Origin of the sequence: Aeromonas sp. ASNIH1 (assembly GCF_002934285.1) — a bacterium.
In the GTDB taxonomy this organism is placed as follows: Bacteria; Pseudomonadota; Gammaproteobacteria; order Enterobacterales; family Aeromonadaceae; genus Aeromonas; species Aeromonas caviae.
Map to the genome: position 1 here is coordinate 4340052 of NZ_CP026228.1, position 57671 is coordinate 4397722.

Below are 57671 nucleotides of genomic sequence, written 5' to 3' on the forward strand. Positions count from 1 at the left end.
TGGATTATTAAATCACACTCGGGGGCGTAGGATAGCCCCATTCCCACAGTGAAGGAGAATTCCCATGAAGATTGCCCTCATCGGTGCCAGCGGTTTTGTCGGTTCAGCCATCCTCCAGGAGGCCGTCAGCCGGGGTCATCAGGTCACCGCCATCGTGCGTGACGTGAGCAAGGTCGCCGCCCATCCCCTGGTCACCGCCGTGGCGGTGGACGCCCAGGACAGCCAGGCACTGGCCAGGGTGCTCAAGGGGCACGATCGGGTGATCAGTGCCTACAACCCGGGCTGGAGTGCCCCGGACATCTACGATCAGTACCTCAAGGGTGCCAGCGCCATCGTGGCCGCCGCCGTCGCGGCCAACAGCTGGCTGCTGGTAGTCGGCGGTGCCGGCAGTCTGGAAATCGCCCCGGGCGTGCAGCTGGTGGACACCCCGGAGTTCCCGGCAGAGTGGAAGCAAGGGGCCCTCGCGGCCCGGGATGGTCTCACCGCCCTTCGCCGGGAAACCACCCTCGACTGGCGTTTCGTCTCCCCACCGGTGTTCCTCGAACCCGGCGAGAAGCGCGGCGGTTACCGCCTTGGCACGGATCAGGTGCTGTTCAGCGGCGAGCAGCCCGCCGGGATCACGGTCGGCGATCTGGCGGACGGGGTGCTGAACGAGGTGCAAGCACCGGCTCACCTGCGCCAGCGTTTCACTCTGGGTTATTGAGGAAAGGCGCGCCAGCAACCCTTCCCATGACAGTCACACGGAGGGAGGCTGATGCCTCCCTCCGCCTTTTCTCTCCCGCGTCTATCCCGTCACGCCAATGTCGCTCTCACCCGGTACGGCCGATCGCCGCCTGAGCCGCCCGTTGCTCGTTCCATTCGCCCAAGTCCGAATTCCATTTCGAATTTTGTATATAACTAAGAATATTTTGTTGATTCCACCTTATAACCTCGAACAGTAGCATCACCCTCAACCCAAACGGCGCCACTCAAGAAGAGTGCGCCCCGGTTTCGCAACACCCCGCACGCCGGGGCACGCAGACCCCGTTCACGGAAAGTGAGGAGATGCCCATGACCACCCCATCATTGCCGATCATCGATCTCGCCGCCCTCAAAGGCACCCCGGCTGCACGCAGCCAGATGCTGGCGCAGCTTGGCCAGGCCGCCCGCGAAGTGGGCTTTTTCTATCTGGTGGGCCATGATCTGAGCGAATCGGCGCGCCAGGAGACCCTGGCGCTCGCCGCCCGCTTCTTCGCCCTGCCACTTGAAGAAAAACTGGCGGTGCAGATGGTTCACTCCCCGCACTTTCGCGGCTACAACCAGGTGGGGGCAGAGCTCACCCGGGCACGGCCGGATCTGCGGGAGCAGTTCGATATCATGAATGAGGCCCAGGCCCTGCCTGTGGCGCATATTCGTGAACCCTGGCAGCGCCTCATCGGCCCCAATCAGTGGCCCGCCGCCCTGCCCGAGATGAAAACACGGCTGCTGGCATGGCAGGATCGACTGAGCGACATCACCCTCACCCTGCTGGACGCCTTCGCAGAGGTGCTGGGGCAGCCCGCCGGAGTATTTGACGAGAGCATTCGCGGTGCCCCCTACCAGCACATGAAGCTCATTCACTACCCCGGACAACCGGAAGGCAGCAGTGGTCAGGGGGTAGGTGCCCACAAGGATCCCGGCTACCTGACGCTGGTGATGCAGGACGATCATTCCGGGCTCGAGGTGGAGACGGCGGATGGCTGGATCCCCGCGCCCCCCTTGCCGGGCGCCCTGGTGGTCAACATCGGCGAGCTGCTGGAGCTCGCGTCCGACGGCTACCTCAAGGCCACCCTGCACCGGGTGGTGAGCCCACCTCCCGGGGTATCGCGCCTCTCCTGCGCCTTCTTCATGGCGGCAAGGCTGGATGCGACTGTGCCACTGCTTAGCCTCTCCCCCGAGCTGGCGGCGCTGGCCGAAGGGCCCCAGAGCGATCCCGCCAACCCGCTCTTTTATCAGGTGGGGGAGAACGTGCTCAAGGGGAGGCTGCGCTCCCACCCGGATGTGGCGGCCCGCCACTATGCAGGCGAGCCGCAGCGCGAGCCAGCGCTAGTCTGACAACCCGCCACTCGACATTAAAAAAGGGGCGCGACGGCGCCCCGGATAACACAAGCAGTCGGGCAACGACCTGACAATGACGGAGTACAAAAATGAAATTCAAGACCATGAGCGTGCACAGCGGCCAGCGGATCGACCCCCATACCGGAGCCCTCACCACCCCGCTCTACCAGAGCAGCACCTTCAGCTACTTCAACGCCCAGGCGGGCAAGGAGCGCTTCGCAGGTCAAGCCCCCGGCTTCATCTACAGCCGCTTTGGCAACCCCACCACCGCCGAACTGGAGCAGAAGCTGGCAGCCCTCGAAGGTGCAGATGAGTCACTGGTGGTGGCCAGCGGCATGGCGGCGGTGAGTGCCATCATGTATGCCCTGGCAGACAGCGGTGATGAAGTGGCCTATATCGGCCCCCTCTACGGCGGCACCGATGCCTTCCTCAAGCAGACCTTCAGCCGCGCCGGCATCAAGATCACCGCCTACGAGAGCGATCAGGCGCTGCTGGCCAACATCCGCCCCGCCACCAAGGTGGTACTCTTTGAAACCCTGACCAATCCCACCCTCAAGGTGGTGGATCCGCGGGTGGTGGTGGAGGCGGCCCGCAAGGTGGGTGCCATCACGGTGTGTGACAACACCTTCCTCACCCCCTATCTGCTGCGCCCGCTCGAGCTTGGCATCGACATTGTCATGCACAGCGGTACCAAGTACCTGGGCGGCCACGGCGACATCATCGCCGGGGTGGTGGCGGGCTCTCACGCGCTGATGAAGTCGATTCGCACCGTGGCCCTCAAGCACATCGGCTCCCCCATCGGCCCGCAGGAGGCCTACCTGCTGCAGCGCGGGGTCAAGACCCTTCCCCTGCGCATGGATGCCCACCTGCACAACGCCCAGAAGGTGGCCGAGTTCCTGGATGCCCACCCGGCGGTGAAGAAGGTGATCTACCCGGGCCTTGCCAGCCATCCGGGCCACGATGCCCTCGGCGCCTTCGCCAGCGGCTTTGGCGGCATGGTGAGCATCGAGCTGGAAGGCGGGTTTGAGCGCTGCGCTACCCTGCTCGACAACCTGCAACTCTTCGTGCAGGCGGTGAGTCTGGGCGATCTCGAGAGCCTGGCCTGCCATCCGGCCAGCACCACCCACGCCGCCATGGACGAGGCGAGCCGCCTCGCCGCCGGAGTCAATGACGATCTCATTCGATTCAGCATCGGGGTGGAAGACACCGACGATCTGATTGCCGATCTGGCCGCCGCCCTGGCCCTTCTCTGATATCCAGTGGCGATCCGGGGGAGTGACGCAATAAAAAAAGGGAAGGCAATGCCTTCCCTTTCTCTTTTCTGCCCGGCGCCCTCATCAGGCGTCGTGGTAATCCTGGCAGGCGCTCAGGGTGTTCTCCATCAGGCTGGCGACCGTCATGGGGCCCACGCCCCCCGGTACCGGCGTGATGAAGGCGGCGTGATTGCGCGCGGTCTCATACTCCACATCTCCCACCAGGGAGCCGTCCGCAAGGCGGTTGATGCCCACGTCGATCACCAGGGCACCGGGTTTGACCCACTCCCCCGGAATGAAGTTGGGCTTGCCCACCGCCACGACCAGCAAGTCGGCCCGGCGCACCTGGGTCTCCAGATCCTGGGTGAAGCGGTGACAGGTGGTGGTGGTGCAACCAGCCAGCAGCAGCTCCAGCGTCATGGGGCGCCCCACGATGTTGGAAGCCCCGACCACCACCGCATGCAGACCATGGGTCTTGACGCCTGTGGTCTCGATCAGGGTCATGATCCCCTTGGGGGTGCAGGGTCGCAGCGCCGGGATGCGCTGGGCCAGACGACCCACGTTGTAGGGATGGAAGCCATCAACGTCCTTGTCGGGACGAATGCGCTCCAGCACCTGGGTGGTATCGCAGTGGGCCGGCAAGGGCAACTGCACCAGGATGCCGTCCACTTCCGGATCCTCGTTGAGCTGGTCGATCAGGGACAGCAGCTCCGCTTGTGTCGCCGTGGCGCTGAGGTCATAGGAGCGGGAGACAAATCCCACCTCTTCACAAGCGCGACGTTTGCTGCCCACATAGACTTGGGAGGCCGGATCCAGCCCCACCAGGATCACCGCCAGACCCGGTGCCCGTTTCCCCTGCGCCAACCGCTGTTGGACTTGCGCGGCGACCTGATTGCGAATCGTTTGCGCAACCTGTTTTCCATCAATGATTTTGGCAGACATCGTTCTTCACTCACCATGTGTTCAACTGCGGCGCATTGTCGCATTTTTTTGGCGCGGGTGTTAGCGGCTCTCGCAGGGAGGGCAATAAGTAGGCACTTGAATTTACTGGCGGAAAAAGTCATTGACGCTGACTTTGGCGCTTGGGTATGATGCCCGCCCGTTGCCCAGTGGTGCCACCGAAGGTATGCTGGATGGCGAATTTTCGGTGATTAGCGCAGCCCGGTAGCGCATCTGGTTTGGGACCAGAGGGTCAAAGGTTCGAATCCTTTATCACCGACCAGGTTCATCGGGAAATCCCCGGATTTCTTGATACAACGCGCCCTTAGCTCAGTCGGATAGAGCAACGGCCTTCTAAGCCGTGGGTCGCAGGTTCGAATCCTGCAGGGCGCGCCATTTAAAATGTGTTTTAAATCATTGAGTTATTGACGAAGAGTGTGACTTATCGTCCATTCGGCAGATTATCTCAAGATGACCTTGGCCACGCCTTGGCAGACACAAAATGGCGATGATTTCAGTGGTGGCTGTAGCTCAGTTGGTAGAGTCCCGGATTGTGATTCCGGTTGTCGTGGGTTCGAGCCCCATCAGCCACCCCATTGTTTCTCTGTTGTTGCTATCTGTTGCGAAAGAAATGAAAGGCTTGAATATGGCCGGCAACTCATCAGCAAGGCAGACTTCGCGCAATTTATGCGCGGCGATAAACCGGCCCCGCGCCGGTTTTTTGTTTTAGCGAATCAATTAACGCCCATGGAGGCGGCCTATGTCTCTTCGTCATCCGGGTCGCAAGCAGCCCGCTCGCCAGCCCTCCCCCGCGACGGGCAACCCCGCCCTCGATCTCTTCCACCGCAACTGGCAAGCGCTCGAAAAGCTACAGGCAAAGATCGACAAGCAAGCCCTCAACGGCCGCGATATCTATCAGCGTTTCACCAGCGAAATAGAACCCCTTGAGCGTCAACAGTGCGAGCTTATCTTTGCCCTCGCCAAGCGCCTGGTCGATTTTACGGCTCGCAAGAGCTTTACCCTGTGGCAGCGGGAGACCTTGCACCACTGGATCCACGATCTCATCAGCTATATCGAGTCCAATCCGTTTCGTGGCGAGATGGATTTGGCTCCCCTCTTTCACCAAATCCAAACCAATACCGCCCTGCACATGGATGACGAACAGCTCGACTATCAGTGTGACGTTCTTACCCAGATGCTGATGGAGACTTGTGGCCACTGCCCCGATGACATCGATACCTTGCGCGAGATGCTCAAAAACCCCGATCGGTTGAACGAGTACATGATGAATGCGGCGCGCCAGCATATGGCCGAAGAGTGCAACACCGTCGATAAAGAAGAGGATGCCCGCTTCGACGATGATGAGTTGTTTGCCGATGAGCCTCTCTTCGGCACTGAGCAGCAAGATGCTTTTGCCCACGCGCGCACCCGTCGTGAGCAAGAGGAAGAGGCGCGCATCGAACAGTTGTTCAGCAAATCCAGCCTCAAGCAGCTCTATCGCAAGCTCGCCCTGGCGCTGCACCCGGATCGGGAACCCGACCCCGTCATGCAGGCGGAAAAGACCCGCATCATGGGCCAACTCAGCCAGGCCTGGGAAAACAAAGAGATGTTCACCCTGTTGCAGCTGGCCCACACCCACCTGCCCGAGTTCGATAACCTGCTCAGTGACGAGAACCTCGCTTACCTCAACCCGATGCTGAAACGCCAGCTACGCGAGCTCGAAGTCAGCTACTACGGCGGGCAAGACGGGCTAATGGGCGCGGTGCTGCACAAATTCAAGCAATCATCCAAGAAAAAGACCGAGCAGGCCTTTGCCGAACATCGGGACTATTTGCTGCGTGATATCGACCACCTGACTGCCCAGCTGGCCGAGATCACCACCCTGCAGACCCTCAAACCCTATCTGGCGGCCCGCTGGGATCAGCAGCAAATGAGGTGGGATGAGGAAGAGGACGATATGGAATGGCTGTTTAGGTAACGGCCAGCGGTGACCGACCATCTCATCAATCAATCAAGGCGCCACTGGCGCCTTGATTGTTTTCACACTGCTGGTTTTTACACTGATCGTGCTATCGGATAGCCAGCCTTAAATCAGGGTCACCTGACGCGCTTTGGCATCAGGCGCCAGCGCCTGTTCCTCATCGTGGATAGTTGTGAAGGGCTCAGGGGAAATGGCGGCTGCCGATGCGATTTTGCGCTGCTGATATTGGGCCAGACGCAAGTCCAGCAGCTCTTGCACCATGCGATGCAGAGGATCGATATCCTCCTCACTCACCGCGAAGCGTGGGCAGAAGCGATCCTCCCTTACCTCGAACCAGTACTCCCCCTTGGCGCCTGGATTGCCGCCACTGCTGAACTTGATCGGATTGCTCTTCCAGTAACTGAGCCAAGCCGGGCTGTCGGCGCTCAGGGCTTGCTGCTTGGCCGGCAGATCGAGACGGGCCAGCTCGGGATGCCGCTCGAACAGGTAACGGGAGTGGCTGGCCAGCGCTGCCAAGGTGGGTGGCTCACGCAGACCGTCGAGTTCGAGCAAGGCCAATAGCAGGATCAACTTGAAGCTCTTGTTGAGCGCGGTGTTCTCCACCCCCGCACGCAGAAAGTCGCCGTGCCGGTTCAGCACGCGCAGCTCCTCCTCCCCCAGATCGCCCGCTTGGGCGAGCAGCTCAAACCAGCCCCCCTGTTTTTGGGTATCGAAACGCAGTTGCTCACCCAGCCGGGCAACCCAGGTTTGCCGCGCAGTGGGACGATAACCGAGGTACTCCTTGAGGATCTGATAGGTCTCAAGCAGAGTCGGTTGCTGCTGCCTTTTTAACAGCGCTAGCAACGGAAGCAGCTTGGGATCCAGATTGATAAAACAACCTGCCGCCAGCGTCATCGCCCTGTTTGCGTGCGTTGGCGAGTAGGTCAATTGCGTTTGCAGCAGCTGAGGCTTGTAGAGACACGCCTTGTGATTGCCCACCAGATCGATCACCACCAAGCGTTCTTTGCCTTGATAGAGGCGCAAGCCCCGCCCCAACTGTTGCAGGAACACGATGCGCGACTCGGTGGGACGCAGCATCAGCACGGTATCGATGGCGGGCAAGTCGGTGCCTTCGTTGAACAAATCTACCGAGAAGATGATATCGAGCTCGGCGGCGGCCAATTGCTCCTGGGCGGCTTGTCGCCCCTGACGGGAGCCCGCATAGACGGCTACCGCCCGCACTCCGGCTTGCTGGAAGACGCTGGCCATAAAATCGGCATGACGGGTCGAGATGCAGAAGGCCAGCGTGCGCTGCTGGCGTAAACGTCGCCACTGGCTAAGGGCGTGCTGAGCCCGCTTCTGACTGGCGAAGGCACTCTCCAGCGCATGGGGGTCAAACTGACCGTTGCGCCAAGGCAGCGCGGCATAGTCGATAGTGTCATCCAAAATGCCGTGATAGGTGAGCGGCACCAGCATCTTTTGCTCAATGGCGAGCGCCAGCCCCCGTTCAAAGACGAGATTGTTGTCGCACAGCGCCAGAATATCGGCCTGATCGGTGCGGTCAGGGGTCGCGGTCAGCCCGAGCAGGAAGCGGGGCTTGAAGTGGTTTAGCAAGCGCCGGTAGGAGGGTGAGGCGGCATGATGAAACTCATCGACCACCACGTAATCGAAGTGATCCGGTGCAAAGCGCAGCAGATGCCGACTCTTGCCCAGCGTCTGGATGGAGGCAAACAACCAGTCGGCCTCATCCTGCTGCTGACCGTGATAGAGGCCAGAATTTGCCTGCGGCGCCATGTGCAAGAAGGTCTGGCGCGCTTGGGTCAGGATCTCCTCCCGATGGGCAACAAACAGCAGGCGGGCCGCCTGCATCTGGCGCGCATCAAAAGCCGCGAGCCAAGTCTTACCAAGGCCGGTCGCCATGACCACCACGCCCCGTTTATGCCCCTGTGCCCGCGCGGCTTGCAGCGCCATCAGCGCCTCTTGCTGCACGCTGTTGGGGATGGGGGCTTCACGCAGTTGCTCGGCGCTGCTGCGATGATCCCCGGTGAGCACCCGCAACTCCCGCAGCGCGCTCTGCCGATAGCGAGCGAGGTAGCCATCTATCCAGTCGTGGGTAAGGAGCACGACCCGCGCGTCTTGCGCCAGCCGCTCGATTTGAGCCGCGAGCTGACGCAGGCTGTGATGCGGCTCGCTGGGTCCGCTCGGCTCAGCCCTGAGCGACCAGTTCCACTCCAGCGACTCGGTAAGGGCGGCGGCAGAGATATTGCTGGAGCCGAGAAACGCCTGACCACCGAGCACCGCTGGCGACCCTTCCTGGCCAACTTGCTGGCCTAGGTACTGGGCTGCGTGCTGGACAAACAGATAGGACTTGAGGTGAAAACCGCGATTGCCCTGACTCTGGTAGATCAGCGCGCAAGAGCGAGCGGGATCAAATTTGAGCAACTCGCGCAGCGCCACCGGCTGGGTCACCTCCAGATAGTCCGAGGTGATCACCCGAAGCCGTGCTCCTCGCGCCAGCGCCTCGTGCAGGGCACCGCGCAACAACACCAGCCCGCTTTGGCGAATGAAAGGAGACACACAACTCAATGCGGCTACCCTCGCCACAACGGGCGATGGCGTCCAGCAGATGTGGCAACAGGGGATCGTTGAACTCCGGATCCCCCGCCTCTCCCCCGCTGATGAGCACGGGTGCACTCATGACCCGACCTTGCGCACGATGGCGTTAAGCCAACACTCCTGCTCGCGGCCGGGGCGTCGATCCGCAGTCTGCCAGATCTCGACCTCGCTCAGCGGCAACGGCGTTATCAGGGCTTGCAGCCCCGCCTCATCCAACTGGGTGAAGGCTCGGCCATCGCGCTCGGTCTCGTCTACCCCATATTTGAACGAGCAATAGAGCAGACCACCGTCGGCGAGTTGCTGGCACAGATGGACCATTACGGCATCCAATTCGGCACGGGGAACATGCAGCAGACTGGCACAGGCCCAGATGGCATCGACCGGCGCGGGAGCCACGAACTGATCGAAACGGCACAGTTGCACCGGCTGACCAAGCAGGCGCTCGGCGCGCAGGGCCAGCTCCGCGCTGGCATCGAACGCAGTGACCTGAAAGCCCTGCTCTCGGAAGTAGAGACTGTCCCGACCAGAGCCGCAGCCCGCATCGACGATATGAGCGCCGGGAGCGAGCAGAGGCAGGAAGTGCTGATAAAGCGGCTGCATATCGACCGACAGCGTGCCTTCGACGAAGCTATCGGCGTGTTGGTTGTAGTAATCGATAGACATAGTAAGCAGGCACCTAGCAGAAAACGCCAAGATTAACAGAGAGATAGGGGTAAAAAAATCGAGTCAGCGCCATTTCAGACAATCCGCAGTACGGGAAGACCAACTGGCACCTTGATTATCTTCCCACTGATTGCAGCGACCAGAGTGATCTGCTCTTGGACAAGTAGAATCTTCACTACGAATTTACACTTGGATGGCTTGAGGCCGGTTCGCGCCCCAATAAACCGGCGATAAGCATCGTACGTTCTACGGGCTCTTTGTTGGAGTCAGCAACGAGCTGTGTGAAACTAGGGAAAGTGCGAACAAGTATCCCACGAACAAAAAATGAAAATTTTAGTCATTTAATATCAATGGGTTACCAGTAAATGCTCTCGTGCCATATGACTTATTCGCACCTTCCCTAAGGCATTGAATTCGGTTCTCACCCCTGTCAGGAATTGTTGCTGCGTTTGCTTCATCTCAACAAAGCCATGGCGAGCCTCACTGGCAGCCTGTTCGAACCGCTCCGCTCCCTGCAGCAGGCCATCTTGCAATCTGGCCAGCATTTCGGCTTGTTGCTTGAGTTGATCAGTAAGTGCAGCATTTTGGCTACCGGCTTGCTCAATTTGTTGTGTCACTTGTTCCAAGCGCTGCCCCAGTAGATCGGCGGCAGAACGGACATTGGTGGAGAGCAGGCCTAGCTGATTGGCACTGCTGTCCATATGCTTGCTGCTCTCTAAATCCCAGGGTAGCAACAAAGGCCTTTAGAGGCCGATTGCCGCGGCGGATAATGGTGAAATCGACCTGCATCTGTTTACCGGGGGCCGTTTCAAAACGGACGATGGTGCCAGAGGCGTCATGGCGCAGAGGCGATAACCAGGCCTTGAGCTGGGAGAGCCCGCCAGTGTAACCATGCTCTCGCAGTTCCCTGAGCAGAACCGTCGCCGGGATCCAGTGTGGCTTCGCTGCCTGGATACGCGCTTGCAGATAGGGTTTAAAAGGATCGAGCTTGGTTGGTCGGGCTGCTCGGTTGGGATAGATTGGCAGGCCCGGGTTGCGCAGATACTTGCGAACCGTGTTACGGGACACCCGCAATTGCTGGGCGATAGCCCGGATGCTCATGCCCTGACGGGCCAACACTCTGATTTCCACTGATAACTCCTGGGTCAACATGGGCGTGGCTCAAAAGCCACGATCTTGGCCCAGGTGGGTCAACTTTACTCCGGCGTTAGTGGGTCATTTTTACATCGGCGGTGACAGCCACGACTGCATGCCCCAATTCAACCAACATGCTCTTGAGGTCAAAACGATGATTAAACCGGAAGCAGTATTCCGCAAGATGCCTTGGTAAATGCTTCGCTCCGAGCGTATGGCAACTGCCCCGCAGCGAGTTTTTCACATTTCCTATCATCGTGTTTACCCAGTTGAATGCCGGATGATCCAACCAGTCCAGGTTGCCCCCGGTGACAACACCCAGGTGCTCACAATTGGCCTCCTTGACCGCTTTGAAACAGGCCAATCCATCGGATATCACCGCGCTACCACTGGCAATATGCCGTTTTGCCCAATCAGCAACGGACTTGGTTTTGAAACCATCGACCACCGTCATCCGCATCTTGATTGGATGTCCTTCCTTGTTCAGGGCCACTGCTGCCACAAACGGCGTCTTGCCTGCCGCGCCCCGACCCCGTTTGCCACCACGGCGCTCGCCACCCCAGTAGACATCATCGAGCTGAATGATGCCGCTGATGGGCTGCTTGTCATCGGACTCTTTCATGGCTTGCAGCAGCTTGTGCTTGAGCATCCAGGCGGTGTCATATTTGACGCCCAACTGGCGCTTTAGCTCCATTGCTGACAAGCCTGTTTTGGTTTGTGACAACAGGTGCATTGCCAGAAACCACTTGGTCAGTGGGAGCTTGGTGTTTGCGAAAATCGTGTTTCCAGTCAATGACATCTGGTGACGGCAGTGATTGCATTGCCACACACGTGGCCGCCTTCTCAGGCGACAACAGGTCTTGTTGGCACATTCAGGGCAGACAAAGCCGTTAGGAAAACGCCAAGTGAACAGCGCGTTTTCGCACTGAGCCTCAGTGCCATAGTCCTTGAGAAACTCAAACAGGCTGTAGCCTTTCTGGAATTGGATTTTGCTTTTGGCCATGATCTCGCACCTCGATAACTGTACGTAAGATCAGTATAGTTCGTGGTAACTGACTGCTAATCATGGGTAATCAGGTAAAATTTACCCATAAGCTGACATAAAGTGGCATCGACCTCTGCGCCTTCCCCTACGATGTTGTAATTTTACCACACCACCAACCTATTCAGCTTTCACACCAAGCATTCAGCTGCTTGGCGACTTCATACAGGCTGCTTGGGCATTGCAGAATGGGATTCTCAGCGATGAATTGCAGGAATTTGCCACGCAATGGCAATGGGTTTATAACCATGAGCGGCCTAATATGGCGCTGGGTGGCTACACGCCAAAGCAGCACCTGGCGCGGGCCGCCTGACCTCTACTTTTGAATGCCCCTGAATATGGGGGATTACCGGCAATTTTAGAAAAGGGCCGAGTCAAAAATCGACCTAGCAATCAAAGAGGAAGGTGCTACCCACTTATTCGCACCTTCCCTAGGAAAGTCAACATGATGGGACGACTGTTTCGCTCTTGAACTTTCTAACATTTGAAATCAGAGGGGGAGCCCGCATGCTGACCATCCCCTGAGGGTCTTGAGCAAGCGCTCGTTGTCCCGCTGGTGCAGGCCGATGGAGGGCTCATCCAGCACATACATGACCCCCACCAGACCGGCACCTATCTGGCTCGCCAAGCGGATGCGCTGGGCTTCGCCGCCGGAGAGGGTCTCGGCGCTGCGGGACAGGCTCAGATAGTTGAGGCCCACGTTGACCAGAAAACCGAGCCGCTCGACGATCTCTTTGAGGATCTTGTCCGCTATCTGGGCACGCTGGCCGGTGAGCGCCAGCCCCTCGAAGAAGGCCAGCGCATCGCCGATGGATTGTTCGGCGATGGCGGAGAGGTTGCGGTTATCGACGAATACGTGACGCGCCTCCTCCCGCAAACGGCTGCCGCCGCAACTGGTGCAGGACTTGTTGGCGATGTATTTGGAGAGCTCTTCGCGTACCGAGTTGGATTCGGTTTCCCGGTAGCGGCGCTCCATGTTGTGCAAGATCCCCTCGAAGGGGTGCTTGCGCACCACCACATCACCACGGTCGTTCATGTAGCGGAACTCGATCTCGGTTTTGCCCGAGCCCCGCAGCAATACTTCCTGCACCTTGGCGGGCAGATCCCCCCAAGGGAGCTCCAGATCGAACTGATAGTGCTCGGCGAGGGATTTCAGCATCTGGAAGTAATAGAAGCTGCGCTTGTCCCAGCCACGGATGGCGCCCCCTGCCAGGCTCTGGCTCGGATCGTGGATCAGCTTGGCGGGATCGAAGTACTGCTGCACACCCAGGCCGTCGCAGGTGGGGCAGGCACCGGCTGGGTTGTTGAAGGAGAAGATCCGCGGTTCGAGCTCCGACATGGAGTAACCGCACTCGGGGCAGGCGAAATTCGCCGAGAAGGTCATGGGTTCAACCCCCTCCTCCCCGTCCATGGGCACCACCAGCACGATGCCGCCGGAGAGGGTCAAGGCCGTCTCGAAGGACTCGGCGAGGCGCAGGGCCAGATCCTCGCGCACCTTGAAACGGTCGACCACCACTTCGATGGTGTGCTTCTTGTGCAGCTCCAGGCTGGGGGGATCCGAGAGGTCACACACCTCGCCATCGATGCGGGCACGGATATAACCCTGAGCCGCCAGGTTCTCCAGCAGCTTGCTGTGCTCCCCCTTGCGATCGCGCACCACGGGCGCCAGCAGCATCAGCTTGCTGCCTTCTGGCTGAGCCAACACCTGATCCACCATCTGGCTGATGGTCTGGGCGGCGAGCGGTATGGCATGGGTGGGGCAGCGAGGCTCACCCACCCGGGCAAACAGCAGGCGCAGATAGTCATAAATTTCGGTGATGGTGCCGACGGTCGAACGCGGGTTATGAGACGTAGACTTCTGTTCGATGGAGATGGCCGGCGACAAGCCCTCGATATGATCCACATCCGGCTTCTCCATCAGGGAGAGGAACTGGCGGGCATAGGCGGAGAGGGACTCCACATAACGGCGCTGGCCTTCGGCATAGAGGGTATCGAACGCCAAAGAAGACTTGCCGGAGCCAGAGAGGCCGGTGACCACGATCAGCTTGTCGCGGGGAAGAGTCAGATTGATGTTCTTGAGGTTGTGGGTGCGGGCACCCCGGATCACGATTTTTTCCATCTTGTTGCGCGCTCGATACGGTAACCAGAGCGGGCCAGTATGGCATAGAGACTACTGGATGAATAGACAGTCCAGACGGGAAATCATGGAGATGAGGGGCACTCGAATGTCTGGTCGATCTCGCTCAGCAACAAGGCCCCCTGCCACAGCTGCAACCGTATTCTTGCCTGATAGGGACAAGCCAGTCCCAGACTCAGTCGTCCCACGCCATGGGGCCGGTTGGCGACCAGTTCGGCCCCCCCGCTCTGGCGCTGATGACTGCGCCCCCCCGCCCCCTGGCTCCAGAGATCCAGGGCAAAGGTAACGGCCCCCGACTGGTCGCTTTGCAGGGTAGGGGCCAGGGAGAGGCCGGTCGGCCCCTGTTGGACATTGAGGCTTATCTTGGGGATCACCTTGGCCTCCTTGGCCGGTTCTGACTCGCCCGCCCATCCCGAGGGAGACAAGCTGAGCCATAGGAGCAGCATCACTAGCCGCCGGTGCAGGGGAGTGGTCTGATGGCATGGACCAGCCAGCCAGTCCCGGGTTCGCACCAATAAAAAAGGGGCCCGCAGGCCCCCGAATGTGCAAATCATCAGTTGCCGCCCTGATAAACATAGGCGTGGTTGTTGCTGCCATAGACATCGACCTGAGCCGTGTTGAAGCTCGCAGTCTGTACCACATCGACCAGGTTGCCACCGCCATTCATACCGGCGTTGACATAGACGTCGGCCACATGGTTGTTGCCGGTCTGGCTGACGGTCAGATCGTTGTCGCTACCCAGGTAGGACTCGACAGAGGCGTTGTTCAGGTCGCCGGTCTGGGTCACGGTCACGGTAGAGCCGGAGTGGGACGCATCGGCATAGGCCCAGTTGTCGTTGCCGGTCTGGGCCACGGTCAGCTCGTTGTCTGAACCCCAGGTCCAGGCGCCTTTGCCTTGCACATCACGCGCGGCCGCCACCTGGTTGCGATCCCCTTGCTGGTCGATGGCGATCTGGTTGTTGCTGCCCGCTTCCTGCACCGCGTTGGCGTAGTTGTCATCACCGCTCTGATCTATGGTCACCACGCCAGCGGTGCTGCTCGCCAGCTGCTTGACCACGGCCTGGTTGCCGTCACCCATCTGATCGACACTGGCCTGGTTGCCCGACCCTCTCTGCTCGGTATCGGCCAGGTTACCGTCACCCACCTGGGTGATGGAGCTCTGCTCACCGACACCGCCCTGATAGGCAGTGGCCAAGTTGTCATCGCCCAGCTGATCGATGGTCAATGCATCGTCACGGCCAGTCTGGCTGGTTTCGATCTCATTACGGTTGCCAACCTGGGTCAGGGTGGCGCTCTCGTTGGTACCAGCCTGATTGGCGGTCAGGGTGTTGCCCTCACCGGCCGCAGAGCCAGACTGCGCCGTCTTCACATAGCCATCGACACCGCTCTGGGTGACATAAGCCTTGTTATCGAGATCGCGCTGGTCGACCAGGGCCTCGTTGCCGCTACCCGATTGAGTCACCTTTGCCAGAGTCCCCTCCGGATAGGCGTAACCATAATTATTGGTGGCCTGAGTGACGGTGGCTTTGTTCAACTGACCGGATTGGGCCACCTGAGCTTCGGCACCATCGGCAATCTGCTGGGAAACGCTGGCTTCGTGACTGTTGCCAAGCTGGCTGACGTTGGCGATGGCTTTATCGGACCAATAGTTGTTGATGCTGGCATCGTTGTTGTTGCCAACCTGACTCACGGTGGAGCTGGCACCATCACCGTTATCCTGCATCACGTCGGCACTGTTGTGGTTGCCGACCTGGGCCACGGAGGCGTGGGAGCCTTCGTTGAACACCTGCTGGGTCACGGTCGCGACGTTGAAGTTGCCTGTGCTTGCCACCTGGGCGACGGATCCTGCGGTGCTGGACTCCTGGGTCACCAGGGCATCGTTGCCTGCCCCGACCTGAGCCACACTGGCTTCGGACTGGCTGGTGTTTTTCTGGATGGTCTTCGCTTCGTTGTCGGCACCAATCTGGCTGATACTCGCCTGATTGTGGTTGCTGCTATCGATCTGCTCGACGGTGGCCAAGTTGTTGTTGCCGGTCTGGGCGACGGTCGCCTGGTTGTTGGCGGAAGCCGCCCAGACGCTGGAAGTAGCCAGTAATACGGCAGAGGCGATGATGGTACGTTTGAACATGATTTCCCTCTCGTGCTTTGGTGTGAGCCTGGGCTCAGTTGGTTTGAACTACTCTCACTTGCTGGTTGGCGCCCGTCTGAATGACGGTGGCCGATAGGCCGGAGCCGTTTTGCTCTATGCTGGCCAAGTTGCCATCACCGAGCTGAACGGCCCGTGCCCTGTTGTCATATCCGCTCTGGCTGATCCAGGCCTGGTTGTCCATCCCCTGTTGCCACAGCCAGATCTGGTTGCCGATACCGGCCTGGTAGAGCTCGGCGCTGTTGCCAACTCCGAGCTGGACCGCATCTACCCAGTTGTTGTCGCCGACTTGATCCAGTCGCAGTTGCTGCTGCTGGCCCTGTTGCATCAGGCGGATCTGGTTGTCATTGCCTGACTGGCTGAGCTGCAATTCGTTATCCGAGCCAAGCTGCCAGAGGTGGGCCTGGTTGCCCTCCCCCCGCTGAACCAGCTCAAGCTCGTTGCCCTGACCCAGTTCACTCAGGGAAGCCAGGTCCTGCGCCAATGCGGGCAGGCCTAGCAGACTCATGATCAGCAGGACGGGATTCAGGTATTTCATCTGTGATTACCTTTTTGAAGTGCGGGTCCAGTATCCCCAGCCCCCCGGGCCAGGGCCATCAGGCACACAGCTGATTCGAGGCTGATTCGGATCCAGGGTTTGTCTGGTAGAAAAGGCTGAGGTCAAGCTGAGCCATGCCTCTTTTTTGCAGGTGTCGCGCCAAGGGATGGAGGGGGGATAGACCATGAAAACAGGCCCATGATGGGCCTGTGGAGAGGAGCTGAAAGGGGCAAGCGATAGATAGAAACTAGCGACGCTGCCTCGACTAGAGGATGGGGGCGCTGTCTTGCAGATAACCCTGCAGTATGGGGTTTTCCATGTCCCGCGCATCGGCCAGCTGCCAGAGGTTGTCTCGCACCCCGTTGGCAATGAGCCGGATCACCGCCGATTCGATGGCAGACATGACGCACATCTGTACCGGTTCGTTGGTGCTAAAGCCCGCCTCGGCCTCCAGCAAGCGCTTGTACTCGACGAAACGGAACACTCCGGCCTGCACCTGCTGGGACAAGATGGTCTTGGAGGTGGTGACGCTGTTGAGAATCCGGCCGGAGCGGATATCGACGGCCCTCAGATTGACGGTCACCTGATCGACCCGGTATTCGCCACTCGCCCCTATGCCGAAGTACTTGGCCCCGGCACCGCCGGTACGCACATTGCTGTCATAGGCCACTATGCCCCCTTCGATCAGGATATTGGCCGCCACCAGAGAGGGTAATTGATGCTGATTATTGCCGGGCACATTGGGTTTGTTTTGCGTGGCCCGCACTATCTTGCGCTCGGTCAGCAGGTTCTGCAGCCCTTCCCGCTCCAGAGGCACGAACCACTGGGAGTCCCATAGCGCCGTGCTCAGCATGGCGACCCCACCCTGGGTCACTGCGGTGGAGAAGTTGGAGGCTGGGGCTGGCAGATACTGACCGGTCTGATCGCGAAAATCATAGACGGCGGCCACTATCTTGCCCTTGGGTTTGGGCAGGCTGATCAACTCTTTGTAGGAGATGGATCTCGGCATCAGGGTCGCCTTCTCATCCGCCTCGGGAGAGCCTATATGGGTAGCACACCCCCCCAGAGCAAACAGAATGGCGAGCAAAGGCAGGGCGGTAAATAACGGTGTCCTTGTCATAACGTCCTCAGTCGGCGATCAGGCCATTCACTTCTATCATGGTGGTTTCATTCGTCGATCTGTCGGTAATGGAAACGGCAAGAGTGCCATCCTCATCCACCACATTGATCGCAAACTCGTCGGTGACCAGGCTACCGCTTTGACTGCCATCCTTGCCGATGTCGGCCAGCAGTTGGCTCACCAGCCGCGATTGCAGACTGGAGGTGAGTCTGTCCAGAGCCGAGGTGCCGCTGCTGCTGCCAGTGGAGGGATCCTTGTAGTCGTTCTGGGCGTTAGCCGTGCCCAGCAGATGACTGCTGTTGAGCGGGTTACCGCCAAAGCTGGGGTTAGTAGGCCGATAGATAAGCTCGGAGGCAGAAGCGGTCATGCTGACCGTCAGTGCCAGAAGCAGGAGGCGTGAGCACATATGCTATATCCTTATAGTTCATCGTGTTCCAGATCGAAGGTATCCATGAACAGGATGGCGACCTTCTGCTGTTGTAAAATTTCGTTCACTTGGACCCAGGCCTGCTGCGCTGCAGCTTCTCCCTGACTGCGCACCGGGGAGAGGGCCGTCCTAAACAGCACCTTGCGATTGTGGGTGATCCAGATCAGGCTGCCCCAGCGCGCAGTCGGCCGCTCATGTATGGTGATGTTCTCCCGCGCATTCGGATCCTCGTCCTCTCGCAATCGGCTGAAGTGATGATAAAAAACCTGACCGAAACGGGTGAAGGTACGGTCTATCACCAGACCCCCAATCTCTATCCTGTCGCTCTCCTGCTCGGGTTGCAGCGATTCCAGAGGCGTGTTGGCATCCCCTTCATTGGCAGCTAGGGCACCAGAGATCAACCAGAGACAGAGCAGCCAAGTTCGCATCAGTAGGAGCTCGTCATATCGAGGTAATCTTTAGCCCAGCTCACGGCTTGCAACCGATTCTTGACGTTCAACTTCTTGAAGACGTTATAAAGGTGGGACTTGATGGTGTGCTCGCTGACAAACAGGGTGTCAGCTATCTCGGTATTGGAGGCTCCCGTCATCAAATAGCGAATGATCTCGCGCTCTCGGACCGTCAGCAGATTCTGGCTGCGTTGGGCTGGCTCCATGCCCTGTCGGTAATAATGGACCAGCTCGCACATCAGATGACGCGGGATCCAAAACTCCCCCAGCATCACCTTCTTGATACCGGCTACCAAGTGATCCAAGGGATCCTGACGAAAGAAGAGACCGCTGGTATTGGGCCACAGCAGCAGCAGATCGCGATTCGTGCTGGTCGGCGCATTGAGTAATATCGTGCTGGCCGATTCGAAGGCGGCTATATCCCGGCTCCAGCCAAACTGCTGGCTCGACTTGAGATAGTCCAGATCGATCAGGAACAGGTTGCAATTCTCGATAGCCAATAGTTGATCGGGATGGCTAATCAGGCGTATTGGTTCACCGAGTTGGGCCATCAGGTAGGTGGTGAAGGTCGTCGCCTGAACATTGCCTTCGGTCACGAGTACCAATGGAATCTCTGTCGTCATGGAGCTCTTCCTTGAACTGTGTGCCTATCGGCTTGAATAGTTTTTATTCGCCAATAATGGTCGCAAGAGAGTATCAAACACCGGTTTTTATACAGCATTAAAAAAGCATTAGACGTCATTAAAACTCGATGGAAAATTTTTTTTGTAGAAAATACAATGATCTATGATCCACCCCATTTAGGGGGGGGCAGCAATGAGACATCGATATGCCAACTGTCATTATACCTTTAGCCCCAGGGTGAGAGCGTGAACATTTTGTTAAAATTCACCCAATTTTTTCAGGCCCGCATTGAGTACCGTTTCCAGATATTCGCTGCTCATTCCTGCTATTTTTTGCTTCCGTCTTACGCTCGCCTTACGTGAAGTCTCGGCCCTGAGCATGTTCAGCCCCATGTGCCGGATGCACGCTAAAATCTCTGCCGCATCACCCCGATAGATTGGGCAATCATCCTCGCCCATCGTGACATCCAGTACCAAGTACCCAGTACAGGCTATTTTCGATGGCCCAGTGCCCACGCACCGCCCGAGAAAACTCATCCCGCTCCAGCGTTTTTGAACAGATGAAGTAGTGATGTTCAAGGGTGGCTTTTTTCATGTTTTCAATGCGATAAGAGATGGCCACGCCAATGCTGTGCAACTGTTCCCAATGAGGAAACTGGGCGGCCAACTCGCCCGCCGCCACCCATCCCCGAGCTATGCCGCGAGCATGGCATCAGCAGCGCCACCTTCTACAAGTGGCGCGCCAAGTTCGGCGGCATGGACGCCTCCCTCATGGCTCGTCTCAAGGACCTCCAGGAGGAAAATCGCCGCCTCAAGAAGATGTATGCCGAGGAGCGCCTCAAAGCCGACATCCTCCAGGAGGCCATGGCAATAAAGTGGTGACGCCATCTACCCGCCGGGAGATGGCCACCCAGGCGGTCGCTCACTGCGCCCTCTCCATCCGGCTCGCCTGTCGGGTGTTCGGGGTCAGCGAAGGCTGCTATCGCTACCAACCGGTACTGGCCGAAGAGAACCAGCTCATCGCCGACTGGCTGCTGCGCATCACAGCCAGCCAGCGCAACTGGGGCTTCGGGCTCTGCTTCCTCTATTTGCGCAACGTCAAAGGGTTTGGCTGGAACCACAAGCGGGTGTACCGGATTTATCGGAAACTGGAGCTCAACCTGCGGATAAAACCCAGGAAACGGCTGGTGCGTGCAAAACCGGCGGCGTTGGCGGTTCCTGCAAAACCCAATACCTGCTGGTCGATGGACTTCATGCATGACCAGCTGTCCGATGGACGCTCGGTGCGGTTGTTCAATGTGATAGATGATTTCAACCGGGAAGCGTTATGTATCGAAGTCGATTTTTCGCTTCCCGCCTCGCGGGTCAAACGGGCGTTGGAGCAGGTGATAGCGTGGCGTGGCAAACCGGCGGCCATCCGCTGTGATAACGGTCCGGAATACATCAGCGAGGAGCTCAAACGCTGGGGAAGGTGCGAACAAGTCCTTGATGTGAGATCATCGCCACATCATTTTGGCATCAGGGACGAAGCTCAACGTGACTCATCAATTGACATTTGCCGACAGCGAGTTCCACAGCAAACGCCGTCAAACTCGAAAAGAAGCGTTCTTTGCCCGTATGGAGGCGTTGCTGCCCTGGTCAAGAATGCTGGCCGTGATTGAGCCCGTTTATCCCAAGTCCGGCAATGGTCGTCGCCCCTATCCGCTGGAGACCATGTTGCGTATCCACTGCATCCAGCAGTGGTACAACCTCAGTGACGGAGCGATGGAGGACGCGCTCTACGAGATTGCCTCCATGCGCCTCTTTGCCAAGCTTTCCCTCGACCAAGCTATCCCTGACCGTACCACCATCATGAACTTCCGCCATCGGCTGGAGCAGCACCAACTGGCTCGCCAGCTCTTCGAGTCCATCAATCAGTGGCTCTCTGACGCCGGCATCATGATGACTCAGGGGACCTTGGTTGATGCCACTATCATCGAGGCCCCCAGTTCGACCAAAAACAAGCGCCAGCAGCGCGACCCCGAGATGCACCAAACCAAGAAGGGCAACCAGTGGCACTTTGGCATGAAGGCCCATATCGGCGTCGATGCCAAAAGCGGCCTGACCCATAGCCTGGCAACCACCGCGGCCAATGAGCACGACCTCAATCAAGCCGGCAATCTGCTGCACGGGAAGGAGGAATTTGTGTTTGGTGATGCCGGTTACCAAGGGGCACCCAAGCGTGAGGAGTTGGCTGGGGTAAAGGTCGAATGGGCCATTACCGAACGCCCAGGCAAGGTCAAAGCGCTCAAACAACGTCCGCGCAAGAACAAGGCCGTTATCCAGTTTGAAAGACTCAAGGCCAGCATCCGAGCCAAGGTTGAACACCCATTCCGGCTCATCAAGCGTCAGTTTGGCTTCGTCAAAGCGCGGTACAAGGGGCTGATGAAGAACGACAATCAATTGGCGATGCTGTTTACGCTGGCGAACCTGTTCCGAGTGGATCGGGAATTCAGATAATAAGTGCGACACTCATGGATGAATGGCGAGAGGTGGCCAACTGCTGATTGGTGGTACCCTTCTGCTCGCCAAAGTATAAGCAGTATCACCATGAGCTATCAGCAGTTGACCGAGGGGCAACGATACCAGTTATCGGTGCTTCGCGCACAGGGGATGTCCATCCTTGCCACCGCACGCGCCATTGGCGTTCATCGCTCCACCCTCTACCGGGAGCTGCGTCGTAACGCCGGGCCGCAGGGCTACCAGCCAGACAATGCGCATCAGCACGCCACCCACCGACGGGCCAGTGCGGCCAAATCTCGGCTATCTGCCGATGTCATCCAGTTTGTCGAGCTGACACTCGCCTGGTGGTGGAGCCCGGAGCAGATAAGCACGGTGGGCAAGCAGATAGGCCTCATGGTGAGTCACGAGTGGATATACCGCCATGTGGCCGCCGACAAAGCCCGGGGTGGCCAGTTGTACCGCCATCTGCGCCAGGGCCACAAGCGCTACCGCAAGGGGGCGAGCAGCCTGCGTTCTCCCATCAAGGAAGCCCGCTCTATTGATGAACGGCCGGCTATCGTCGATAGCCGGGAGCGGCTCGGTGATTGGGAGGCGGACACGGTGCTGGGCAAGCAAGGCACAGGTGCACTGGTCACCCTGGTGGAGCGCAAGAGCCGGCTCTATCTGGTCAAGCGGGTCGCGAGCAAACAGGCTGGGGTGGTGCGGGATGCGATAATCGAGATGTTAACGCCCTACATCGAGCAGGTGCATACTATCACCTTTGACAACGGCGGCGAGTTTGCCGAACACAAGGCGATAGAGGAAGCGCTGGGTGCCGAGACTTACTTTGCGCACCCTTACTCTTCGTGGGAGCGCGGTCTGAACGAGAACAGCAATGGGCTGTTGAGGCAGTTTATCCCAAAGGGAACAGACCTGAGAGAGGTCACGGACGAGGATGTCAGGAGAGCGGAGCAGTGGCTCAACCTACGACCTCGGAAATGTCTCGGATTCAGGCAGCCTGTCAAGGTATTCGAAGAGTACCGTCAGGCGGCATAGGCGAGTGTCGCACTTCGAAGTTGAATTCGCGGATCAATTGATAAGGGCACAGGAAAGATCTACCTAAAATCGGGGAATACCCCCAGAAAGGGGGTGAAAATGGTTATAAAGCCTGATTTTTGAAGAAAATGGGGCAATTTTAGAAAAGGGCCGAGTCAAAAATCGACCTAGCAATCAAAGAGGAAGGTGCTACCCACTTATTCGCACCTTCCCTTGTGTGACTACCAACATCTCGGTGTTTTGCTATCTGATTAAACCCTTCCTGATTACCCATGATTAGCAGTCAGTTACCACGAACTATACTGATCTTACGTACAGTTATCGAGGTGCGAGATCATGGCCAAAAGCAAAATCCAATTCCAGAAAGTCACCACACACATCACAGATAACATCTACGACCTGCTCCGTCGGAACTATCGCTTTTACCAACATATTGCCTCCCGCATTATCTCAACACGCAACCTGTTTACCCCCGGCAAGAGCCCCATCGGACGTTGTGGGTGATGCCACCATCTTGCCAGCTCTTCTTTAAAACCGGTTTAAGCCCACGACCACGCCATCAATCCAGCCGCTTGTAAATCCGCGTATCGCTGGTCGATTTCCGAAACCAGTAAAAATCGGGCAATCCTGCAAACACCCTGCGCCAGTTGAATACTTCGGCCGATAATCGATCCGCCATCTTGACGATAGTCTCCGGCATATACTGGATAAGCGGCTTGCCAATCGATGCGGACAAGCAGGCCGACAGGGCTTCAAATGCCCGGGGATCCTGGCTCATCAGACTTTGCAGGTGTGGCTCCAACTTCATGAAGTTCAGGGCTTCATGCTGGGAGCAGATCCCCTCTCCGGCTTCCACGTTGTAGTAGAGGTAGAGTTTGCCCACATCGTGCAGCAATCCCCCTAGGAAGGCGACGTCGGCGGTGCGTCCATCAAGCCGGTATTGACGACACAACATCCTGGCTGTCATCGCCACTTCTACACTGTGCTCCAGCAAGCCACCCACATGGTCATGATGATGGTGATGGCTCGCCCTGCCTCGATAAAACCCGGTGATAAAACGCCGGTCACGTAGGATCCCGAGGGAAAAGCGCCGTAACCCGCCGGGCGGTAACATGGCATAGAAGCGCCACAGTGCCTGGATCATCTGGCCATGCGACTCATTGAGGGCCAAACCAAGGTGAAACTCCCACAGTTGACGCCCCTCGTCCCCTGTGATGCCTTCCAGAGCGCGACAACTGCGCAATGTGACAGACTGCTGCTCCATCCCCAGCATTGCCAGTACCAGCTGCCCCGACGGCGCAATAGTTGCCATGCATTTATCTGAGACCGAGACTCGATGGACGGCCTTTGGCGATAACAATTCCCAACACTCATACTCGCCCTCGCTATCCGCCAGTCTGGTTGCCCACATCAGTTCGCCGCAATCCGCATATTCAGTGACGTGTACCATGACCCGCCTCCCCATCGTGTGAATCCCACCTTTCCGCCAGCGCCTTCGAGGCAAGCCGCTGCTGCTCGAATCCCGCCAACATCTGCTCAAAGGCATGCCCATCCCGACCCGACAGATCAGGCACGTAACGGGAATAGACCCGGAATAACATCTGAGTGCTGTTATGGCCCAGTTGCTTTGCTATCCACTCAGGGCTCTCACCTGCCGCGAGCCAGAGCGTGGCGGCGGTATGCCTTGTCTGATAGGGCTTGCGCTTCTCCAGCTTTAACAACGACAGCAATGGGTACCACACCCGATTGGCCACATTGCGATCCTCGAACGGGCTGCCGTGCTTCGTGCAGAAAACAAACCCATCTGGTGAGACCTTGCCATCGTAGCGGTCGCGTTGAGTGAGAAATGCCTGATAAACCTGCTCACTCATCTGCACCGCGCGATAGGAGCCATCGGTTTTCGTCGGGATCAGTTCATTGCGGACCCATGCCTGATACACCAGGATCTGCCGGCGCTCGAAATCGATGTGGCGCCAGGTTAAACCGTGGATCTCGCTCGAACGTAGCCCGGTAAAAAACCGGATGGTGTAATAAGGGCGAAAGTCAGCCCTCACCACTGCCAGCAGTCGACCAATCTCTTCAAGACTGAAGGGCATGATGTTGCTACGGGGGATCTTGAGTGCTCGGATATTGCGCCAGGGCGAGTCAAAACCGAACCGATCTGCCGCATCTGCCAACATCATGCGAAGCGGCGTCATGATGTGGTTGACCCGTGAGGCTGAGATCGGCTTGCCACCTCTCCCGGGCAAACGAGCGATCATTGTCCTGAATGCCAAGATCGCAGACTTATCGATCACGCTCAGCGGCTGATTGCCAAAGTGCGGCAGCAGATGGCAATCAAGAATGTCGCGGATGGTCTCCTGCTGGGAGGTTCGCCACTCGGCCGATTTTTCCTGGTACCACTGCTCAGCAAAATCAGACAACAGAGGGCACCCAGCCCGCAACACGGCTTCCCGCTCGGCCAGTTTGGTGAAGTAGCCACAACGCGGGCTGTTTGGGAAGGTTTTGCAAAAATCAAACTGCCCGAGGGTGATTTGTGCCTCCAACCGTTCACAATACTGCTTCAGTTTGTGGCGATTTTGGCTTGTATCGGGTAACCCAGTGCGCTCACGACAGCGCTTCCCCTTGAAGCAAAAATCGAGGTAAAGCAATTGGTTAAGGCTATATACTGTTGCCATAAGAATCCACCTCCCCTAGCCCTGAAACGACTCGAACATTGCGCTGTGCTTGAGCATTTCCTCTTCGATAGGCTCCCAGAGAAACAACAACTTACGACCGCCAAACGGGCGAATATAGTGCAGCCCTTCGAGCAGGACAGAGTCTTTCAGCTGATTGCGGATAGTACGTGGATCGAACTTGATGCGAGCAGAGAGCTCTTCTGTTGTCAGGTAGGTGTATGCCATAATCATATCCTCTCTTTTTTCTCTTCAAAAAAAACAAATGCACCACAGGAGGGATTTTAGCACCACAAATCGTTAGTGCAACGATTTTTGCCATCCTGCAGGTCTTTTTTCTATGGAGGAGTGATGATTAAGTGCCATCTATCCCGAATTTTGGGTGAACGGAAACTCAAAGTTGCCGAAGTTGCCAGAGATACGGGTATCAATCGAAACACTTTGCATCGTCTCTACAATGAGACGGCAACGCGAGTGGAGTTAGAAGTAATAGAACAGTTATGCCACCATTTAAGAATTGAGATTGGTGATTTGTTTGAAGTGGTGGGTCACCCTCCCGAGAATCTCGGTGGAATGTAACAAAAGACTCTTACGAGAGAACCCAAAAGGTCTGGTTTAACGAGGTCAGGGGAACGGTGACGTGGTAGTCAATCTGACCATCCCAGCCTTCCTCACCTCATCAATATGCACTTTCCCATCGATACTCCGGATAAATTTTCATCCCCCCTGAGATGAGGTAAAAAAATGAGCCGAAGTCGACGAAAGACCCCCATGTTTGGCTACACAACAGCGACGTCTGAAGCTGAAGACAAGCGGATTTGGCACAAACGCTGGCGCGCTCAGTTGCGTGGCCAGCTATCACGCGACGCAACGACGGATGACTTTTTGCCAATACTCCAACGCGCCGTTTCGAGCCCTTGGAACATGGATAAGGATGGGAAAAGCTGGTTCAGCCCTCGACAGCAGCGCCGGCAAGCAGAGCAATTCCTGCCCCTTCAAGGCCTATCCACATCAGATGCGCAGCGCGCAGTGGTCAGGCAGCTGGCAAAATGGCGAAGCAAATAGATTTTTATTCTATTTCAGCATGTTGCACGTTCAATCTGTAAGCTCACGCGCGGTTTGACGTGCAAAGTCGGCTTTCTTCTTGTTACCTAGCGATACCAGCTCTTGGATGCTCATTACTTTCAGCGCCACGACATAGGCGACTGTCCGCAGCAACGGAGTGCTGTAGCGCGCCATTGGTTTTACCGTGTCAGCATTTTGCTGCCGCTCAGTAGAACGCTGACAGATACCCGCCTCGTCAGGATGAATTATTCGCAGTAGTGCCCGGTTAGCCCCACTTTTTTCAATGAATTCACTCTTCACGCGATAGCGTGAGATGACCTCCCGCCATGGGGATTTTTCACTCCGTTTGGCGCCACATCGTACCTCGATCGCAATCCGTGTCGCTGGCAGCAGTAACACCGTCACACTCAGGAAGGCTTGCAACATCTGTGGATCCGTGAAGGGGATCCCAGTGTTGCGAGTATTGCTTCGGACTAGCAGATAGCCAATCCATTCGATGAAAGCCGCTCGTTGCTCGCGATAGACCTGGCGAGCCAGTTTAACCACTTTACGGAGTTCGACTTGCTCCTTATGACTGCGCAAGGCTCCAGGAAGCAAATTCAGATGATGTGACGTTGAGTAGAGCAATCGCTGTGCTCCCCGCTGAGTCTTAAATGCTTTAAGTAAATGAATTTTTTCAACTAAGGAAGGTGCGAACAAGTCCCTGATATGAGATCATGTTTGTCATCTGGAGCCATGAAAAAGGGTTCATCATGAGTCATCAGCTCACCTTCGCCGACAGTGAATTCAGCAGTAAGCGCCGTCAGACCAGAAAAGAGATTTTCTTGTCCCGCATGGAGCAGATTCTGCCATGGCAAAACATGGTGGAAGTCATCGAGCCGTTTTATCCCAAGGCTGGTAATGGCCGGCGACCTTATCCGCTGGAAACCATGCTACGCATTCACTGCATGCAGCATTGGTACAACCTGAGCGATGGCGCGATGGAAGATGCTCTGTACGAAATCGCCTCCATGCGTCTGTTTGCCCGGTTATCCCTGGATAGCGCCTTGCCGGACCGCACCACCATCATGAATTTCCGCCACCTGCTGGAGCAGCATCAACTGGCCCGCCAATTGTTCAAGACCATCAATCGCTGGCTGGCCGAAGCAGGCGTCATGATGACTCAAGGCACCTTGGTCGATGCCACCATCATTGAGGCACCCAGCTCGACCAAGAACAAAGAGCAGCAACGCGATCCGCAGATGCATCAGACCAAGAAAGGCAATCAGTGGCACTTTGGCATGAAGGCCCACATTGGTGTCGATGCCAAGAGTGGCCTGACCCACAGCCTAGTCACCACCGCGGCCAACGAGCATGACCTCAATCAGCTGGGTAATCTGCTGCATGGAGAGGAGCAATTTGTCTCAGCCGATGCCGGCTACCAAGGGGCGCCACAGCGCGAGGAGCTGGCCGAGGTGGATGTGGACTGGCTGATCGCCGAGCGCCCCGGCAAGGTAAGAACCTTGAAACAGCATCCACGCAAGAACAAAACGGCCATCAACATCGAATACATGAAAGCCAGCATCCGGGCCAAGGTGGAGCACCCGTTTCGCATCATCAAGCGACAGTTCGGCTTCGTGAAAGCCAGATACAAGGGGTTGCTGAAAAACGATAACCAACTGGCGATGTTATTCACGCTGGCCAACCTGTTTCGGGCGGACCAAATGATACGTCAGTGGGAGAGATCTCACTAAAAACTGGGAATAACGCCTTAAATGGCGAAGAAACGGTCTAAATAGGCTGATTCAAGGCATTTACGGGAGAAAAGATCGGCTCAAACTGAAAAAATGAAATGACTGAGTCAGCCGAGAAGAATTTCCCCGCTTATTCGCACCTTCCCTAACTCATCGACCATAGCGGGTGTGAGTTGATAACGATTGAGTTGATCGGTGATATCTTCATGTCGTGCGAACCGTGCGATCAGCTCCAGAGCGGCATCAAAATCCAGCTTGTGTTTAACCAAGGGAGGGTAAGGTGCACACTCCATCAGGACCCAGGAGACCTGTTGAAGATAAGGCGAAAGCGACTGGAGCAGGGCCTCCCGGCAGCGCTGCCATGTCAAGGGCCCCTCCAACCAGTCGTTCTGTGTGAGCTTTGCACGAGACAGCCCGGTGAAGTGGTGTCGCAGTGACAAAGACCAGTCGTACTTGGCCTGCAACAGACACGCTGCATTGACCCAGTGGGTAAAATGCAAATATGAGTGCAACGTCGTCTCCGGGCTCTGATGGCCAGCAAACTGGGCCAGCGCCCAATAATCCCCCTGAGTGGATGAGTGTGTGATGGTCTGGTAGATAGCGGTACACTGTGCGGCCGACCAAGGCAGGAAATGTGCCCACCCTGGCAAACTGTGCAGTGCCAGAGCTTCGTGATGTAGCAGCAGTTGCAGGCGGCTCAATGCCGTATGCCGCAGATGATGGAAGGTATAGTATTTCCTGCGTATTCCGGCGAAGTTGAACAGCCATTCCGGCCAACGTGAACACCCTGATCCTTAACGCGCTCACGTCATCCCGTTTCTAACTCGACTGTTCAGATTGGGTCAACTCACTTCTCCTCTTTCTCATCGATTCTCCCTTCAGTGACAGCCGGTGAGCGTTGTGCATCAGCCGGTCCAGGATCGCATCTGCCAGGGTGTTGTCCCCCAAGCTCGCGTACCACTCTTCCGTTGGCAACTGACTGACCACGACCGTCGAGTATTTCCCATACCGATCATCCATGATCTCCAGCAGTGCGTTGCGTTGCTCGGCATTCACCGCTTCCAGTCCCCAGTCATCAAGGACCAGTAGCTCTATCCTTGCCAGTTGACCCAGCAGTCTGGCGTAACTGCCATCTACCTTGGCCTGGCTCAGTTCAAGCAGCAGACGTGGCAGCCGGTAGTAACGAGTGCTATGCCCTTGCTGACAGGCTTGGTAGCCCAGCGCACAAGCCAGGTAGGTTTTTCCACAGCCACAGGGGCCGGTAATGAGCAGGTTCTGGCCTCGGCGCAGCCACTCTCCTTGGGCCAGGTTTGCAACCTGTGACCGCTCCAGGTTGCGTGCAGACTGGTAGTCCACCTCTTGCACCGTGGCTTGGAGTTTGAGCCGCGCCTGCTTGACTAGCCGAGCTTGTTTACGTTGCTCCCGGCTCAGTTGTTCGTGTTCGACCAGCAGGCTTAGACGCTCGATGAAGGGCAGCCCTTCGTAGGTACTGGCCTGTTCCAGTTGTTGTTGCACTGCATCCGCCATGCCGGTCAGTTTCAGGTTTCTCAGGCGGGTCAGGGTTTGTTGGGTCATGGGGCGTATCCTCTTTAGTGGAAGCTCTGGGGGCCACGGATGTTCTCGTGCTCTTGCGATAACTCTGGGTAGCTCAGCGGGCTTGCGGGCAGTTTGTCGCGGCCACTGCTCAGCACCGACTTGAGCTGTTTGAGTCGCACCAGTCCTTCCCGATTAGCCAACTGGCAGCAGGCCTCGACCCGTGATGGCGGATACTCCCGGCTAAGACTCAGTAGCCCCAGGCAGAGTCGGTATGCCTGCTCGGCATGGGCTTTCTCTTCCAGCCGTTCGCTAACCCAGCACAAGGTGCCCGGTCCGATGTCAGCAGCCCATTGCTTGAGACGGCCTGGCGTCCAGCGTTGCTGTTTGCTGTGGCGTTCCGGCATATGTTCCGGGAGCGTGCTCATCCCCGGGATGGTTTTACGCGGATGGCTCGCGACCAGATGTTGCTGGTGATAGACCTGAAGCAAAGTGTCGCCAGCATGGAGCTCCAGTTGCTGGCCCACATACTGGTGTGGCACCGAGTAGTGGTGCTGCTCATAGCTGACGTGATAGTCGATGTTGACCTTGACCGTTTTGATGGCGACATAGCGATAGGGATGCACCGGCAGTGGTCCCAGCGCCGGGCGGTCCAACTGCTCAAACGCCTCGCGCCGGTTACCGGGCAGTTGCTTGAACGGGCGCTCGTTGAGTTCGTCCAGCAAGGCCCGGATGCACTGGTTGAGCTCGGCCAGCGAGAAAAAGGTCTGGTGGCGCAAGCGGGCGAGGATCCAGCGCTCGACGATCTGCACACCCACCTCAGCCTTGGCTTTATCCTTGGGCTTGTAAGGGCGAGCTGGCATCACTGCCACCTGATAGTGCTCGGCCAACTGCTGGTAGCTGGGGTTGAGCTCGGGATCGTATCGGCAAGCCTTGCTGACACCGCTTTTGAGGTTGTCGGGGATCAGCAGTGCCGGTGTACCGCCGAAAAACTCAAAGGCACGGACATGGCTTTGCAACCAGTCCGGCAGTGACTGTGACCAGGTAGCCTCGGCAAAGGTGTAGTTGGACGCACCAAGCACGGCGACAAAGATCTGGGCCTGACGGACCTCCCCCGTGGAGGGCGAGGCGATGGGCACCGTGGGCCCGCAGTAGTCGATAAAGAGCTTTTCCCCCGCCTTGTGGATCTGGCGCATGGAGCGCTTTTGCAACTGACACCAGGATTTGTAACGGTCGCAGAACTGGGAGTAGCTGTAACAGCTGTTGGGATAGCGCTGGGTGTACTCCTCCCAGAGCAGTTGTTTGGAGACCCCCTTACGCTTGAGCTCCTGATGGACAGAGGGCCAATCCGGTACAACATGGCGGGCCGAGATGGTGGTATCGGCCTGCGGATAGAACAGGGCCGCCAGTTGGCCATCATCAAGCTGGCTAGGTAAGGGCCAGGTCAGGCCGAGCGTCTGGGCACTTTTGAGGAGTTTCTGGATGGAGCCAACGCTGACCTTGGTGCAGCAACTTATCTGGCGAACAGAGAGGTCAGCTTCCAGCCGCAGTCGCAGCACTTCACGAATTTTACGCATTGCAATCCTCTTGGCAGACATAGGCTCTTCCCTGGCAAAAGGGAGAGCGTATCAAAGGTTGTTAAATCAATGCGTTAAGGATGATTCCGGTGAATGTGAACAGTGATTCCGGGATGTTGAACACTGTTTCCGGAAAGGAGGAGCAAAGTGTTCAGGTTGAGCCGGAATGAGCGTTCACATTGGTCCGGAAATGGTGTTCACGTTGAACCGGAATCGGTGTTCATGATCGGCCGGAATATGCATTTCCCACCAACCTGCCGAAGGATACTGGTTAACGGCCCCCTGATCTCTTCATCCGACATCGGTATCAACCAACCGCTCTGTGAGGGAAACGCCAGCGCGTTCGCGTTTTTCGCCTTTCGCGGCCATAACCCAGACAAGTACGCATCCAATCGAGTACGCTCTTCCGGGGTCAGCAAGACCCCCAGGGGGATCTTGCGGGTGGCACTGTCACTCTTGCCATCATCAAGCCGGGTATCGCGAATATATAGCCAGCACTCTGGACTGCGTTCGATATCTTTCAACCTGAGCTTTTGGATCTCGCTCAAGCGCAGTCCAGCACGATAAGCCACGATGTATAACGCGCTCAGACACTCTCGGTAACTCGATGAGGTGTGCGTCATCCGCTCCATTCCACGCAGCAACTGTCGAAAGAGAGGTTCACTGAGATAGGTGGCACGCACATGGGGCCGCTGGCGCTCGCGCGGGACCAGCTCCTCCGGCAATGGGGCCAAGTGGTAACTCGCCACCGCATAGCTGTGCAGGCTGGTCAAGCGTGCAGCCATGTAGCTGACAGCATTCTTTTGGCTAACGGGCGCCTCGGAAGAGGAACTTTCCGGCTCTGCGGAGGAGGATCTTTCCAGGTCCGTCCGTTCAACCGCACCAGAGAGCGCCGGGTCGACGACCAGATTTGAAGTCCCCCCATACTCTTCCAGCAATGCTCGATAACAGCTCAGAAAACGATCGCCATCCCATAAGCCGAGATCATGATCAAAGCACCGAACAAGCCATTGCTGACCACCGCGACTAAGGTAACTGCGCAGCGTCGAAGGCTTGTTTTTGTTCTTTGCGATGCATTGATGTAGCCACCCGACCAGGATCTGCTCTGACTTGCTGAGGGTCTGCTCATTGCGCAACCGATTCAGTCCTGCGAGGCAGCTTGCCTTCGTCTGCTTGCGAGTCGCGCTCTCCTTTTCCGCCAACACCGTTCGCAACCGAGCCAGTAAGGATGAATAAGGGTGGTCTTCGCCATGGTAGCGCCGACGCTTGGAACTGCCTGCCGTCAGGTTATCGACTAATCCGGTACTCGCCTCCTGCGCCAAACACACCACTTGGTGACCATCCGCAACCGTCGGATGATGCAGTGAAAGCCAGTGTTCATGAGGCAGTGGTACACTGTGTAACGCCCCAGATGCCACATGAGTCAGGATCTGTGGCCAGCGGACCCCGGCTTGCCCACCGGTTACCAGACTCGCCCCTTGGCAAAACTCTTTGATCCCGCGCAGGGGTGCAGTCAGATGTCTCTGGGCCCATAAGCTGAATGTGTCGAGCTCAACGGCAAGCTCAAACGTTTTGCCGCGCCGACGATACCAGCGCTGTACCAACCCCAGAGTCGGCAGGCTTAGGAAAATCTGGAGCTCGGTAACCCCCTTCCCTGCTCTATCGTGCGCATTGGTGGCCAACGCCTTGCTCTCTAACGTCAAAGGCAACCAAACAACTGAGCCATTCGTGCATAATCTTCGCCGCTCAGCGATGGCCAGCATCAGTGCGTGCAAAATCGCCGTCTGGTGTACACCGCAGTAAAACACCGCGCTATGAAGAATGTCGGCCAGTAAATCTTCAGCTTCGATCAGGCTAGTGTCGCGGGCCTCGATCTGTCTATGCCAGTTCAGCAGCGCTTGACTACAGCGCTGCGCTTTGTCAAACCACTTTTCAGTGTAAGGTAGCGGGCGCCGAAGCACCGTCAGGGGGATTGTCGGCAACGGCAACTGCCAATACCCGCTGGTATTGCCCTGCTGCAGGCAAAGCAGGATGGCTCGCAGCCCAGCCTTGAATTCAGACTGTCGCCTATACTTGCCCGTCAACGTGCTCATCGCCAATGGCCACAGATACTCAAACCCTCGGACATCGGCTGGCTCCTTGAATAGGCCGGGCAAATGTTGCAACAGCGCATCCAGTGCTCGACGCTCTATTTGCACCTGAGCACGTTTGAGACGATCCCGACGCATAGCCCGACCAGACCGAAGAACGTTCGCTGCACGCTCATCTTCCTTTCGAAGCTGTTCACGCCAATCGATCAGTGGATTGTCCATTCGCCCATCACCTTCAACCCGAGGGTTTGATGCCATTTGTCCAGCACGTCCGTCAGGGTAAATAGATCGCTCAACGCCGCACTACTGTACTGGTTTGTGAACTCTGTCCCCATCTCCTCATGACCAAGCAGCGCATCGATAAACTCGGTGGCCACGCCTTGCTCCAGCAGGTGGCTGCGCACCGAATGGCGATGCCAGTTTGGCGCCAGGGGCAACAGATTTTCGAACTGCCTCATCATCGAATTTGGGGTGACGATTTCTGTGCCTTCCAGGCTGCCATCTTTGGCCTCGACCGCCCAGAACAGGAGCGCTCCAGCTCCACTCAATGCTTGCTCCGCCGCCGACACTAACGGCGCCAGCAGCGGCTCACGCTGACATGCCAAATATGTCAAATAGCGCTCCCAGGCTTGCAGTTGCTGCACTGCCAACGCTGACAATGGCACCAACCTGGCCGAGCTCACAGATCGTCCCTCTTTGTCTGTCAGCCGGATAAAGCGACTGATGAGGCAGTAATCGCCACGCCTGCCGTACATCTCCGTCACGGGCCTGGCGGCAGTAGAAAGATGGAGGATCAACAAACTGTGGCGCACGAGGAGGTTATGATATTGCGTCAGCGTTGGACGCTGCTGCCGTGACCCACTGAGTCGTGCACAGAGGTACTGCTGATAATTTCCTAGGAGTCGAGCAAGCTCGCCAACGCTAGGATAGAGGCGTGATCCGACAGCTCCTTGTTCTAATTCCGGTGCCAGCACCACCGCGGTCATCCCCATGGAGGCCAAATAACGGCACCAGATCTGCAACACGTCTTTACGTGGCACATGACTGTAGGCCATAGGGGAACATTGCTGAGCCGCCTTGCCACGCAGGATACCGGCAATGGCGCTATCAATCCCCTCTCTTTGCAACCAAGCACGCTGGTAGTTTTGCAGCTGTCGCATGGTCAAGGCCGTGCCAGCTCGCTCATTTGCTCGCGCTAAACAATCCACCTGCGCGCTACTACTCAATGTCCTCCAACCGTGTCCAACCAATAAATGAGTGGCCCATTTTGGCAAAGGTAGCTGCAAGAATAAGTCGCTCTTTGGCAAAAAAGAGTGCAATTTCCTATGCACTCGGCTGTGGGCAACCTCTACATAGCGTTGTAGATACGCCCCATGAGGAAGCCGCCAAATACCACTGGCATTCTTTGAGGGTCCGTCGTCATCGGCAAATCGAGAGCCAGGAGCAGGCAATTTAATCTCAGTACTCGGCCAGACCGGCAGCTTGTGCAAGTCCTCGCTACTCGTGCCCATCACCAGTTGCAGCAGGATCGACAGTGCCGGCAACGCCGTTTCATCGACCGCCTGAGGCATCAAGGCATCGACGAGGCGTGTGATCTGTGACGCTGTGGCAATCCAAAGGTTGGCCGGCAACTGCAGATGACGCATCGACATGGAGAGCGCTACCGAGGCGCTTTGCAAAACCCTCGCCTGAATATCCATCAACCCCTGTGGCTGAGAGGACACCAGCAGCGTCTGCTGCTCAGGGAGGGTTCCTCGCTCCTCTTCACCCTCCCACTCGGTCAGTTTGACTTTGCCGCGCTGCAGCAGAACCTCCCGTAGCAACAGGATTTGGGTCTGCTCGTCGAGCTGCTCTTGATAACGCGCCTCCAGTTGGAACCGCTGGCGTTCGCCGGTTGACCGGGTACCCGTTTTGATCTCTTTGGCTCGCGCCTTATAGAGTCGGCTCAGTAGGGCCTCCAAGGCCCCTGTATTGACGCTCACCTGCTTGTTATTGGCATATTGCTCTCTCTGGATCTTGATGGCTTGCAATAGCGTCAGTATCGGCTGCGTAAAATCGACCTCAGACAGGGCCTTAATCATCACCTCACGTTGATTGTTCGCCATCAGCCTGACGTTGCGCAGCGCCTCTTCGACCGTTTGGTCCCGCTCGGCAATACCCTGAGAAAAATTGATATGTGATAACGCCAAGACGGCCAGGATCGTCACGGACTTGAGCTGAGCAAATAGCTCACCGTTGAGGCTATGGCCACTACGCAATTCCGCCAAGATGGCGTCAACGAGATAGAATTGGCTGAGTCTCCGATCTTTACTCAACCGCTCACGCATTTGCATGGCAGAGAGTGGCGATGGGGGCAGCATCTCTTTGGATGAGACAGAATCGATCCACTGCAGCTCGGCGGCCAACAACGCGGTCAGTGTTGGATCCAATCCCAGGATCCCCTGACAGCAGGCTTGCAACGATTCAAGGATTTGCCGGTGCCACTCGGCCAACGCCTCCGGAAACACCAGCTGTCGGGTAAGGGAACGGGCGGGTTCAGCGTCAAGACCCTCCACTGCCTGCTCCTGCGAAAGGTCATCACTCATCGGCTAACCTCTGCAAGAAGAAGTTAGGTTCGGGCACCGATACCATCCCGTTCTTTTTGTCTTTTTGCCGGGACTTGCTCAGCGCCTCCTGAGCATGCGCCAGCTGTTCCCGGGACAACCCGCACACCTTGGCCCAATAGTCTTGAGACAACCGCTTCTTCTGAAACCAGTTAAGACGCTGCTCGTCTGTCAGAACGCGATTGAAAATTCGTCGGCTGCATTCGATGAGACGGGGCTCCCCTAACAGCGTCATCAACCTCAGCCACTCCCCGGCCAGATGCTGCTCGACCTCACCATCATTCAGCCCGCAGGGGATCAATCGTTGCCCAGGCGGCGGTTTGATTGGCGACGGCCAAGACAATACTGGCAACAATGGCCCTACGATCATAAGCGCACTGCCCACATCATCGCCTGACGACAAGGGACGATAGAGAATAATGGCTGACTCCCAGAGCGTATGGAATTGATCGGCAATCGGCAGCCCAGTCTTGAAGCCCAACTCCAACCACGCCTCACGAAACGCGACTAACGCCGGATGGATCTGATAGTTCCCTGACTCCTTCGTCCTCATGTAAACCCCGTGTATCACCCGTTACTAACACATTACATAAAAATGTATTTTGTTTTCAAACAGTTCCTTAGCGATAAACCGATTCAGCCACACACCGAACCTCTGAACCTGCGCATGGCAGGCCTACCGCAGGCAGGTACTGTGAATGAAGTCAGGAATGGAGATGCAATTCACCAAGTGGGTAATCGTCGAGGGAGCGGGATCATTTAGCCGATATGCAAGGGGGAATGTGACTGACTCGGGTGACGTCAATTGAACAATACTTGGCTTTCTCCTGCACATGCTGGACACCGCTGTCGAGCGGTAACGCCTTCAGCGAGATAGGTCGCCATCAAACGACGACGCCATGCTCAATCTGGCCGATGAGATCGATAACTGCCTGAGCTCCGACAGCGGTCGTCAGGAAAGTAGCAGGAGGGTTTCCTCCCAGCGCCCGGGCAGGTTTGTTCAACCACTCAAGCGCCTTCCCCCTGTCCCCCTCGAACAGCGACTCCGCAGCCTCCATCACACTAACGAATGAATAGATACGGGCACTCTGAGCGCGGGACAGCAGGGCCGCCGCAGTGCGCTTGCGTGTCACCGTCGAGCGGTCAATGCCAACCAGCTGACAGACTATCTTGACGTCGCAGCCCAGCAACGCAGCCAGTTCATTGACGATGGAGGGAGCCATTCCAGCCACAATGAGATGATGCGCCCCCACAAGCTCCTGGGGCAAGGCCAGCGAGGCCATCAGCCCCTTCGGTTGGCGGATCTGGCGAACAGAACGATAAGCAGCGTAGGACATGGCGAGGCGGCTCCCTGTATCATTGCGCCTTTAAACTAGCCCATCTAAACCATACCATCAACGATGCAGGACTCTTTCAAACCCCAAACGTTAACCTATGAAGCCACCGCAAAACTGCGCCAAACTTGCCACTAAAACTGGCGCAGTTTAGTTAACTGCGCCAAAATGGCGCCATATATATGAAAAACGCGCCAACAAACACGATGTCAGCGACCACAGACCTACTAGAGACTATCAGGGGATCCGAAAGCGGATTGACGCTGGCTGAACTGCTGGGCCGCCACCCGAGCATAGCCAGACGCACCGCACAGCGCCTGATAGCCAAGCTGATTGAAAGCGGCCACATCACAGCCCAAGGCGAAGGACGGGCTCGCCGCTATCATGCTGACTCCGAGAGCCATACCGAGCCCCGGATAGCCAAGGTGGACAGTTTCCCCGCGTTCATCCCACTCTCTGCCGACAGCCTGGATATCCTTGCCTATATCGACCAGCCCCTCCCAGCCCGCAAGCCCGTGGGCTATCAGCATGATTTCTTGCAGGCATATCATCCCAACGAAACCTGTTACCTGTCCGAATCACTGCGCCGTCAGTTGCACAACATGGGCAAGACCACAGACATCGATGAGCCTGCCGGCACATACAGTCGAGCGATCCTGAACCGTTTGTTGATCGACTTATCATGGGCATCGAGCCACCTGGAAGGTAATACCTATAGCAGGCTAGACACCCGTGAACTTATCGAGCACGGCAAGGCCGCGCGGGGTAAGGGAGCCATCGAAACGCAGATGATCCTGAACCATAAAACCGCGATCGAGTTACTGGTCGAAAACATCGACAGTGCCGAATTTAACCGCTACACCCTGATGAACTTGCACAGCGCCCTGGCGGAAAACTTGCTACCCAACCCTGCCGATGAGGGGCGCATTCGCCAACATGCTGTCGACATCAGTAAAAGTATCTATCGCCCGTTATCCACGGCACAACAAATCGAAGAGGTGCTGGACGAGGTGCTGAGCAAAGCCAATCAGATCCACGATCCGTTTGAACAATCGTTTTTCATGATGGTGCACTTGCCCTACCTACAACCTTTTGCCGACATCAATAAACGCACTTCCCGCCTGGCCGCGAATCTCCCCCTGTTTCGTGGCAACCTCTGCCCGCTCACCTTCCTCGATGTACCAGAACAGGCCTACAGCCGCGCCACCCTCGGTGTGTACGAAATGGCCCGCATCGAACTGCTACGCGACCTGTACGTGTGGGCTTATGAACGTTCAACCCAAGAATATCTTGCCATCAAGCGGGATCTCGCCGAACCTGACCCACTTCGCCTAGCATGGCGGGATCTTATCAAACAGACTGTCCGTGGGGTCGTCACGTCGATCCAACTTGATCCACTCAGCACCATTGAACAAGCGGTGTCAGAGAACGTCCCGCAGCAAGAGCGATCGGCCGTACAGGCACTGATTGTTGAAGAGTTGCGAAGGCTGCATGAAGGTGTTCTGGCACGCTATGGTTTACGGCCCTCGGAGTTTATCGCGTGGAAAGCGCAACATGGGCGCTGATTGATACTGTGACAATCGTCGAGTTGAGTATCTATTAAGGTATTCCATAGTGCGGTGCTCTATGCCGAGGACATCATCATGAGTTACCAAAGCCTGGCAGCCACCACTGCCAATATCACAGAGCTCAGACGCAATCCAATGGGGACCATCAAAGAGGGAAAAGGCGATGCCGTCGCCATCCTCTATCGTAACGAGCCAGCATTCTATTGTGTGCCGCCTGAGCTCTACGCCTACTATCTGGAACTGGCCGAAGATGCCGAGCTGAACCGTATTGTCGATGAGCGAGTCAAACGGTCGGAGTTCGTCAGCGTCAACCTGGAGGACCTATGATTTAGAATCCCATCCTTGCCATCACTACCCTCAGCTCTTGCAAGTCAACGTTGATCAAGCGCGGGCTGGAGATCAACGCTACGATGCCCCTTATTGTCATCGCAGCATTAGTCGCGCCATGGCCCTCCTCCCCTCATTGTGTGAGCGAACTGGCAGCGCCTGCTGATCTGGGCCCCGGTGTAGTAATAAAGGGGAATTCACTTGGGCGCTTCCGATGGAGACGAACCACTGAAAAGCAAAGGCCGTCAGGCGGCATTCCTGTCTGACTCATCCATCCGGGGTTTTCAGCGTCCAATTTTGACCACCCTGGAGTGTGTGCAACCATCCGATTTTTGGATCGAAGATCCATCAGCAGCTTGTTGTCGTGCTCGGACTTCATGCGGTAGGCTGCGCCCGGCGGCAAGACGTTAGCCTAGTGGTTCATGTCGATGATGACGCAGGGATGGCCGCCACCCGCCGGTTAAACTCGGCAAACTCTTCAGCATTATCTTCCCAACGCTCAATGCTGGCCGCCAGCAGGTCTAACAGCTGGACGTTGTTATCGTAGTCATCCACCAGCTCATCTATCAGTGCCAGCGCACTTTCGTAGTCATGCTGGTTGTCGATATGGGTGAAGTAGGGCAGCTCGGCCAAGGCCTCTCGGAGCTGTACCAGAATGGGTTTCAACATGTCAGAGTTACCTTGTTGGTTGCGCCCCCCCGTTTTCGATAACACTGGGGACCTGTCCAGTTTAGATCTTCAATGGAGGTGGCTGCTTGGTATGACACCATCACTGCATTTGCAAATTTTCCCGAGAAACCTCGGCTAGATTGGCAAAATTTCGTGCTCATCAATTCAAGAAGGTATTTAAAGAAGCGAACGCGGGTGCGAACTTGTGAGCTCCCGTGAAGCGATCGCAACAATCATGGACTCACTGACAGAGACGATCAACCGACGCACCATCGCTGCCTTGGCTTTTGTTGCGCCAACCCCAGTGCACTCCTGCTGAAACTCGTTACACCTTGTTTTAATGGCCCCTTGAATCGAAAGTGCGACACCCATACCTGAGGATCAAGGTTAAATACCGCCTTTAGCGTGTGAAAAACATTTACCGCCTAAAGCAGGTAAATATTGATATACCTGCCACAGCGTGTAAATTAAAAGAAATTACGCTACCAGGTAAGTCAAATCATGAAAGTAACCAGCGCCAAGCAACTTAGTGCCTGTCTCAAGGATGCCAGGCTTTCGCAAAAGCTCTCCCAAGGCAAAGTGGCCGGCAAGGTGGGGATCAGGCAGGACACGGTGTCCAGCTTCGAGCTCAATCCCGAGTCAACCAAGCTGGAGACCTTGTTCAAGATCCTCGCCGCACTGGAACTCTCCCTCGATATCAGGCCCCGCACCGATCCTGCGGAAAACGCCACGCCTGGCTGGAAGGAGGAGTGGTAATGGCCAGCCTGACGGTCTACATGAACGGATACCGGGTAGGTACCTTTACCAAGGCGACCAATGGTGCTCACCAATTTCAGTACGATGAATCGTGGGTGAAGTTGCCAGGCAGCCGCCCCATCTCGCTCTCCATGCCATTACGCCAGCAGCGCTACCAGGGCGATGAGGCCTATAACTTCTTCGATAATCTGCTGCCAGATAACCCGGAAGTAAGAAACCGGGTGGTGGCGCGCTATCAAGCCGATTCCACCCAACCCTTTGATCTGCTCAGTTGCATTGGCCAGGACAGCGTGGGGGCATTGCAACTGGTGGCTCAGGGCAGACCTGTGCCAGACGTTAAGCGCATTGAGTGCAAGCCGCTCTCTGACGCCGAACTGGAGCAGATCCTGACCAGCTACCAGCAAGGGATCCCGCTTGGTATGGTGAGGGAAGAGGACGATTTTCGGATATCCATCGCCGGGGCTCAGGAAAAGACCGCGTTACTCTACCTCGACAACCGTTGGTGCTTACCGCATGCAGCGACCCCAACCACCCACATTATCAAGCTGCCCATTGGCAAGATCGAAAGCCACTCCTACTCGATAGACCTCTCCCAGAGCGTAGAAAACGAATATCTCTGCACCCTGATCGCCAAAGCATTGGGTCTTCCGGTTCCCCATTGCTTCATCATGCAGGTCGGCAAGGTCAAGGCTCTGGCGGTGGAACGCTTCGATCGGCGCTACGCCACGGATCGCAGTTGGATCATGCGCCTGCCCCAAGAGGACTTCTGCCAGGTGTTGAATGTACCGTCAGCACGCAAGTACGAGAGCCATGGTGGACCGGGCATTGCTGACATCATGACGACCCTGCTGGGATCGGCCACGCCGGAGCAGGATCGGTACCTGTTTATGAAGTCTCAGGTGTTGTTCTGGCTGCTGGCTGCCACTGATGGCCATGCCAAGAATTTCTCGGTGTTTATCGAACCTGAAGGGCGTTTCCGGCTTACACCGTTTTACGACATCCTTTCCATGTATCCTGCATTTGGTGGTAAAGGATTACATCCCCGTGATGCCAAGTTGGCCATGGGGCTTACTGCAACCAAGGGCAAAAAATACGCGATAGAGCAGATATTTCCTCGCCATTTTTATCAAACGGCCAAGACGATTGGTTTTGAACAAGTGCAGATGGAAAAAATCATCAGCGAGCTGACGGATAATCTGGATGAGGTAATATCAATCGTTCGTCAGCAATTGCCTGATACATTTCCCACTGAGATTGCAGATTCAATTTTGGGTGGACTCAGTTCGAGAGCTCAACGCTTAAAACGATAATTAACCAATGTGACAAATGCCTCTTGCATCGCCCCAGGTGAGCCTCTATCGAGGCTCATTTTTTTGCGTACGAGCGAGTGAATGATCCATTTTAGATCAAAAAAACAACTAAAAATGCAGAAACCTGAAGTGCCAATTTTGGCAACATCAAATTTCCTCAGCTAACCTAGAACGACATAATGGCAATAAAGCATTGATTTTAAAGCTCTATATTAATTTGGTGCTTGACGTATCCTGATGACATTTTAACTATATTAACAGGTACGGCCTTCTAAGCCGTGGGTCGCAGGTTCGAATCCTGCAGGGCGCGCCATCGATACAGATGAGTTTGATTGCTGTATCGAAGGCAGATTTCAGTGGTGGCTGTAGCTCAGTTGGTAGAGTCCCGGATTGTGATTCCGGTTGTCGTGGGTTCGAGCCCCATCAGCCACCCCATTATTCCCCTCCAGGCTGGGATCAGCCTGATGAGACAGCAGCACGCTGTCTGTTTGGACCGGCCACTGGCCGGTCTTTTTGTTTCTGCGCCGCCCGCTTTTTGGCGCAACGCCCCCACCCCATCCTCTGGCGCTCGGCGCCCTGCTCAGGACGCAGTCCGGACCACCGTCACAAAAATGGGGTTTTCTGCCCCGCTCAAGACAAGCCCTCCTCATGCCATGACCCAGCGCAAGTCCAGGTCTGATCCCTCGTGTTATGGATAAAAAGATTGATAACACGGCTGCCAGGGCGCTCCTTCCTTCTCTTACCCCTTGTCCAGGAGAGCCAAATTCGATGGCACCGATTCATCTTTTCGTAATACGGTCATCCCATCCTTAATCAATTAGCTGAAATATAAGGAGTTATTGATAACCCCCCGATGCCGGTCCAAGGCCCAGCCTGTCACATACCCCGCCGGTTGCAGGAAAAGTTCCCATACTGAGTTGTCTGCATTGCACATGACTGCCAAGGAGAGACAGAGATGAGTGAAGAAAGCAAATGCCCCTTCAACCACACCGCCGGCGTCGGCAGAACCAATCGAGATTGGTGGCCGAACCAGTTGCGGCTGGATCTGCTGCATCAGCATTCCCCCGGCGCCGATCCCATGGACAAGGACTTTGACTACGCCAAGGCCTTCGCGAGCCTGGATTACAAGGCACTCAAGAAAGATCTGGTCAAGCTGATGACGGATTCCCAGGAGTGGTGGCCGGCGGACTTCGGTCACTACGGCCCCCAGTTCATCCGCATGACCTGGCATGCTGCGGGCACCTATCGCACCACCGACGGTCGCGGTGGCGGCGGCCGTGGCCAACAGCGCTTCGCCCCCCTCAACAGCTGGCCTGACAACGTCAACATCGACAAGTCCCGTCGCCTGCTCTGGCCCATCAAGCAGAAATACGGCAACAAGATCTCCTGGGCCGATCTGCTGATCCTCGCCGGCAACGTCGCCCTGGAGACCATGGGTTTTCGCACCTTCGGCTTTGGCGGTGGGCGGCCCGACGTGTGGGAGCCGGATCAGGACGTCAACTGGGGGGATGAAATTGCCTGGCTCGGGGTCGATCCCGATCGGGTCAAGGGCGATCGCGAGCTTACGGCCCCCTTCGGTGCCACCCACATGGGCCTCATCTACGTCAACCCGGAAGGGCCCAACGCCAGCGGTGACTACATGGAGGCTGCCAAGGACATCCGTTCCACCTTCGGTCGCATGGCCATGAACGATGAAGAGACGGTCGCCCTTATCGCGGGCGGCCACACCTTCGGCAAGGCCCACGGCGCCGCGCCCGAATCCCACAAGGGGCCAGAGCCGGAAGCCGCGCCTCTGGAGGCCCAGGGCCTCGGCTGGATGAGCGACTTCGGCAGCGGCCATGGCAAGGACACCGTCTCGAGCGGGCTCGAAGTGACCTGGACCAAGACACCGGCCCTGTGGAGCAACAACTTCTTTGAAAACCTGTTCAACTACGAGTGGGAGCTGACCACGTCGCCAGCCGGCGCCAAGCAGTGGGTGGCCAAGGATGCGCCCGAGATCATTCCCGATGCGCACATCCCGGGCAAGTTCCACAAGCCGACCATGCTCACTACCGACCTGACCCTGCGCTTTGACCCCGAGTTTGGCAAGATCTCCCGCCACTTCTACGAGGATCCTCAGGCCTTCGCCGATGCCTTTGCTCGCGCCTGGTTCAAGCTGACCCACCGCGACATGGGCCCCATCGCCCGCTACCTGGGGCCGGAAGTGCCCAAAGAGGAGCTGATCTGGCAAGACCCCATCCCCGCCGTCAATCATCCCCTGATCGATGACAAGGACGTGGCCCTGCTCAAGGAGAAGATCCTGGCGGCCTCCCTGTCCGTGGCCGAGCTGGTGTCGACCGCCTGGGCTTCCGCGTCCACCTTCCGTGGCTCCGACAAGCGTGGCGGCGCCAACGGTGCCCGCATCCGCCTCGCCCCGCAAAAGGATTGGACCGTCAACCAGCCGGCCCAGCTCGCCAAGGTTCTGCAGGCCCTCGACGGGATCCAGCAGGCCTTCAACGCCTCAGCCACCGGCGGCAAGCGGGTCTCCCTCGCCGATCTCATCGTACTGGCGGGCAGCGTGGGGGTCGAGCAGGCCGCGAAGAGAGCCGGTGTCGCCGTGACCGTGCCCTTCACTCCGGGCCGGATGGATGCCTCCCAGGCCCAGACCGATGTGGACTCCTTCGCGGTGCTCGAGCCCCTCGCAGATGGATTTCGCAACTACGCGGGCGAGTGCGCGGGCTTCGCGGAGACCATGCTGATCGACAAGGCGCAGTTGCTCACCCTGAGTGCCCCCGAGATGACGGTACTGGTGGGCGGCATGCGGGTGCTCGGCACCAACGCGGGCAACTGCCACGGGGTCTTTACCGCCACCCCGGGCACCCTCTCCAACGACTTCTTCGTCAACCTGCTCGACATGGGCACGGAGTGGAAGCCGGCGGCGGGCAGCCAGGGAGTCTATGAAGGCCGTGATCGCCAGAGCGGCAAGGTGAAGTGGACCGGAACCCGGGTCGATCTGGTGTTCGGTTCCAACTCCCAGCTGCGCGCCCTGGCAGAGGTCTACGCCAGTGCGGATGCCAAGGAGAAGTTCGTGAAGGACTTTGTGGCGGCCTGGACCAAGGTGATGAACCTGGATCGCTTCGACCTCGCCTGAGGACGCTGGCAGGCGCCCCGTTCCCAACGCCCCGGGAACGGGGCGTTTTTTATGGGCCGCTTCCAACCCCCGGCCTCTCCCCACTCTTCTCGCGGCGGCATCAGCCGGCGGTGATGACGGTGCAGCCCTCCCCTTCGAACGTCTTGACCAGGACCGGATCCTGCCGGGTGCAGATCAGGTAGTCGAGATCCGCGGCGTGCAGGAAGGGGTAGGAGGCCAGGGATTCCAGCTTGTCGTCATTGCACAGCACCGCCAGCGAGCCGCAACGCTCCGCGACCCGGCGCTTGAACTCGCTGTCCTGGTAATGTACGGCGCTGAAGCCAAGATCCGAGGACCAGGCACAGACCCCCAGGAAGCCGAGGTCGAAACGGAACTTGTTGATGCCCTCGGCCGCCGTGATGTCGACGGCCCCACCGACCAGCGGATCCTGCTCGCCACCGAGGAGGATGGTCCTGATGCCGGGTCTCTCCAGCAGCCGGCAGGCGATGGCCGGGCTGTTGGTCACCACCGTCAGGCCCTGGTGTTCCGGCATGAGGGAGGCCAGTAGCAGGTGGGTGCTGCTGGCATCCAGGAAGATCAGCTGGTTCGGTTTGACCAGACTCAGGGCGGCCATGGCCAGGGCCTGCTTCTGCGCCACATGCTGGGTACTGCGCTCGGTCAGGGTCCACGTCTGGGGCGACAGGGAGATGGCGCCACCGTGAATGCGCTTGCAGCGCCCCTCATCGGCCAGATAGCGCAGATCCCGCCTGATGGTCGCCTCCGTGGTGCCCAGCGGCTCCGCCAGCTCCGCCGCCATCACCTTGTGGTGCGCGGCCAGCAGATCCAGAATGAGGAGCCGTCGCTCCTCCGGTGAATACTTGTCCATGGTGTTCCCTTGTAATGGCCGGGCGATCATCGCCTGGCCCGTCTCACGCCCCCTGCCGCTGCAGTGCGAGCAGTTGCAAGATGGTGTGCATGACGGCGTCCTCATCGTTCGAGCGGGTGATGAAATGGGCGGCGTCCTTGGTCTCGTCGTGGCCATTGCGCATGGCGAAGCTGAAGTCGGCGCACACCATCAGCTCGATGTCATTGAGCCCGTCGCCCAAGACCAGGGTCTCATGACGACCGGCGCCGACCAGCTGCTGCAACCTGGCCACCGTTGTCCCCTAGTGCACGCCGGCATTGGCGATGTCTATCCACTGCTGGTCGGACGCCACTATGTAGGCCTCGTCATCACACTCGCCAAGCTGGCCCCGCAGATCCAGGCAGCGACCGTGCTCGTCATAGAGGGTGATCTTCACAACGTCCGCGGTGATGTCACCAAAATCGGCGACCGTCTGCACCTGGGTGTAAGAGCGGCGCACCAGGGCTTTCAGATGATCCGGCACCGCCTCCCGGATCGTCACGCAGGCAGCCGTGCTGGCGATGACGATATGCTCGCCCGGCAGACGCTCCAACCGACGGATGATGGCCAGGCCCAGGGCGTTACCCAGCAGCGCCTCGACCCGATCGACCTGTTTTCCCGTGCAGGGCGCAAAATGTATCCCCTGCTGCGCCATGGCGGCAACCACCTCGGCAAACAGGGCTCGGTTGTTATCCCCCCTGCTATATGAGGAAGGTGCCGTCCATGTCCGTGATGATGAGCGTGATCATGCTGTTACCTCCGATGTATGCATTCTGATCGCGGTCATCATATCGCCACAATGGACACATACAAACAAATACAAGATCATTTTTGTTCATATGAGCTCGAAATGATCATAGCATGACCTCCTCGCTCGGAGGATCCCAGGCACAGCCCCCTCCTTCGACTGTCATCCAAGGAGACCCCATGTTGTCCACACTCTCCAGTCGGCGGCCCCGGCACGAGCGGCTCGCCACCCGAGCCACCTTCTTCTGCTCGGGCTTTGCCACGGCGGCCTGGGCCTCCATCATCCCCTTAGCCAAACTGAACGCCCAGATAAGCGACGCCACCCTGGGCTATGTCGGGTTGCTCTCCAGCCCCTCCCTGGTCGGCTTTGTCGCCGACGCATTCGGTCTGCCGGCTGCCCTCCACGGCGTCGTTTTGCTGATGGTGCTGGCCCTGCTCCTCAGCAGAGGCGTGGGGCTGGCACCCCGGGCCACCCCTCTTTCTACAACCTGTCAGGAGCTGCCATGAGAAACCCTGCTTTCGGCGACGTGGTATTAAATACCGAGGACATTGCGCTCGGCGTCGAGGTCATCGCCAAACGGCTCAACGAGCGATTCACGGAGGCGGTGGTGATCACCGTGGTGCCGGGCGGCATGCTGTTTACCGCCGATGTCGTCAGGGCGCTGCGCTTTGATATCGCCATGGACTACATCTCCTGCCCCCACACTCCGGGGGAGCGCCACAATGCCTCTCCCATCGTCTTTCACAACAATGTCGGCATCCAGGGCAGAGACGTCATCCTGATGGACGACGCCATCGAATCGGGGGGTACCATGAGGCGGCTGGTCGCGCACCTGCAGGCGTTCGCGCCACGTTCCCTGTCCATCGCGACCCTGTTTGTCAAACCAGGGCGCGTGGCTATCCCCGCCGAGCAGTTTTATGCCTACGAGATGACGAACGATGATCTGCTGGTGGGCTACGGCCTGCCCTGGGAGCACAAGTACCGGAATATCCCCTATGTCTCCAGGTTGAAGAGATAACGGGACGGGACAAGGTTAGGGAGCGATAAACCGATCAGGATAAAACCTGACAGCAAGAGAAGAATTGACCAGACTACGTCCCGGTGTCGCCCGGTGTCGCCCGGTGTACGGCCTATGCCACTCCAGCAGGGCTAGTCCACCCGCCTGTCGATACCGGGTAGAGACCAGATTGCCGGTTACCGGAAAAACAAAAGGCCCCGTCTTGCGACGGGGCCTTTTGTTTTATTTGGCGGTGAGGGAGGGATTCGAACCCTCACTTTCGCATGTCAACGCACAAATATAACCTTTACATTCAATAACTTACGCAGAAACTTCCGACCATAAAAACAGTGCAATTGACTCAAGCTATTGCCATGAGTTTTCTATACCATTTATAAAGAGAAACTCTGGAATGTCAAGAACTTGAGCATGCTTTCTGACTATCGAGATCATGTTATGGTTATCTCTGAATGACGAGTCTATTCACGTCATCGCGAAGTCCATAAACGATCCCCAGTCAAGTTATCCGATTGATTTGGTGTAAAGACAGAGCGTGTGTTGGCCACTCAAACAGGGTGTTCAGGAGTGGGTTTTTGAATAACCCACTCCTAACCGAGCACCGAATCCTTTGGGGATCATTAACTAGCGACGTCATTCAGTGCCATGTGATTTACATCAGAACGCCAGCGACGCACCGTCTTCCGGGATATCAACGCGGCTTTCGATACCCTGCTTCTTGACGTAGGCCCGCAATTCTTCACGGGTCAAGGACATGTGATTGACTGCGTCCATGGGTAATCCCCCCGAAAAACTGAGGTGCTCATAAGTAGAATTTTCTCGTATCTTGAACGCAGGAGGTTCTACATGAAAACATCACGCTTTAGCGATGCACAGATCATCGCCATCCTCAAGCAGGCCGAGTCTGGTTCACCCGTCCCTGAGCTCTGCCGTGAGCATGGCATCAGCTCCGCCACCTTCTACAAGTGGCGCTCCAAATTCGGTGGCATGGATGCCTCTCTCATGGCGCGCCTCAAAGAGCTGGAAGAGGAAAATCGTCGCCTTAAGAAGATGTATGCCGAGGAGCGCCTAAAGGCTGAGATCATCTCCGAGGCGATGGCAAAAAAGTGGTGACGCCATCTGCCCGCAGGGAGATGGCGACCAAGGCTGTGGCTCATTACGCCATTTCTATCCGTCTGGCTTGCCAGGTGTTCAAGGTGAGCGAGGGTTGCTACCGTTATCAGCCCGTGCTGGCTGATGAAAACCAGGAGATTGCCGACTGGCTACTGCGCCTCACCGCCAACCAGCGCAACTGGGGTTTCGGACTGTGCTTCCTGTACCTGCGTAACGTCAAAGGCTTTGGCTGGAACCACAAGCGGGTCTACCGGATCTATCGGGCGCTAGAGCTCAATCTGCGGATAAAACCCAAGAAGCGGCTAGTACGCGCCAAGCCGGAGCCGTTGGCAGTCCCTGACCAACCGAATCACTGTTGGTCGATGGACTTTATGCATGACCAGCTCAGCGATGGTCGTTCGGTGCGGTTGTTTAATGTGATCGATGACTTCAATCGCGAAGCACTGTGCATCGAGGTGGATTTTTCCTTGCCTGCCTCGCGAGTCAAACGGGTGCTGGAGCAGGTCATCGAGTGGCGGGGCAAACCAGCCGCAATCCGCTGTGATAATGGTCCGGAATACATCAGCGAAGAGCTCAAGCAATGGGCGCAGCAGAAGAGGATTGCGCTGAGGTATATCCAGCCAGGCAACCCGCAGCAGAATGCCTACATAGAGCGATTTAACCGCACTGTGCGTTACGACTGGTTGGGCCATTACCTGTTTGAGTCACTGAATGAGTTACAGGAATTTGCCACGAACTGGCTGTGGGTTTATAACCATGAGCGGCCCAATATGGCGCTGGGCGGCTACACGCCGAAACAGCGCTTGGCACAGGCCGCATGACCTCTACTTTTGAGTGCTCCAAAAAATGGGGGGATTACCCATGTGCACCGCAACAATTTTTGCATTTTTCGCAACCTGTGATGCGCGCAGCACATCTTCCTCGCCCATGATGATCGCACCTTCGTACCCGATCAATTTTGCTTTCCCTGCATTGAGGACGATGACCTCGGGGTCATATGCCTCAATGGCTTTGTCTACTTCTTTGCGCCAGATGGTATCACCGGCCAAATAGAGGGTCTTATAGCCTTTCGCTTGAAAAACGACGCCCATGGCTTCACCAAGCAGTTTTGCGGGAGCGGGATCGGCATACATTTTGTCTGTGCCATGTTGACCACCTGTCTTGGTAATTTTAACTCCGCCAAATTCAGCTTCGTCAGTCAGTACGCGTACATTCTTGAAACCCTGAGAGCGGATCAGCTGTGCATCAGCCTCATGTTGTGCAAACAGCGGAATGTCTTTTGGCAGTGCTTTTTGTGCGGCATCGTCCCAGTGGTCAAGGTGGGTATGAGTAACGATGACCGCATCAACACCGGAAATGACGTCCTCTACCGATCCGGGTAATTCCACCATCGGATTGCGGAGGTTGCTGCGATAGGTACCTTCAAACCCATGGTAAGTGCCCTTTTTAGCCAGCATCGGATCGATCAGGAAGGTAGTGCCTGCGTAAGTGATTTTCACTGTCGCATTACGAACCTGCTGCATTTCAACTTTACCTGATTACCCATGACCCTCAGCCAGCTTCAAGAGCCGATATGGCATCGGAGGGCTTGCCACGACTGCATGCCCCAATTCAACCAACATGCTCTTGAGGTCAAAACGATGATTAAACCGGAAGCAGTATTCCGCAAGATGCCTTGGTAAATGCTTCGCTCCGAGCGTATGGCAACTGCCCCGCAGCGAGTTTTTCACATTTCCTATCATCGTGTTTACCCAGTTGAATGCCGGATGATCCAGCCAGTCCAGGTTGCCCCCGGTGACAACACCCAGGTGCTCACAATTGGCCTCCTTGACCGCTTTGAAACAGGCCAATCCATCGGATATCACCGCGCTACCACTGGCAATATGCCGTTTTGCCCAATCAGCAACGGACTTGGTTTTGAAACCATCGACCACCGTCATCCGCATCTTGATTGGATGTCCTTCCTTGTTCAGGGCCACTGCTGCCACAAACGGCGTCTTGCCTGCCGCGCCCCGACCCCGTTTACCACCACGGCGCTCGCCACCCCAGTAGACATCATCGAGCTGAATGATGCCGCTGATGGGCTGCTTGTCATCGGACTCTTTCATGGCTTGCAGCAGCTTGTGCTTGAGCATCCAGGCGGTGTCATATTTGACGCCCAACTGGCGCTTTAGCTCCATCGCTGACAAGCCTGTTTTGGTTTGTGACAACAGGTGCATTGCCAGAAACCACTTGGTCAGTGGGAGCTTGGTGTTTGCGAAAATCGTGTTTCCAGTCAATGACATCTGGTGACGGCAGTGATTGCATTGCCACACACGTGGCCGCCTTCTCAGGCGACAACAGGTCTTGTTGGCACATTCAGGGCAGACAAAGCCGTTAGGAAAACGCCAAGTGAACAGCGCGTTTTCGCACTGAGCCTCAGTGCCATAGTCCTTGAGAAACTCAAACAGGCTGTAGCCTTTCTGGAATTGGATTTTGCTTTTGGCCATGATCTCGCACCTCGATAACTGTACGTAAGATCAGTATAGTTCGTGGTAACTGACTGCTAATCATGGGTAATCAGGCAACTTTATGAGTTGAAGTGGAAGCCTGAGTGTCGCTTTCTCCTGCAAACACCGGGGCGGTGACTGCACCAAAAGCAATGGAGAGTACGAGGGGAAGAGCGTTGAGTTTCATGTGATTGTTCCTATTGACGTTTTGAGGTGGTCATTTTTGCTTAATCTCCATACGTTCAAAAGTGGCCAAAATGACATCTTTCGATATAATTGGGCCATTGGTAATCAAGCAGGATCTAACCTATGTCCGCCATACGTGTTGCTGTACTCGCCTTCAATGGTGTGAGCTTGTTCCATCTCTCCGTACCAGGACTCGTATTCGGAACCGTTCAAACCGCTCAGCATGAACCGCGATACGAAATCAGCTACTGTGCTGAGGTACCGGGCATGGTAGAGAGCGATCAGGGTATCGCCATCGCCGTCAAGCACGGGCTTGAGCTCATGGATAAATCCGATGTCATCGTCATTCCAGCCTGGAGTAATCCCTCGGTTGTCGCATCAACAGCGCTGGTTGAAGCGCTGAAACTCGCCAATGTCCAAGGCAAGCTGATCGTGGGGTTATGTTTGGGCGCGTTTGTGCTCGGCGATGCCGGTTTACTTGATGAGAGAGAGGCTACCACTCATTGGCTTGCACGAGAGACGTTTGCACAACGGTTTCCGAAGGCACGTTTTCGGCCCGAGGTGCTCTACGCCAGTACCGACAACATCATGACCTCCGCAGGAACCCTAGCCGCGATTGACTGTTGCCTTCATTTGGTGATGCAGCGATACGGCGCTGAAACGGCCAATCGCACTGCGAAGCTTCTGGTGACCCCTCCACATCGGCAGGGGGGACAATCACAGTATGTTGAACACTCCGTCCCGCGACTTGCCACTGAGACTCATCTGTCCGATGTGCTGATATGGGCGAGGCAGAATCTGGCCAGTGATCTATCGCTGGATGTTCTGGCTGAAAGGGCAAAGATGAGCCGGCGAACCTTTACTCGCCGGTTTCGCGACGCCACCGGCAGTACGGTCACCCAATGGTTGAATGCTGAACGCGTTGCCAGAGCACAAGCGCTATTGGAAACGACGGATTTACCGATTGAATGCATCGCTGGTGAAGCCGGTTTCGGGACGGCCTTATCGTTAAGGCAACAATTCAGTGCCCAGTTGGGCACGTCACCCTCTGACTATCGACGGATGTTCTTTCGTAAAATGAATCCTGAGGCGGAGACGCAAGATCTGGATCGTGAATCGCCTCGGCTTCTCTAGGGAAGGTGCGAATAAGCGGGGAAATTCTTCTCGGCTGACTCAGTCATTTCATTTTTTCAGTTTGAGCCGATCTTTTCTCCCGTAAATGCCTTGAATCAGCCTATTTAGACCGTTTCTTCGCCATTTAAGGCGTTATCCCCAGTTTTTAGTGAGATCTCTCCCACTGACGTATCATTTGGTCCGCCCGAAACAGGTTGGCCAGCGTGAATAACATCGCCAGTTGGTTATCGTTTTTCAGCAACCCCTTGTATCTGGCTTTCACGAAGCCGAACTGTCGCTTGATGATGCGAAACGGGTGCTCCACCTTGGCCCGGATGCTGGCTTTCATGTATTCGATGTTGATGGCCGTTTTGTTCTTGCGTGGATGCTGTTTCAAGGTTCTTACCTTGCCGGGGCGCTCGGCGATCAGCCAGTCCACATCCACCTCGGCCAGCTCCTCGCGCTGTGGCGCCCCTTGGTAGCCGGCATCGGCTGAGACAAATTGCTCCTCTCCATGCAGCAGATTACCCAGCTGATTGAGGTCATGCTCGTTGGCCGCGGTGGTGACTAGGCTGTGGGTCAGGCCACTCTTGGCATCGACACCAATGTGGGCCTTCATGCCAAAGTGCCACTGATTGCCTTTCTTGGTCTGATGCATCTGCGGATCGCGTTGCTGCTCTTTGTTCTTGGTCGAGCTGGGTGCCTCAATGATGGTGGCATCGACCAAGGTGCCTTGAGTCATCATGACGCCTGCTTCGGCCAGCCAGCGATTGATGGTCTTGAACAATTGGCGGGCCAGTTGATGCTGCTCCAGCAGGTGGCGGAAATTCATGATGGTGGTGCGGTCCGGCAAGGCGCTATCCAGGGATAACCGGGCAAACAGACGCATGGAGGCGATTTCGTACAGAGCATCTTCCATCGCGCCATCGCTCAGGTTGTACCAATGCTGCATGCAGTGAATGCGTAGCATGGTTTCCAGCGGATAAGGTCGCCGGCCATTACCAGCCTTGGGATAAAACGGCTCGATGACTTCCACCATGTTTTGCCATGGCAGAATCTGCTCCATGCGGGACAAGAAAATCTCTTTTCTGGTCTGACGGCGCTTACTGCTGAATTCACTGTCGGCGAAGGTGAGCTGATGACTCATGATGAACCCTTTTTCATGGCTCCAGATGACAAACATGATCTCATATCAGGGACTTGTTCGCACCTTCCTTAGCGGTTCTATTGCCTGCGCTGTCAATTCTATTGTTCGTCTAGACCCCTCATTTTTAGGGGTTTTATACACACCATTTACCAAAGCCAGATCTATGGTCAGCATCTTTTTTTCGAGGTCAACCACTTCAGCACTTAAGGCGAGCAGTTCACTAATTCGTAAACCAGTTGCTATCCCTACCTGTATCAATGCAGTTTCAATTTGATAGTTTTCCTGCTTATTCTGTTGTAGCAATAGTGCAATCTCAGACTGCAAGAATGGTTTCGGCTTCTTTCTGATAAATTTACATTTCTTTATGTTTTCCATCGGATTAGATGGAATTAAACCGTCGAGTTTCGCCCTAACAAATACACTGCGCAGAATTTCCAGGTAGTGATTAACTGTACAGCCATTATATTTCTTTAAAAGTTTTACGACCATCATCTCTATGTCTGTAGAGCTAAAGTCGATCAACTTTTTCTTACCGAACCAAGTTACAAGCTGCTTACTCTTGCGGCGATATGGTCCAATGGTTGATTCAGCATAGCGGGCTTCTTTGAATTTCAGATTTTCATTTATTGCCAGTCCAAGAGTCTTATTTAAATCTTTGGCCTGTGAGTTTTTATCATTGTTCATCGGCTCTAATCCAGTTGATTTGCGCATAGGTTATGAGCATTAAAAAAATAAGTCAACAGATTTTTGATGCACAAACGAAATTGCAAGTCAAGAAAATTATTTGGTTTTTTAAATAATATCGTTCCACCACAGCATCTGAGCCACACAGGGCACGATTTCTGGTTGAATTTCCCTGTTGTAGAGCGCGACTGCTCCCACCTATCAGATAAGTGAGCATTGAGTTTGGGGCTTATACGTCTATGAGCACTACAGCAAAAGTTCACCAGACGGTACTGGATTGACGCTTACACTAAGTCTCTGGGAATCAACTCTATCTTTTCTTTCAAAAGAGAGACGCTTACCCGTTTACCATAACGGCCAAACGTGAGCCCCTTTTTACTATGTCCCGCCAACTCAGCCACAATATGCTCAGCAACGTCCGCCTGTTGCAGCTCATCGATAAACGTGTGTCTCATCCCGTAAATGGTGGGGCGGCCCTGACCTACGATGCCAGCATCATTGAGGTGGCGTTGGAAGCGACAGGTGATGTTATGCGCCCAGTCGTCGTCTTTGCCTGATGGTTGGTCATCGAACAAAAATACCTTCCCTTGACTGCGACGACTCTCCACATAGTCCAGGAATTGATGTCCGATCAACGTACTGTGTAGTGGAACGGTACGGTAAGCATTGACGGTTTTGAGCTGCTGATCCACCTCTCCCGCATCGACCATCAGACACCAAATCCCCTCAACCTGTTTGATGTTCTGAGTTTTGAGCTGGCAAGCCTCGGAGGGTCGCAGCCCGGCATACAGGCACAGCAGGGGCACCCACCAGTCTTGGATCCTCAATTTTTTGCCTTTCTGGGATTGTTTGCTGCGCAGGCTGGCAAACAGCTGAGCCAGTTGAGGGCGATGCCAGCGCACTCGCTCCTCATCCGCCCGTTTGTGCGGCTTCTTGCCTGCCGTCAACCCATCAAAAGGGTTACGGCTGCAATAGTCCAGTGCCACGCACCAACGGAAGAACTGTTTCAGGGCGGCGAGGTAATCTCCTTTGGTTTTGAAACTGAGGTTGGTCTTGCGCAGCAAGCTGTTGCGGTACTCCTGCGCCAGAGCGGGCGTCACCTCATCGACTTTAACCCCTTTGGCCCAGGTGACGAAGGCGTTGATCCGAAGTTGGAGCTGGCCCACCGACCTATGCTGGATCCCCTCACTGGTTTTAGTCTCGATGAATCTCGCCAATGCGTGGGTGAGCGTGATCCCACTGCTGGGGCAAGCTGGGGCATCAACAGAAGGTTCACAAGGTGTGGAAGGTGTTTGAGGAGGGATGAACCCCGCAGCCTTGAAAGCGTCAAGATCGGCGCGGATCCAGCGATAGAAACTGCGAGGGGAAGTATCAGCAGGGGTAGCCGCGATCAGTGCGCGAGTGCGAGCTGCCACAGCCAGATTTCTATCTACGGCGACTCGGCGATCTTTGGTGCAAAGGGAAGTACGGATAGCGAAGGGCAAGCCACGGTCACGTAGTGACTTAGGCAGCGGGAGACGAGTGTAGTAGGTGCCGGAGGCATTTTTACTCAGATACATGATTGTTCCACCCAGTTGATCCAGGAAAAAAATCACGTAAGTCTAGAAATGAAAAAACCCGTTGAAATTCAACGGGTTATATTTGGCGGTGAGGGAGGGATTCGAACCCTCGATACGTTGCCGTATACACACTTTCCAGGCGTGCTCCTTCAGCCACTCGGACACCTCACCAAATTTTTACTGCTTGAAGTGACTTTCGGAGCGCGCTGCGCGTGCATCTTGCCGACTTCGTCGGTGGGCAGCCTCTCGGATACCGCACCAAATTTTGTCTGTGGTTTAACGTGTTCAGCCAACACGGTGTTCGCTGCGCCGTTGCGCTGGAACGGGGCGTAATTTAGGGGAAAGCCCCGCCGCCGTCAACGGCTTTTTAGCCGCAGCGAACCGTTCGCACATTAAACGCACAGTTCAGGTGCTGAGGTCAGTGAACGGATTCCGGTGCGACCTGGATTTCCGGCAGGTTGAGGAAGCCAAGGCGTTCACATTCGGAAACCACTTCATGGGTGGCTGCAGTGGTGCTTTCAACGAACAGCAGGAACTGCTCGACGGTGAGCCCCGCCTTGGTAAAGACGGTGTGACCCACAACGAGGCGTGGCAGGTTGTCATCGATGATGTCGAGGAACACCTTGAGGGACGGATATTGCATGTTGAGACGACCCAGTTCAGCCACCAGGGGCAGCAGCGATGAGGGGCGCACTTCCAGCTCGGATGAGAACAGCAGCCCTTCCTCTTCCACGAAGATCCGGCTCTCCTGGATGCCCTCGACGGACTGCAGGGAGACCATGTGGATGCCATGACACTGATCGCACACATAGTGCTCGATCCGGGCCTGTTGCAACCAACGCATTATCATTTCAGAGCTGGGGATATTCATCATTTTCACGACACGGTAGAGATCAAGGGGCGCAGTCTAAACCAATTTTCAGACAACCAAAAGCACACAGGCCGGATCCCCGTCGTCTCGCTTCTTTTTGACAGGCCCTGTGCCTATACTCAGCCATTCTCGTAGCGCACTCGCCTCCAAAGAGCCCGATGACCATCCAAGAAAAGTATCGCCTGCACCTCAAATCCCTCTCGGATGAACTGCTCGCCCTGCAAAAACCCATCCGCATCCTGGATGCCATCAAATGGCCCCGTCACCTGCAAAGCGACTTTCTGGCAAGTGGCGGCAAGGCACTGCCCGCCATCGACAGGCACTTCTATGAATCCCTCCCCCTGGGGTTCGATCCCCGCAACAAGTACCTTGAGCTCAAGGAGCTGAGGGACAGGATCCGCCGGCGCCTCGGCCCCCAGGACGATCTCGGCCGGATCCTGCAAGAGACGGTGGATCAGTACATGGTGGTCATCGAGATGCTGCGCCAGCGCGGACAGCCGGACTTCCAGCGCTACAGCCAGCGGCTCTACGGCTCGGCAAGCGATCACCTGCGCGGGGATCGCAAGACCCTGAAGGAGCTGGGGGCCAGATTGTGCGACATATTCTCCCTGCCCGGCGCCCGCCACCTGGTGCGTCCCTACCCCAAGGAGTTCGAGGGGGAAGCCGCGGTGGCGAGGTTGCAGGGCAAGCTGTCGAGCTACTTCAGCGACGGCACAGTCCAGGTCAAGCTCAGCGATGGCATCGTCTCCGATGCCGCCGCCGGGGGGGATTACATCAAGCTCAATTCCCACGCCCGTTTCTCGGAACTCGATCTGCAGGTGCTGGAGGTACAC

At 56.6% G+C, this 57671-nt stretch carries 52 protein-coding genes, 5 tRNA genes and 4 pseudogenes (1 of these 61 only partly in view); 24 read left to right on the forward strand and 37 right to left on the reverse strand.

What is annotated here, in order from left to right:
• Positions 1–64 precede the first annotated feature (64 nt).
• From C2U37_RS20970 to C2U37_RS20980, 3 genes are all read left to right on the forward strand, one after another.
• Positions 65–703 carry an NAD(P)-dependent oxidoreductase gene (locus C2U37_RS20970; protein ID WP_104453003.1) on the forward strand — a complete coding sequence of 213 codons (639 nt, stop codon included), beginning with the start codon at positions 65–67 and terminating at the stop codon, positions 701–703.
• Between the two features lie 347 nt (positions 704–1050).
• A complete protein-coding gene (locus C2U37_RS20975) occupies positions 1051–2073 on the forward strand; it encodes an isopenicillin N synthase family dioxygenase (protein WP_103260261.1) in 1023 nt (340 codons plus the stop codon).
• A 92-nt stretch (positions 2074–2165) separates the two neighbouring features.
• Complete coding sequence (locus tag C2U37_RS20980; RefSeq protein ID WP_104453004.1) at positions 2166–3329, forward strand: trans-sulfuration enzyme family protein; 1164 nt, start codon at positions 2166–2168, stop codon at positions 3327–3329.
• A gap of 84 nt (positions 3330–3413) precedes the next feature.
• On the opposite strand, the gene folD is transcribed toward C2U37_RS20980, so the two are convergent.
• Positions 3414–4271 (reverse strand): bifunctional methylenetetrahydrofolate dehydrogenase/methenyltetrahydrofolate cyclohydrolase FolD, encoded by an 858-nt coding sequence (gene folD / locus C2U37_RS20985; protein WP_010674955.1) that lies wholly within the window; start codon positions 4269–4271, stop codon positions 3414–3416.
• A 203-nt stretch (positions 4272–4474) separates the two neighbouring features.
• Here folD and C2U37_RS20990 point away from each other — a divergent pair.
• From C2U37_RS20990 to C2U37_RS21005, 4 genes are all read left to right on the forward strand, one after another.
• Positions 4475–4551: transfer RNA gene (locus C2U37_RS20990), tRNA-Pro, on the forward strand.
• A gap of 36 nt (positions 4552–4587) precedes the next feature.
• Positions 4588–4664 (forward strand) — tRNA-Arg (locus C2U37_RS20995).
• Between the two features lie 124 nt (positions 4665–4788).
• Positions 4789–4864: transfer RNA gene (locus C2U37_RS21000), tRNA-His, on the forward strand.
• 164 nt (positions 4865–5028) lie between these two features.
• A complete protein-coding gene (locus tag C2U37_RS21005) occupies positions 5029–6246 on the forward strand; it encodes a J domain-containing protein (RefSeq protein ID WP_104453005.1) in 1218 nt (405 codons plus the stop codon).
• Between the two features lie 108 nt (positions 6247–6354).
• Here the strand turns inward: C2U37_RS21005 and C2U37_RS21010 are convergent, their stop codons facing one another.
• From C2U37_RS21010 to C2U37_RS21075, 14 genes and pseudogenes are all read right to left on the reverse strand, one after another.
• On the reverse strand, positions 6355–8805 hold the full coding sequence (locus tag C2U37_RS21010) for a DEAD/DEAH box helicase family protein (RefSeq protein WP_233768431.1): 2451 nt from the start codon (positions 8803–8805) through the stop codon (positions 6355–6357).
• Between the two features lie 117 nt (positions 8806–8922).
• A complete protein-coding gene (locus C2U37_RS21015) occupies positions 8923–9507 on the reverse strand; it encodes a class I SAM-dependent methyltransferase (RefSeq protein ID WP_104453006.1) in 585 nt (194 codons plus the stop codon).
• Positions 9508–9854: 347 nt separating this feature from the next.
• Entirely contained in the window at positions 9855–10208 is a 354-nt protein-coding gene (locus C2U37_RS21020) for a hypothetical protein (protein WP_024941335.1), read from the reverse strand.
• A 16-nt stretch (positions 10209–10224) separates the two neighbouring features.
• Positions 10225–10659, reverse strand: a pseudogene (locus C2U37_RS21025) (helix-turn-helix domain-containing protein); the annotation flags it as partial.
• 55 nt (positions 10660–10714) lie between these two features.
• Positions 10715–11644: an IS1595 family transposase gene (locus tag C2U37_RS21030; RefSeq protein WP_024941334.1), complete on the reverse strand. Its 930-nt coding sequence runs from the start codon at positions 11642–11644 to the stop codon at positions 10715–10717.
• Positions 11645–12206: 562 nt separating this feature from the next.
• Positions 12207–13802 (reverse strand): annotated as a pseudogene (uvrA, locus tag C2U37_RS21035) (excinuclease ABC subunit UvrA); the annotation flags it as partial.
• 83 nt (positions 13803–13885) lie between these two features.
• Complete coding sequence (gene csgH, locus C2U37_RS24750; protein WP_129146543.1) at positions 13886–14194, reverse strand: curli-like amyloid fiber formation chaperone CsgH; 309 nt, start codon at positions 14192–14194, stop codon at positions 13886–13888.
• 179 nt (positions 14195–14373) lie between these two features.
• Positions 14374–15948: a curlin gene (locus tag C2U37_RS21045; protein WP_024941331.1), complete on the reverse strand. Its 1575-nt coding sequence runs from the start codon at positions 15946–15948 to the stop codon at positions 14374–14376.
• A gap of 34 nt (positions 15949–15982) precedes the next feature.
• The gene (locus C2U37_RS21050; RefSeq protein ID WP_005895593.1) at positions 15983–16504 is read right to left on the reverse strand and encodes a hypothetical protein; all 522 of its coding nucleotides are present in this window, start codon (positions 16502–16504) and stop codon (positions 15983–15985) included.
• Between the two features lie 265 nt (positions 16505–16769).
• A complete protein-coding gene (locus tag C2U37_RS21055) occupies positions 16770–17624 on the reverse strand; it encodes a CsgG/HfaB family protein (protein ID WP_041204616.1) in 855 nt (284 codons plus the stop codon).
• 7 nt (positions 17625–17631) lie between these two features.
• Positions 17632–18030 carry a curli assembly protein CsgF gene (locus C2U37_RS21060; protein WP_024941329.1) on the reverse strand — a complete coding sequence of 133 codons (399 nt, stop codon included), beginning with the start codon at positions 18028–18030 and terminating at the stop codon, positions 17632–17634.
• A gap of 11 nt (positions 18031–18041) precedes the next feature.
• Positions 18042–18479 carry a curli production assembly/transport protein CsgE gene (locus tag C2U37_RS21065; RefSeq protein WP_024941328.1) on the reverse strand — a complete coding sequence of 146 codons (438 nt, stop codon included), beginning with the start codon at positions 18477–18479 and terminating at the stop codon, positions 18042–18044.
• The gene (locus C2U37_RS21070) at positions 18479–19123 is read right to left on the reverse strand and encodes a LuxR C-terminal-related transcriptional regulator (RefSeq protein ID WP_024941327.1); all 645 of its coding nucleotides are present in this window, start codon (positions 19121–19123) and stop codon (positions 18479–18481) included. The genes C2U37_RS21065 and C2U37_RS21070 overlap by 1 nt, the downstream gene beginning before the upstream one ends.
• A 258-nt stretch (positions 19124–19381) precedes the next feature.
• Positions 19382–19805, reverse strand: a pseudogene (locus tag C2U37_RS21075) (ISAs1 family transposase); the annotation flags it as partial.
• Between C2U37_RS21075 and C2U37_RS21080 the strand changes: the two are divergent.
• The 4 genes and pseudogenes from C2U37_RS21080 to C2U37_RS24755 form a co-directional block, all read left to right on the forward strand.
• Positions 19805–20607: pseudogene (locus tag C2U37_RS21080) on the forward strand (IS3 family transposase); the annotation flags it as partial. The pseudogenes C2U37_RS21075 and C2U37_RS21080 sit on opposite strands and share 1 nt — an antisense overlap.
• Positions 20608–20659: 52 nt before the next feature.
• Positions 20660–21622, forward strand: coding sequence for an IS5 family transposase (locus tag C2U37_RS21085; RefSeq protein WP_024941324.1), 963 nt, complete (start codon positions 20660–20662; stop codon positions 21620–21622).
• Between the two features lie 90 nt (positions 21623–21712).
• Complete coding sequence (locus C2U37_RS21090) at positions 21713–22660, forward strand: IS30-like element ISAs2 family transposase (RefSeq protein ID WP_043171239.1); 948 nt, start codon at positions 21713–21715, stop codon at positions 22658–22660.
• 336 nt (positions 22661–22996) lie between these two features.
• Positions 22997–23164 (forward strand): hypothetical protein, encoded by a 168-nt coding sequence (locus C2U37_RS24755; RefSeq protein ID WP_158512853.1) that lies wholly within the window; start codon positions 22997–22999, stop codon positions 23162–23164.
• 55 nt (positions 23165–23219) lie between these two features.
• Here the strand turns inward: C2U37_RS24755 and C2U37_RS21095 are convergent, their stop codons facing one another.
• The 3 genes from C2U37_RS21095 to C2U37_RS21105 are packed head-to-tail and all read right to left on the reverse strand — an operon-like array spanning position 23220 to position 25563.
• A complete protein-coding gene (locus C2U37_RS21095) occupies positions 23220–24110 on the reverse strand; it encodes an HDOD domain-containing protein (protein ID WP_223916935.1) in 891 nt (296 codons plus the stop codon).
• Complete coding sequence (locus tag C2U37_RS21100; RefSeq protein WP_010674969.1) at positions 24094–25338, reverse strand: tyrosine-type recombinase/integrase; 1245 nt, start codon at positions 25336–25338, stop codon at positions 24094–24096. The genes C2U37_RS21095 and C2U37_RS21100 overlap by 17 nt, the downstream gene beginning before the upstream one ends.
• A 15-nt stretch (positions 25339–25353) precedes the next feature.
• Positions 25354–25563: a hypothetical protein gene (locus C2U37_RS21105; protein WP_021140683.1), complete on the reverse strand. Its 210-nt coding sequence runs from the start codon at positions 25561–25563 to the stop codon at positions 25354–25356.
• A gap of 123 nt (positions 25564–25686) precedes the next feature.
• Here C2U37_RS21105 and C2U37_RS21110 point away from each other — a divergent pair, with 123 nt between their 5' ends.
• Complete coding sequence (locus C2U37_RS21110; RefSeq protein ID WP_059169915.1) at positions 25687–25914, forward strand: helix-turn-helix domain-containing protein; 228 nt, start codon at positions 25687–25689, stop codon at positions 25912–25914.
• A 516-nt stretch (positions 25915–26430) separates the two neighbouring features.
• On the opposite strand, the gene C2U37_RS21115 is transcribed toward C2U37_RS21110, so the two are convergent.
• On the reverse strand, positions 26431–27099 hold the full coding sequence (locus C2U37_RS21115) for a hypothetical protein (RefSeq protein ID WP_233768432.1): 669 nt from the start codon (positions 27097–27099) through the stop codon (positions 26431–26433).
• Between the two features lie 53 nt (positions 27100–27152).
• Here C2U37_RS21115 and C2U37_RS21125 point away from each other — a divergent pair, with 53 nt between their 5' ends.
• On the forward strand, positions 27153–28133 hold the full coding sequence (locus C2U37_RS21125) for an IS5-like element IS5 family transposase (protein WP_026141915.1): 981 nt from the start codon (positions 27153–27155) through the stop codon (positions 28131–28133).
• 107 nt (positions 28134–28240) lie between these two features.
• Here the strand turns inward: C2U37_RS21125 and C2U37_RS21130 are convergent, their stop codons facing one another.
• From C2U37_RS21130 to parS, 7 genes are all read right to left on the reverse strand, one after another.
• Positions 28241–28834 (reverse strand): hypothetical protein, encoded by a 594-nt coding sequence (locus tag C2U37_RS21130; RefSeq protein WP_233768433.1) that lies wholly within the window; start codon positions 28832–28834, stop codon positions 28241–28243.
• A gap of 118 nt (positions 28835–28952) precedes the next feature.
• Complete coding sequence (gene istB, locus C2U37_RS21135) at positions 28953–29708, reverse strand: IS21-like element ISAs29 family helper ATPase IstB (protein WP_059296348.1); 756 nt, start codon at positions 29706–29708, stop codon at positions 28953–28955.
• A gap of 14 nt (positions 29709–29722) precedes the next feature.
• Positions 29723–31264: an IS21 family transposase gene (gene istA / locus C2U37_RS21140; protein ID WP_024944013.1), complete on the reverse strand. Its 1542-nt coding sequence runs from the start codon at positions 31262–31264 to the stop codon at positions 29723–29725.
• A gap of 176 nt (positions 31265–31440) precedes the next feature.
• The gene (locus C2U37_RS21145; RefSeq protein WP_233768434.1) at positions 31441–33555 is read right to left on the reverse strand and encodes a hypothetical protein; all 2115 of its coding nucleotides are present in this window, start codon (positions 33553–33555) and stop codon (positions 31441–31443) included.
• The gene (locus C2U37_RS21150; RefSeq protein WP_043171236.1) at positions 33540–35918 is read right to left on the reverse strand and encodes a site-specific integrase; all 2379 of its coding nucleotides are present in this window, start codon (positions 35916–35918) and stop codon (positions 33540–33542) included. The genes C2U37_RS21145 and C2U37_RS21150 overlap by 16 nt, the downstream gene beginning before the upstream one ends.
• Positions 35911–36489 (reverse strand): hypothetical protein, encoded by a 579-nt coding sequence (locus C2U37_RS21155; RefSeq protein WP_021140685.1) that lies wholly within the window; start codon positions 36487–36489, stop codon positions 35911–35913. The genes C2U37_RS21150 and C2U37_RS21155 overlap by 8 nt, the downstream gene beginning before the upstream one ends.
• Positions 36490–36820: 331 nt before the next feature.
• The gene (gene parS / locus C2U37_RS21160) at positions 36821–37273 is read right to left on the reverse strand and encodes a type II RES/Xre toxin-antitoxin system antitoxin (protein ID WP_021140686.1); all 453 of its coding nucleotides are present in this window, start codon (positions 37271–37273) and stop codon (positions 36821–36823) included.
• Between the two features lie 254 nt (positions 37274–37527).
• Between parS and C2U37_RS21165 the strand changes: the two genes are divergently transcribed.
• Complete coding sequence (locus tag C2U37_RS21165; protein ID WP_021140687.1) at positions 37528–38835, forward strand: Fic family protein; 1308 nt, start codon at positions 37528–37530, stop codon at positions 38833–38835.
• A gap of 78 nt (positions 38836–38913) precedes the next feature.
• Positions 38914–39165, forward strand: coding sequence for a type II toxin-antitoxin system Phd/YefM family antitoxin (locus C2U37_RS21170; protein WP_010674977.1), 252 nt, complete (start codon positions 38914–38916; stop codon positions 39163–39165).
• A gap of 420 nt (positions 39166–39585) precedes the next feature.
• Here C2U37_RS21170 and C2U37_RS21175 read toward each other — a convergent pair whose 3' ends face one another.
• The gene (locus C2U37_RS21175) at positions 39586–39834 is read right to left on the reverse strand and encodes a hypothetical protein (protein WP_010674978.1); all 249 of its coding nucleotides are present in this window, start codon (positions 39832–39834) and stop codon (positions 39586–39588) included.
• Positions 39835–40335: 501 nt separating this feature from the next.
• Between C2U37_RS21175 and C2U37_RS21180 the strand changes: the two genes are divergently transcribed.
• The 4 genes from C2U37_RS21180 (at position 40336) to katG (ending at position 45030) form a co-directional block, all read left to right on the forward strand.
• Complete coding sequence (locus C2U37_RS21180) at positions 40336–40590, forward strand: helix-turn-helix domain-containing protein (protein WP_005329233.1); 255 nt, start codon at positions 40336–40338, stop codon at positions 40588–40590.
• On the forward strand, positions 40590–41900 hold the full coding sequence (locus C2U37_RS21185) for a type II toxin-antitoxin system HipA family toxin (protein ID WP_059169586.1): 1311 nt from the start codon (positions 40590–40592) through the stop codon (positions 41898–41900). The genes C2U37_RS21180 and C2U37_RS21185 overlap by 1 nt, the downstream gene beginning before the upstream one ends.
• A 359-nt stretch (positions 41901–42259) precedes the next feature.
• Positions 42260–42335, forward strand: a tRNA-His gene (locus tag C2U37_RS21195).
• A gap of 520 nt (positions 42336–42855) precedes the next feature.
• Positions 42856–45030 (forward strand): catalase/peroxidase HPI, encoded by a 2175-nt coding sequence (katG, locus tag C2U37_RS21200; RefSeq protein WP_104453007.1) that lies wholly within the window; start codon positions 42856–42858, stop codon positions 45028–45030.
• A 100-nt stretch (positions 45031–45130) separates the two neighbouring features.
• On the opposite strand, the gene C2U37_RS21205 is transcribed toward katG, so the two are convergent.
• Genes C2U37_RS21205 through C2U37_RS24945 form a run of 3 tightly spaced genes read right to left on the reverse strand, consistent with a single transcriptional unit; the run spans position 45131 to position 46568 of the window.
• Complete coding sequence (locus tag C2U37_RS21205) at positions 45131–45895, reverse strand: DeoR/GlpR family DNA-binding transcription regulator (protein ID WP_104453008.1); 765 nt, start codon at positions 45893–45895, stop codon at positions 45131–45133.
• Positions 45896–45938: 43 nt separating this feature from the next.
• Positions 45939–46166 (reverse strand): HAD family hydrolase, encoded by a 228-nt coding sequence (locus C2U37_RS24940; RefSeq protein WP_199770477.1) that lies wholly within the window; start codon positions 46164–46166, stop codon positions 45939–45941.
• Positions 46167–46175: 9 nt separating this feature from the next.
• Positions 46176–46568, reverse strand: a complete 393-nt coding sequence (locus tag C2U37_RS24945; protein ID WP_199770478.1) for a hypothetical protein — start codon at positions 46566–46568, stop codon at positions 46176–46178.
• A 272-nt stretch (positions 46569–46840) separates the two neighbouring features.
• On the opposite strand from C2U37_RS24945, the gene C2U37_RS21215 reads away from it, so the two are divergent.
• The 3 genes from C2U37_RS21215 to C2U37_RS21225 all read left to right on the forward strand — a co-directional run bounded on the left by C2U37_RS21215 (position 46841) and on the right by C2U37_RS21225 (position 49610).
• Positions 46841–47167 carry a hypothetical protein gene (locus C2U37_RS21215; RefSeq protein WP_039041263.1) on the forward strand — a complete coding sequence of 109 codons (327 nt, stop codon included), beginning with the start codon at positions 46841–46843 and terminating at the stop codon, positions 47165–47167.
• Positions 47164–47679 carry a phosphoribosyltransferase gene (locus C2U37_RS21220; RefSeq protein WP_104453009.1) on the forward strand — a complete coding sequence of 172 codons (516 nt, stop codon included), beginning with the start codon at positions 47164–47166 and terminating at the stop codon, positions 47677–47679. Before C2U37_RS21215 ends, C2U37_RS21220 begins: the two co-directional genes overlap by 4 nt.
• Before the next feature lie 843 nt (positions 47680–48522).
• Positions 48523–49610, forward strand: a protein-coding gene (locus C2U37_RS21225) for an IS3-like element ISAs22 family transposase (protein WP_088821966.1) whose coding sequence is annotated in 2 segments (ribosomal slippage) — positions 48523–48775 and positions 48775–49610 — 1089 coding nt in all. Because the reading frame shifts where the segments join, the coding sequence is not laid out codon by codon here.
• Between the two features lie 3 nt (positions 49611–49613).
• Here the strand turns inward: C2U37_RS21225 and C2U37_RS21230 are convergent.
• Together C2U37_RS21230 and C2U37_RS21235 are read right to left on the reverse strand one after the other, a co-directional pair.
• The gene (locus C2U37_RS21230; protein ID WP_104453010.1) at positions 49614–50312 is read right to left on the reverse strand and encodes an MBL fold metallo-hydrolase; all 699 of its coding nucleotides are present in this window, start codon (positions 50310–50312) and stop codon (positions 49614–49616) included.
• 15 nt (positions 50313–50327) lie between these two features.
• Positions 50328–51278 carry an IS1595-like element ISKpn3 family transposase gene (locus C2U37_RS21235; protein WP_005342491.1) on the reverse strand — a complete coding sequence of 317 codons (951 nt, stop codon included), beginning with the start codon at positions 51276–51278 and terminating at the stop codon, positions 50328–50330.
• 309 nt (positions 51279–51587) lie between these two features.
• Between C2U37_RS21235 and C2U37_RS21240 the strand changes: the two genes are divergently transcribed.
• Complete coding sequence (locus tag C2U37_RS21240) at positions 51588–52598, forward strand: GlxA family transcriptional regulator (protein WP_041212904.1); 1011 nt, start codon at positions 51588–51590, stop codon at positions 52596–52598.
• Between the two features lie 145 nt (positions 52599–52743).
• Here C2U37_RS21240 and C2U37_RS21250 read toward each other — a convergent pair whose 3' ends face one another.
• From C2U37_RS21250 to C2U37_RS21275, 5 genes are all read right to left on the reverse strand, one after another.
• Positions 52744–53724: an IS5-like element IS5 family transposase gene (locus C2U37_RS21250; RefSeq protein ID WP_026141915.1), complete on the reverse strand. Its 981-nt coding sequence runs from the start codon at positions 53722–53724 to the stop codon at positions 52744–52746.
• A 45-nt stretch (positions 53725–53769) separates the two neighbouring features.
• Positions 53770–54408: a tyrosine-type recombinase/integrase gene (locus C2U37_RS21260; protein WP_158656295.1), complete on the reverse strand. Its 639-nt coding sequence runs from the start codon at positions 54406–54408 to the stop codon at positions 53770–53772.
• 284 nt (positions 54409–54692) lie between these two features.
• Complete coding sequence (locus C2U37_RS21265) at positions 54693–55967, reverse strand: site-specific integrase (protein WP_233768435.1); 1275 nt, start codon at positions 55965–55967, stop codon at positions 54693–54695.
• An 83-nt stretch (positions 55968–56050) separates the two neighbouring features.
• Positions 56051–56138 (reverse strand) — tRNA-Ser (locus C2U37_RS21270).
• Between the two features lie 247 nt (positions 56139–56385).
• On the reverse strand, positions 56386–56841 hold the full coding sequence (locus C2U37_RS21275) for a YbjN domain-containing protein (protein ID WP_160839247.1): 456 nt from the start codon (positions 56839–56841) through the stop codon (positions 56386–56388).
• A gap of 155 nt (positions 56842–56996) precedes the next feature.
• Between C2U37_RS21275 and C2U37_RS21280 the strand changes: the two genes are divergently transcribed.
• Positions 56997–57671: the 5' portion of a flavohemoglobin expression-modulating QEGLA motif protein gene (locus C2U37_RS21280; protein WP_010674988.1), read on the forward strand. It continues 663 nt past the right edge of the window; 675 of the gene's 1338 nt are visible here — the first part of the coding sequence; its start codon is at positions 56997–56999; its stop codon lies off the right edge, out of view.

Coding starts and splice junctions, on each gene's coding strand:
- C2U37_RS20970 (WP_104453003.1), top strand. CDS start 65: ATGAAGATTGCCCTCATCGGTGCCAGCGGTTTTGTCGGTTCAGCCATC.
- C2U37_RS20975 (WP_103260261.1), top strand. CDS start 1,051: ATGACCACCCCATCATTGCCGATCATCGATCTCGCCGCCCTCAAAGGC.
- C2U37_RS20980 (WP_104453004.1), top strand. CDS start 2,166: ATGAAATTCAAGACCATGAGCGTGCACAGCGGCCAGCGGATCGACCCC.
- folD (WP_010674955.1), bottom strand. CDS start 4,271: ATGTCTGCCAAAATCATTGATGGAAAACAGGTTGCGCAAACGATTCGC.
- C2U37_RS21005 (WP_104453005.1), top strand. CDS start 5,029: ATGTCTCTTCGTCATCCGGGTCGCAAGCAGCCCGCTCGCCAGCCCTCC.
- C2U37_RS21015 (WP_104453006.1), bottom strand. CDS start 9,507: ATGTCTATCGATTACTACAACCAACACGCCGATAGCTTCGTCGAAGGC.
- C2U37_RS21020 (WP_024941335.1), bottom strand. CDS start 10,208: ATGGACAGCAGTGCCAATCAGCTAGGCCTGCTCTCCACCAATGTCCGT.
- C2U37_RS21030 (WP_024941334.1), bottom strand. CDS start 11,644: ATGGCCAAAAGCAAAATCCAATTCCAGAAAGGCTACAGCCTGTTTGAG.
- C2U37_RS21045 (WP_024941331.1), bottom strand. CDS start 15,948: ATGTTCAAACGTACCATCATCGCCTCTGCCGTATTACTGGCTACTTCC.
- C2U37_RS21050 (WP_005895593.1), bottom strand. CDS start 16,504: ATGAAATACCTGAATCCCGTCCTGCTGATCATGAGTCTGCTAGGCCTG.
- C2U37_RS21055 (WP_041204616.1), bottom strand. CDS start 17,624: ATGACAAGGACACCGTTATTTACCGCCCTGCCTTTGCTCGCCATTCTG.
- C2U37_RS21060 (WP_024941329.1), bottom strand. CDS start 18,030: ATGTGCTCACGCCTCCTGCTTCTGGCACTGACGGTCAGCATGACCGCT.
- C2U37_RS21065 (WP_024941328.1), bottom strand. CDS start 18,479: ATGCGAACTTGGCTGCTCTGTCTCTGGTTGATCTCTGGTGCCCTAGCT.
- C2U37_RS21070 (WP_024941327.1), bottom strand. CDS start 19,123: ATGACGACAGAGATTCCATTGGTACTCGTGACCGAAGGCAATGTTCAG.
- C2U37_RS21090 (WP_043171239.1), top strand. CDS start 21,713: ATGAGCTATCAGCAGTTGACCGAGGGGCAACGATACCAGTTATCGGTG.
- C2U37_RS24755 (WP_158512853.1), top strand. CDS start 22,997: ATGGCCAAAAGCAAAATCCAATTCCAGAAAGTCACCACACACATCACA.
- C2U37_RS21095 (WP_223916935.1), bottom strand. CDS start 24,110: ATGGTACACGTCACTGAATATGCGGATTGCGGCGAACTGATGTGGGCA.
- C2U37_RS21100 (WP_010674969.1), bottom strand. CDS start 25,338: ATGGCAACAGTATATAGCCTTAACCAATTGCTTTACCTCGATTTTTGC.
- C2U37_RS21105 (WP_021140683.1), bottom strand. CDS start 25,563: ATGGCATACACCTACCTGACAACAGAAGAGCTCTCTGCTCGCATCAAG.
- C2U37_RS21110 (WP_059169915.1), top strand. CDS start 25,687: ATGATTAAGTGCCATCTATCCCGAATTTTGGGTGAACGGAAACTCAAA.
- C2U37_RS21125 (WP_026141915.1), top strand. CDS start 27,153: ATGAGTCATCAGCTCACCTTCGCCGACAGTGAATTCAGCAGTAAGCGC.
- istB (WP_059296348.1), bottom strand. CDS start 29,708: ATGACCCAACAAACCCTGACCCGCCTGAGAAACCTGAAACTGACCGGC.
- istA (WP_024944013.1), bottom strand. CDS start 31,264: ATGTCTGCCAAGAGGATTGCAATGCGTAAAATTCGTGAAGTGCTGCGA.
- C2U37_RS21145 (WP_233768434.1), bottom strand. CDS start 33,555: ATGGACAATCCACTGATCGATTGGCGTGAACAGCTTCGAAAGGAAGAT.
- C2U37_RS21150 (WP_043171236.1), bottom strand. CDS start 35,918: ATGAGTGATGACCTTTCGCAGGAGCAGGCAGTGGAGGGTCTTGACGCT.
- C2U37_RS21155 (WP_021140685.1), bottom strand. CDS start 36,489: ATGAGGACGAAGGAGTCAGGGAACTATCAGATCCATCCGGCGTTAGTC.
- parS (WP_021140686.1), bottom strand. CDS start 37,273: ATGTCCTACGCTGCTTATCGTTCTGTTCGCCAGATCCGCCAACCGAAG.
- C2U37_RS21170 (WP_010674977.1), top strand. CDS start 38,914: ATGAGTTACCAAAGCCTGGCAGCCACCACTGCCAATATCACAGAGCTC.
- C2U37_RS21175 (WP_010674978.1), bottom strand. CDS start 39,834: ATGTTGAAACCCATTCTGGTACAGCTCCGAGAGGCCTTGGCCGAGCTG.
- C2U37_RS21180 (WP_005329233.1), top strand. CDS start 40,336: ATGAAAGTAACCAGCGCCAAGCAACTTAGTGCCTGTCTCAAGGATGCC.
- C2U37_RS21185 (WP_059169586.1), top strand. CDS start 40,590: ATGGCCAGCCTGACGGTCTACATGAACGGATACCGGGTAGGTACCTTT.
- katG (WP_104453007.1), top strand. CDS start 42,856: ATGAGTGAAGAAAGCAAATGCCCCTTCAACCACACCGCCGGCGTCGGC.
- C2U37_RS21205 (WP_104453008.1), bottom strand. CDS start 45,895: ATGGACAAGTATTCACCGGAGGAGCGACGGCTCCTCATTCTGGATCTG.
- C2U37_RS24945 (WP_199770478.1), bottom strand. CDS start 46,568: ATGGCGCAGCAGGGGATACATTTTGCGCCCTGCACGGGAAAACAGGTC.
- C2U37_RS21215 (WP_039041263.1), top strand. CDS start 46,841: ATGTTGTCCACACTCTCCAGTCGGCGGCCCCGGCACGAGCGGCTCGCC.
- C2U37_RS21220 (WP_104453009.1), top strand. CDS start 47,164: ATGAGAAACCCTGCTTTCGGCGACGTGGTATTAAATACCGAGGACATT.
- C2U37_RS21230 (WP_104453010.1), bottom strand. CDS start 50,312: ATGCAGCAGGTTCGTAATGCGACAGTGAAAATCACTTACGCAGGCACT.
- C2U37_RS21235 (WP_005342491.1), bottom strand. CDS start 51,278: ATGGCCAAAAGCAAAATCCAATTCCAGAAAGGCTACAGCCTGTTTGAG.
- C2U37_RS21240 (WP_041212904.1), top strand. CDS start 51,588: ATGTCCGCCATACGTGTTGCTGTACTCGCCTTCAATGGTGTGAGCTTG.
- C2U37_RS21250 (WP_026141915.1), bottom strand. CDS start 53,724: ATGAGTCATCAGCTCACCTTCGCCGACAGTGAATTCAGCAGTAAGCGC.
- C2U37_RS21260 (WP_158656295.1), bottom strand. CDS start 54,408: ATGAACAATGATAAAAACTCACAGGCCAAAGATTTAAATAAGACTCTT.
- C2U37_RS21265 (WP_233768435.1), bottom strand. CDS start 55,967: ATGTATCTGAGTAAAAATGCCTCCGGCACCTACTACACTCGTCTCCCG.
- C2U37_RS21275 (WP_160839247.1), bottom strand. CDS start 56,841: ATGATGAATATCCCCAGCTCTGAAATGATAATGCGTTGGTTGCAACAG.